Origin of the sequence: Micromonospora craterilacus (assembly GCF_003236315.1) — a bacterium.
Lineage (GTDB): Bacteria > Actinomycetota > Actinomycetes > Mycobacteriales > Micromonosporaceae > Micromonospora > Micromonospora craterilacus.
The window spans coordinates 1-55346 of sequence record NZ_POTY01000008.1 but is presented as its reverse complement, the minus strand read 5'-3'; the positions used below and the strand labels follow the sequence as shown (position 1 = coordinate 55346).

The following is a 55346-nucleotide window of genomic DNA, read 5'->3' as shown; positions in this document are numbered from 1 at the left end:
CCGCCGGTGCGGCGGTCGACGACAGCACCCCCGACGTCTGGGTGGTCGAGCCGGGCCCGCTGACCGGGCGCGGCTGGGAGATCGAGCCGGACCTTTCCGGCGCGGTGCCGTTCTTCGCCGCCGCCCTGGTCACCGGCGGTGAGGTGACCCTGCAGGGCTGGCCGCCGCGCGGCAGCGCCCAGCCGGTGGAGCGGCTCCGCTCGCTGCTGCAACAGATGGGTGCCGAGGTCACGCTCACCACCGAGGGGCTCACCGTGCGGGGCACCGGGACGGTACGCGGCCTGCACGCCGACCTGTCGGACGTCAGCGAGCTGACCCCGGCGCTGACCGCGCTGGCGATGCTGGCCGACTCCCCCTCGGTGTTCACCGGGGTCGGTCACATCCGTGGGCACGAGACCGACCGGCTGGCCGCGCTGACCCACGAGTTCACCGCGCTGGGCGCGGACGTCACCGAGTCGCCCGACGGCCTGGAGATCCGGCCCCGGCCGCTGCGCGGCGGGGTGTTCCGCACCTACCACGACCACCGGATGGCGCACGCGGCGGCGGTGGCCGGTCTCGCCGTGCCCGGCATCGAGTTGGATGACGTGGCGTGCACCTCGAAGACCATGCCCGAGTTCCCGGCACTATGGTCGGCGATGGTGACCGGCAAGAGCTGAGCGAGCGGAAGGGGCGGCCCTGGCGACCAGGCGGCGGGAGTACGACGAGGACGACGTCCGGGTCCGGCCCGGGAAGTCCTCGCGTCCGCGTACCCGCACCCGGCCCCAGCACGCCGACGCGAGGGACGGCTTCGTCATCGCGGTGGACCGGGGACGGTACACCTGCGTGCTGGCCGGAGCCGGACCGGACGTCCGCACCGTCACCGCGATGCGCGCCCGCGAGCTGGGGCGCAAGTCCGTGGTGGTCGGCGATCGGGTCGGCCTGGTCGGCGACACCTCGGGGGCGCCCGGGGCGCTGGCCCGGATCGTCCGGATCGAGCCGCGTCGGTCCGTGCTGCGGCGCACCGCCGAAGACGATGCCAGCACCGCCGAGGGGCGGCTGGAACGGGTGGTGGTCGCCAACGCCGACCAGTTGGTGATCGTCAGCGCGCTGGCCGACCCGCCGCCGCGCACCGGGTTCATCGACCGCTGCCTGGTGGCCGCGTACGACGCGGACATCGAGCCGCTGCTCTGCCTGACCAAGGCCGACCTGGCCGGCCCGGAGGCGGTGCTCGACTACTACACCGAGCTGGAGCTGCCGTACGTGCTCATCCGGCCGGACTCGGCGCTGGACGCCCTGCGCAGCCTGCTCGCCGGGCGGCTCTCGGTGCTCGTCGGGCACTCCGGCGTCGGCAAGTCGACGCTGGTCAACCGCCTGGTTCCGGAGGCCGACCGGGCGGTCGGCACGGTCAGCGCGATCGGCCGGGGCCGGCACACCTCGACCAGCGCGGTCGCGCTGCGGCTGCCCGCCCTGCCCGGCGCGCAGGACGATCCGGGCTGGATCGTGGACACCCCCGGCGTACGCAGCTTCGGGCTGGCACACGTCTCGGCCGAGAGCCTGCTGCACGGCTTCCCGGACCTGGTCGAGGCCACCGTCGACTGTCCGGCGAACTGCCCGCACACCCCCGACGAGACCGACTGCGCGCTGGACGCCTGGGTCACGCAGGGCCGGGCGGACCCGCGCCGGCTGGCCTCGTACCGCCGCTTGCTGGCCTCCCGGGCCGGCGAGACCGACCCGCGCGGCGAGGCCGACCCGCGCGGACGCCCGGAGTGAGCCGACCCGCCCGCACCGCACCGCCGGCCCCCGGCCTCGGCCCGCACCGCCGGCCGGCCCGCGGCGTCGGGCCGGCACCGGCGTCGCTACGGTGTCCGGCATGACCGGGTACGCCGACGACCTCGCCCTCGCCCACCGGCTCGCCGACGCCGCCGACGCGATCTCGGCGGCCCGGTTCCGCGCGCTCGACTTGCGGGTCGAGTCGAAGCCCGACCTGACCCCGGTCTCCGACGCGGACACCGCGGTGGAACGTGCGATCCGCGCCCTGCTGGCCGAGCACCGGCCGGACGACGGCCTGCTCGGCGAGGAGTACGGCGCGACACCGGCGGCCGGCACGCGGCAGTGGGTGGTGGACCCGATCGACGGCACCAAGAACTTCGTCCGGGGGGTGCCGATCTGGGCCACCCTGATCGCGCTGCTGGAGGACGGCCGGCCGGTCGCCGGGCTGGTCTCCGCGCCGGCGCTGGGCCGCCGCTGGTGGGCGGCGCGCGGCACCGGGGCGTACGCCGGCCCGGACGCGTCCCGGGGCGAGCCGATCCGGGTCTCCGGGGTGACGGAGCTGGCCGACGCGAGCCTCTGCTACTCCTCGCTGGGCGGCTGGGAGGACGCCGGCCGGCTGGAGCCGGTGCTCCAGCTGATGCGGGACACCTGGCGCAGCCGGGCCTACGGCGACTTCTACGGTTACATGCTGTTGGCCGAGGGCGCGCTGGACGTGATGATCGAACCCGAATTGTCGCTCTGGGACGTGGCCGCACTGGTACCGATCGTGACCGAGGCCGGTGGCACGTTCACCGACCTGGCCGGCCGTCCCGCCCCCGCTGGGGCCGAGAACAGCGCCGTCGCCAGCAACGGCGTGCTGCATCCCGACATCCTCCACCGGCTCGGTCAGCCGGCCGCGCGCTGACGCCGGGTAGCCTCTATCCTCGCCAGGTGGCTACCTCGGGTTGGTGTTTCCTGGCGGCGATGATCGTCGCGTACGGTGTCGCCAACCTGTTGCAGTCGGTCGCCGCCGCCCGCACCACCGTGCACCACACCTTCGACCCCGGGTTGCTGCTCCGCCTGGCCGGGCACCGCACCTACCTGGTCGGGCTGGTCTGCCAGGTGGGCGGGTTCGTGCTGGCCTTCCTGGCCCGACGGGACCTGCCGCTGTTCCTGGTGCAGGCGAGCGTGGCCGCCGGGCTGGGCGTCACCGCCATCCTCGGCGTACTGGTGCTGAAGTGGCGGCTGCCGGTGGCCGAGGTCGCGCTGCTGCTGCTGCTCTTCGCCGGGATCACCGCGCTGGTGCTCTCCGCGCGGCCGGCACCGTCGAAACAGCTCGGCACCGCGGGGATGATCGTCCTGCTGGCGACCCTCGCGGTGATCGCGGTGCTGGGCTTCTTCGCGGTCCGGCTGCACGGCGCGCCCGGCTCGGTGGCGCTCGGCGCACTCGCCGGGCTGGCCTTCTCCGCCGCCGCGGTGGCCGCCCGGCCGCTGGCCTCCGCGTCGAGCTGGGACGCGTTCCTCGCCGACCCGCTGCTCTACCTGCTCGTCGGCCACTCCGTCGTCGGCCAGCTGCTGCTCGGGCTGGCGATGCAGCGCGGTTCCACCACGGCGGCGGTGGCCGCCATGGACGCCGCCGGCGCGGTGCCCGCCGCGATCGTCGGCCTGCTGCTGCTCAACGACAAGATCTGGCCGGGCCGGGAGTGGCTGGCCGGAATCGGCTTCCTGGTCACGCTCGCCTCGGTGATCGGCCTCACCCGGTACGCCGAACCACAGCACCACCATGCCGTCGCCCGGGAAACGACCCGGGCCATGGTCGGCACCGCTCCGCAGCTGATCGGGCCACAGCCCCGGGGGCCCGGGTGTGAGGTCGCGCACGCCACCGGTGGCGCGGGCGGTCAACTGCCTCAGGCTGCCTCGACCGGCTTACGCCGACCGACCACCCGCTCGTAGAGCCGCTCCAGGGCACCCGCGGTCCGTTCCCAGGTGTAGCTGCACCGGACCCGGTCCACCGCGGCGTGCCCGTACGCGAAGCGGCCCGCGTTGTCGGTGAGCAGTCGACGCAGCGTCATCCCGAGGGTGCGTACGTCGCCCGGTGGCACCAGCTTGCCGGTGACCTCGTCGACCACCGCGTCGGCGATACCGCCCATGGCGTAGCCGACCACCGGGACACCGCAGGCCATCGCCTCCAGCGACACCCGGCCCGCCGAGGAGTAGTGCGGTGTGCAGGCGACCACGTCGGCCGAGCGGTACCAGGTGGCCATCTGGTCGTGCGGCACCGCGCCCACCAGGTGCACCTGTTCGCCCACTCCGATGCGCTCGGCCAGCTCGCGTAGCCGGCGGGCCTCGGCGTGGTTGGCCAGCCGCTCGGCCGGCGGCCCTCCGGCGATCACCAGCTCCGCGTCGCCGACCAGGCGCATCGCGCGGATCAGGTCGTCCTGGCCATGGCCACGGGAGAGCCCACCGACGGAGAGGATCCGGGGCCGCCGGTCGCGCGGGGCGGCCTCGCCGTCGGGATGGAACCGCTCGGTGTCCACGCCGGTCGGGACCATCGCGACCGAGCTGCGTTGCAGGCCCATCCGGGTCAGCTCGTCCACCTCGTCGTTGCACTGGGCGACCGCCATGTCCACCGCCCTGGTCAACGCCCGTTCCAGCGGGATGCGGGTGCCGGGCCCGTCGTACTGCGGGCCGAGGTGACGCAGCTGCTCCATGCCGATCGAGTGGAACGTCTGCACCACCGGGATGTCGGTCTCCCGGACGGCGTGCGCGGCGGCCAGCCCGCCGACCCAGTAGTGACCGTGCACGACCTCCGGCGTCCAGTCGCCCGCCCACCGGTCGGCCAGCCACTGGCCGAACTCGGCCACGTACGGCACCAGCTCGGCGGTGGGTATCGGCGCGACCGGACCGACGGTTGCCCGCTCCACCCGGTAGCCGTCGACGTCGGTGCTGTCGGCCGCCTCCGGGTCGTCCCGGCGGGCGTACACCCGGACGTCGTGACCTCGCCCGGCCAGCTCGGCGGCCACTCGCGCGATGTGCTGGTAGGTGCCGACGACGGTACCGTCGTCGGACGGCGGCGCAGCGGCGTGGGCGCAGACGAGGCCGACGCGCATGGGTCACCTCCATGCGGTTGATTCGGTGGTCCTCCGGTCAGAGCGTCCCATTAACCAGGGCCCCAGGAGCCGAAACCTGGCAGTCGGCCGCTCACCGGGGTGGCGGAGCAGCCCCACCTGTTCCCGGCGTCACGATCGGGGCGGGCGGCACCGGTTATGGCGGGAGGGCAGCGGGTAGTGGTCTGTCATGCGCGAGGACGAGTACCCGAGCCCGGTGTCCGATCCCGAGGCCGACGGCCTGCCCGACACCGCCGACGACGACTCGACGGCCGGGGACGACGTGCTGACCGGTCGGGAGGCGGACGGCCCGGCCCCCGCCCAGCTGCCCGGCGACCGTACGCCGGTGGCCGTCGACGAGTTCGGTACCACCGCCGATGAGCAGCTCGACGGCGAGTCGGTGGACTACAAGCTCGGCCGGGAGCAGTTCGAACTTCCGGTCGACGACCCGCTGGCCGGGCCGGTCGACCCGGACATCGCGGCCGAGGCGGACAGCCGGGAGCAGGCGGCGCAGGCGCAGTTCGACGCCGACGTGATCGATCCGGGCCCCACCTCCGACCCGCACTCTCCGGTCTCGCTCTACGACCACGACCGGCTGGGCAGCGTCGCGGACGCCACGGTGGGCCGGCTGGTCGAGCCGGACGAGGGGACGCACACCGACCAGGAGACCGATTCGATCGCGTACGACGCGGGTGCCGCCGGCGGCGGGGCCAGCGCCGAGGAACTGGCCGTGCACGAAACCCGCCCGCCGCACTCGGTCTAACTCAACCGCCGAAGCTCAACCGTCGAGGCCGCGTTCGATCGCGTACCGGGTGAGTTCGACGCGGTTGTGCAGCTGGAGCTTGCCGAGCGTGTTCTGCACGTGGTTCTGCACCGTCCGGTGGGACAGCCCGAGCCGTTCGGCGATCTGTCGGTAGGACATCCCCTTGGCCACCAGTCGCAGCACCTCGGTCTCCCGTTCGGTGAGCCGGGGTGCCGCGTCCTCGGTGCCGGCCGGCGCCTGTTCCCGGGCGGCGGCCAGCCGGCGGTACTCGCCGAGCACCAGCCCGGCCAGTCCGGGCGTGAAAACCGGCTCCCCGGCGGCGGCGCGGCGTACCGCGTCCAGGAACTCCGCCAGCGCGGCGGACTTGAGCAGGTAGCCTGTGGCGCCCGCCTTCACCGCGTCCAGCACACCCTGCTGCTCGCCGCTGGCGGAGAGCATGAGCACCCGTACCTCGGGCCGGGCCGCGCGCAGCCCACGGATCACCTCCACCCCGGAGATGTCCGGCAGTTGCAGGTCGAGCACCACCACGTCGGGACGCGCCGCGGCGACCACCCGGATCGCCTGGCGCCCCTCGCCGCAGCTGGCCACCACCTGATGACCGGCCTCGGCGAGGTCGCGGGCCACCCCTTCCCGCCACATCGGGTGGTCGTCGACGACCATCACGCGTACGCCGCTCACGGTTCCCTCCTCGGCACGGTGAGTTCGACCTCGGTGCCGGCACCGGGGGCGGAGCCGATCCGAGCGGTCCCGCCGAGGTCGGCCACCCGACCCCGGATCGCCTGGGCCACGCCCAGCCGGCCCTGGGCGACGGCTTCGGCGAGCCGGTCCGGCGCGAAGCCCGGACCCTCGTCCCGGATCGACACGGTGACCGTCGCGCCCTCGTCCTCGACCAGCACCCAGGCGCGTCCGCCGCCGTGCCGGGCCGCGTTGTCCAGTGCCGCCCCGACGGCGGCGGCCAGCTCGCGGGCCACCGTCGGGGCCAGCGGCACCGGGCTGGCCGGGGCGGACAGCGAGACGGTGGCCGAGGCGTACCGGCCGAGCAGCGCCCGCAGGTCCACCGGCGCGTCGGTGGGGCCGGCGGGCAGCGGACCGGTGCCGGAGATCAGCGCCCGCAGCGCCGCCTCCTGCTCGCCGGCCAGCCGGGCCAGCTCGCCCGCCTCGCCGTCGAGCCGCACGCCGCGCCGCTGCACCAGCGCGAGCACCTGGAGCACCGAGTCGTGGATGTCGCGGGCCAGCCGCTCCCGTTCCCGGGTGGCGGCCTCCAGTTCCACGGCCCGCTGCAACCGTTCCCCGGCGGTCACCGACAGCCGCGCCACGTGTCCGACCACCACCCCGGCGAGCAGCATGAGAATTGCGCCGTTGATGGCGGTGGGGGTGGCCATGCCCCGGGTCGCCAGATCGGTCGCGCCGAGCACCAGCGCGGCGACCGCGCCGCGCCGCCGCCCGCCGGACACCGCCCAGGCCAGCACCGGGCCGCCCAACCAGGCCACCGTCAGGGTCGGCAGCCCGGCGGCGAGCGCGGCCCGGCCCATCACCCACGGGGTGACCAGCAGGATCGCCACGACCACCCCGAGATCGGCCAGGAGCAGCGGCCAGCCGCGCCGGGCCGGGGCGGCGTAGCCGACCGCGGTGACGGCGGTCCAGGCCGCCATCACCAGCACCAGGGCACCGGCGACGAGCGGGTGGGCGTACCGGTCCGCGTCGCGGACCACCACCACGACCACGTACGCCAGGGAGGCCACCCGGTACACCGCGACGGCCCGCCAGAGCGGGACCTCGAAACCACCGGGCGCGGGCACGTGCGTCACGATGCCACAGCCCGCGCGAGCGCCCCTCAGCCAATGCGCTCCAATGAACCCTGCCGTACGGTGGTAAATGCCGCGTAAACCTCTGCGATCTCCTGTCGGGACGGGCCCATGACGAACGGAGAACCCTGCACACCGCGTACGGTGGTGCCCATCGAACATGCCCTCCTGATCGCCGACGCCTTCGACCAGGCCCAGGTGACCGAGCTTCGCCACTCGGTCACCTCCTGCGCGCGCGCCGCCGGGCTACGCGACGAGCGCCTGGACGACTTCGTGCTCGCCATCAACGAGCTGATCACCAACGCGGTGCGGCACGGCGGGGGTCGGGGCTGGCTGCGCCTGTGGGAGGAGCCCGGACAGGTGCTATGCGAGGTCTCCGACCACGGTCAGGGCATCAGCGTGCAGCGCCTCGACGATCGCCGCCGCCCGGCCCCCGACACGGCCGGCGGTTGGGGCCTCTGGCTGGCCCGCGAGCTGACCGACGCGATGGACGTCGAGACCGGCCCGGCCGGCACCACGGTACGCATCACCGCCGCGACCGTCCCCACCCAGCAACACATCGGCCGCCACCGCCAGGACTGAGACCCGGCGCGGGATCATTCCCAGCGGTTGCCGGTGAGCTTCTCGTAGACGTCCACGTAGCGGGCGCGGGTGGCGTCGACCACCTCGGCGGGCACCTCGGGCGCCGGGCTCTGCTTGTCCCAGCCGCTCTCGGCCGCCCAGTCCCGCACGTACTGCTTGTCGTAGGAGAACTGCGCACGGCCCGGCTGGTAGGACTCGGCCGGCCAGAACCGGGACGAGTCCGGGGTGAGCAGCTCGTCGCCGAGGACCAGGTTGCCGTCCGCCGTCCAGCCCAGCTCGATCTTGGTGTCGGCGACCAGGATGCCCCGCTCGGCGGCCAGTTCGGCGCCGCGGCAGTACACGTCGATGGTCAGCTGCCGGAGCCGTTCGGCGGTTTCCGCGCCGACCTTGTCGACCACCTCGACGAAGGTCATCGGCTCGTCGTGCTCCCCCATCGGCGCCTTGGTCGACGGGGTGAAGATCGGCTCGGGCAGGATGGACGCCTCGCCCAGGCCCCGCGGCAGCTCCACGCCGGAGACGGCGCCGGTGCTCTCGTACTCCTTCAGGCCGCCGCCGGTGAGGAAGCCCCGGGCGACGCACTCGACGGGGATCATCTCCAGCCGGCGACAGCGGATCGCCCGGCCGGCGAACTCCGCCGGCACGTCGGTGGCCGAGATGACGTGGTTGGGCACCAGGTCGGCCAGTTGCTCGAACCACCACAGCGACAGCGCGGTGAGCAGCTTGCCCTTGTCCGGGATCGGGGTCGGCAGCACCACGTCGTAGACGGAGATGCGGTCCGAGGCGACCAGGAACAGGTCGTCGCCGTCGGCGTAGACGTCCCTCACCTTGCCCGAGTGCAGAAGTTCCACGGCCACAAGTACATCACGCGAAGTTCCTGCGCCCGCTGGGGACCTAGCGCGGCCGACCGCGAAGGAAGGGCGCCCCTTGTTAACGCCTGGGGTAGAGCACGGGCCCCTTCTTAACGCCGACGGCCGCGGGTCAGCCGGAACACCAGCACCACGATCACGGCCACCACGGCCAGGCAGCAGAGCAGGCTCAGGAAGCCGAAGAACCCGAAGCCGCGCCCTCGCCGCCGGGCGGCCTCGACGACCAGTTCCCCGGTGCCGGTCGAGGCCCACGCGGCGACCGGGACGAACACCGACAGCACGACTGTGCCCAGGAGCGTGCCGAGCCGCCCCCACCACTTGCCGAAGGAAGACATGGGCCCATCCTTGCCGAGACGCGCAACCGCAACCGGGGAACGGGATTCGTGTCAGCGGCACGGTCCCTGGCACACGGCAGCCCTCGGTCCGCCGATCCGGCAGAGCCGGACCTCGCAACGGCCGGTGCACCGCGCCGGTGCACCGGGCCGGAAAAGAGCAATGGCCCCGGAACGAATCCGGGGCCACTGTCTGGCAGTAGCGGGGACAGGATTTGAACCTGCGACCTCTGGGTTATGAGCCCAGCGAGCTACCGAGCTGCTCCACCCCGCGTCGCTAGAACCACCGTAGCGCACCAACCCGGGCCACCGCAAAACGACCCACGGAACGCCCCATGCCGCGCCGTCGCCCCCTGCCCGGTGGGGCCGGACAACCTGGCCCGTCGCGCCCCGAAACCTGCCTCGACCCAGAACCCGGCCCAGAAACGGTCAGGGCCCGCAGCGGCGATCGAGGATCGCCGGGCTGCGGGCCCTGACCGGTCGGTCATCAGCCGCCTGGTGACGGCGCCGGGTTGTTCGGCGCGTTGTTCCCACCGGCTGCCTGCTGAGCCTGCTGGAACGCGGTCAGCGCCTCGTCCAGCGCCTTCAACGCACGGCCGTACCGCTCGAAGTCGCCGGACGCCTGCGCGGCCCGCACCTCGCTGATCGCGGCCTGGACCCGGTCGGCAGCGGCCCCCAACTCGCCGGTGAGCGGCGGTGCCTGGCCCGGCGTCGGGGTGGCCGACGGGGTGGCCGATGGCGTGGCCGACGGCTCCCCGCCGTCGCCCGGCGGCTCCTCACCTCCGGTCGGCGGTGGGTTGCCGGCCGCCGCCCGCTTGCCCTGCTCGACGAGCTGCTTGATGCCGTCGGCCGGGTTGTCGGCCAGCACCACGAAGGAACCACCGTCGCCGTAGGAGAGCAGCACCTTCTGCAGCAGCGGGTACGCGTCCGTCTGGTTGCTCTTCACGTAGACCGGCTCCACGTAGAGCATCCCGTTGTTGAACGGCAGCGAGAGCAGGTTGCCGTACTGCACCTGGGCCTGGTTCGAGGAGAGCAGGTTCAGCTGCTGCCGGATGTTGGCGTTGTTGGTCATCTGCTGGTGCACCTGCACCGGGCCGGAGACCCGGGTCTGGTCGGGCAACTCCAGCACCTGCAACGTCGGCTTGCCGTCCTCGTACGACCCGGAGATCAGCGCGGCCAGGTTCTGCCGGCCGTTCGGGGTGACCGCGCTGGTCAGCTGGAAGCGCGGCGCCTCCTGCCCGGGGAACTGGGTGTAGAGGTAGTACGGCGGCTGCTTGACCCCGCTGTCCGGCGCGTCCGGCACGTTCGGCACCTGCCAGAAGTCCTGACCGGAGTAGAAGTCGCCGGGGTTGGTGACGTGGAACCGGATCAGCAGGTTGCGCTGCACCTTGAACAGGTCGGCCGGGTAGCGGAAGTGGTCGGCCAGCGACGGCGGGATCTCGGCCCGCGGCTTGATCAGGTCACCGCCGAACGCCTTGTTCCACGCCTTGAGCACCGGGTCGTTGTCGTCGAACTCGTAGAGGGTGACCGTGCCGTCGTACGCGTCGACGGTCGCCTTGACCGAGTTGCGGATGTAGTTGACGTTCTCCCGGGCCAGCTGGATCGTGCCCCGGCCGGTCAGCTCGTCGGTGGTCTCCTGCTGGAGGTTGACCCGCTCGGCGTACGGGAAGGTGGCGGCGGTGGTGTAGCCGTCCACGATCCACTGGACCCGGCCGTCCACCACCGCCGGGTACGGGTCGCCGTCCAGGGTGAGGAACGGCGCGACCTTCTCGACCCGGTCGCGGGGGTTACGTACGTAGAGCAGCTTGGAGTTCTCGTTGACCGCCTCGGAGAGCAGGAAGTTCGCCTCCTGCTCCTTGATCGCATAGAGCAGCCGCCGGCTGAACGACCCGATGTCGACGCCGCCCTCGCCGGTGTAGGTGTAGTACGACTGTCCCTCGCCGCTCTCACCGGCCGGCCGGTCGAACTCCGCCGGGTTGGCGTCCGGGTTGGGCTTGCCGACGATGGCGTAGTCGCCGTCCTGCATCCGCTCGCCGTAGTAGATCCGGGGCTGGCTCGCCGGGATCTGGTCGGTGGGCGAGGAGCAGGACTCCTGCGCCCGCTCACCGAGGAAGCCGGAGACGAAGAACGGCTGACCACCGCAGACCACCTGGTTGGCGGGGGCGGCCACCACCCCGTACCCGTGGGTGTAGACGGTGTGCCGGTTGATCCAGTTGCTCTGCTGGGCGGTCAGCTCGCCGTAGTTGATCTCGCGTACGCCGACCACGTAGTCCTGGGTCTTGCCGTTGACCGTGTACCGGTCGATGTCGAGCTTCGGGCCGAAGTCGTAGAAGCCACGGACCTGCTGGAGCTGGGTGTACGTCTCGCTGACCAGCTGCGGGTCGAGCAGTCGGGCGTTCGGTACCACGGAGGTGTCGGTGGCCAGGCTCTCCGACGGGGTCAGGTTGTTGGCCGCATACGCCGAATTCTGGGCGATGTCCAGCCCGAACGACGCGCGGGTGGCCTCGATGCTGCGCTCGATGTACCGCGCTTCCTTGTCCCGGGCGCTGGGCTTGACCTCGAAGGTCTGCACCGCCCAGGGGTAGATGCCGCCGATCGCCACCGCGGACACGCCGAGCAGCGCCAGCGAGATGCCCGGCCAGACCAGGTTCCGCATCCAGGCGTTGGAGAACACGATGATCGCGATCGCCACCACCACGGAGATGTAGGCCAGGATCTCCTTCGCCGGCAGCAGCGCGTTGATGTCCGCGTACCCGGCGCCGTAGACACCCACGCCGTCGTTGTACTCCAGCAGCATCGACCGCCGGTCGAGCACGTACGCGACCGCCTTGAGCAGGACGAAGACCGCTACCAGCGTGCTCAGGTGGCCCCGGGCGGCGTTGCTCATCCGGTCACCCACGCCCTGTAGGCGCACCCCGCCGAAGAGGTAGTGCACGGCCAGCGAGCCGATCAGCGCCAGCACCACCGCGGTGAAGCCGAGCCCGAGCAGGAACCGCCAGAACGGCAACTGGAAGACGTAGAAGCCGACGTCGACGCCGAACTCCGGGTCGACGATGCCGAAGTCTCCGCCGTTACGGAAGAGCAGCCACTGGTTCCAGCGGCTCTGCGCCGACAGACCGGCGAAGAGGCCGACGATCGCGGCGGCCGCCGTGATCCACAGCCCGAGCCGGGGGCCGAGCAGCATCCGGTAGCGCTCCAGAGTGGCCTGCTCCGGCGAGTGCGGCCGGTGCCGGGGGCGTAGTCGTTGGGCGAGCCATAGATTGCCGCCGACGATCGCCCCCATCGCCAGACCGGCGGCCAGGAAGAGCAGCAGCCGGGTGACGATCACCCCGCGGAACACCTCGGTGTAGTCGACCTCGGAGAACCAGAGCCAGTCCGTCCAGGCCTGCACCCCCCAGCCGAGCAGGGTGAACAGGACGAACACCCCGATCAGGACACCGATTGTGACGCGTCCGCGTCGGCTCATCCTCGGCAGGGGGCTGCTGCTACGCATGACCACTGTTGGCTCCGCACGCTCGATATGATCGGCTCCGACCAGGCACCCAGAGTACGGGGTGTTCCTGAATGCGTCGGCGCAAGGTCGCGGCGCACCTCGTGCACCGGGTCGCGACCCGACCGTACGGCCCGCTCGCCGGCCCTGGCCGCGCGTGCCCTCGGCGGGGTGTCCGGACGGCTGCGGTGCGGGTCAGCAGTGGGTCGGCTGGCCCCCGGACCGCAGCGTCTCCAGGGCGGCCAGCGCCTCGTCGAGCGAACCCACCTTCACCAGTGGCAGGTCCGGCTGCCGGTTGCGCACCGCCTCCGCGCAGTTGGCCGCCGGCACCAGGAAGACCTTCGCGCCGGCCTGCTTCGCCCCGACCAGTTTCTGCGGGATGCCACCGATCGGGCCGACCCGACCCGAGTCGTCGATGGTGCCGGTGCCCGCGATGACCCGGCCGCCGGTGAGGTCCTCCGGGGTCAGCTTGTCGATGATGCCCAGCGCGAACATCAGGCCCGCGCTGGGGCCGCCGATGTCCTTCAGGTCGATGGCGAGGGTGAACGGGTGCGGCTGCTGCTGCTCGATCTCGATGCCGATGCGGGGCCGACCGTCCTGTTCCTGACTGGTGATCGTGTCGGTGCGGGCCACCCCGTCGCGGGTGTAGCCGATCCGCAGCGCCGTGCCCGCGGGCTTCGCCCTGATCAGGTCGGTCAGCCGGGAGGCCAGAGGCACCGGTTCGCCGTCCACCGAGGTCACCACGTCGCCCGGGCGGAGCACGCCGGCCGCCGGGCCGTCGGCGGCCACCGTCTTGACCACGACCTGCACCTCGTACCCCAGTTCCCGCAGCGCGGCGGTCTCCGCGCTGGTCTGCGACACCTGGAAGTCCTCGGCGTTGCGCTGTTCGACCTCCTGCTGGCTCTCTCCCGGCGGGTAGACCAGCTCGCGCGGCACCACCGCCTGGTCCTCGGAGAGCCAGCCCTGGATGGCCGAGCGCAGCTTGACGCTGGGCTGCACACCCACGGTGGTCAGCCGCAGTTGGCCGGCGGAGGTGGAGGTCTCCCGGCCGGTGACCTGGATCACCTCCTTGCCGTCCTCCTGCCCGAGGGTGTCGACGGTCGGACCGGGACCGAGTACCACGTACGGGACGGGCGCGCCGAGCACTCCGATGCTGAGCAGAGCGGTGAGCAGAGCACCGAGAAGGACGGTCACGCCGCGACGTCTCATGCGGCAGAGCGTACCGAGCCGGATAACGGCGCTCGGCCGGCACGACGACAGACTTCGCCCTCAGCGCAACAGCGGCAGCGGCGGCCCGTCCGGAGCGCCGTCCAGCGGCGTGGAGGCTGAATTATGGCGGCGCGCGTACCGTAGAGGTCGTGCCTGATATTCCGTTCGGTTTCGCGCTTCCGGGTGGGCAGCCGCCCGACCCCAACGACCCCGCGCAGATGCAGCAGTTCATGTCGCAGTTGCAGCACCTGCTCTCCGCGCCGGGGAGCGGGCCGGTCAACTGGGACCTGGCCCGCCAGGTGGCGGCCAGCCAGCTCGCCGCGGCGGGCGACCCGGCGGTCTCGCCGTACGAGCGCAACGCGGTCGAGGAGGCGCTGCGCATCGCCGACCTGTGGCTGGAGCCGGCCTCCGCCCTGCCCTCGGGCATCCGGACGGCGGTGGCCTGGAACCGCAATGAGTGGATCTTCAAGACGCTTGACGTCTGGCGCAAGCTGTGCGACCCGGTGGCCAGCCGGATGGTCGGCGCGATGGGTGACCTGGTGCCGCCGGAGGCCCGGGCCCAGCTCGGCCCGATGCAGTCGATGGTGGCCACCCTCGGCGGCGCGCTCTTCGGCGGTCAGCTCGGCCAGGCGCTCGGCTCGCTCGCCGCGGAGGTGCTCTCCGCCGGCGACATCGGCCTGCCGCTCGGCCCGGCCGGGACGGCCGCGCTGATCCCGGCCAACATCCGCAGCTACGGCGCGGGGCTGGAGCTGCCCGAGGACGAGGTGCGCCTCTACGTGGCCCTGCGTGAGGCCGCGCACCAGCGGCTGTTCGAGCATGTGCCGTGGCTGCGCGGGCACGTGCTGAACGCCGTGGAGACGTACGCCGCCGGCATCCGGGTCAACCGGGAGGCGATCGAGGAGGCGATGGGCCGGGTCGATCCGACCGACCCGGAGTCGATGCAGGCGATCGCCCTGGAGGGCATCTTCACTCCGGAGGACAGCCCGGCGCAGAAGGCGTCGCTGGCCCGGCTGGAGACCGCCCTCGCCCTGGTGGAGGGTTGGGTCTGCCACGTGGTGGACGGTGCCGCCGCTGGCCGGCTGCCGAACGTGGTGGCGCTGGGCGAGGCGTTCCGCCGGCGCCGGGCGGCCGGCGGGCCGGCCGAGCAGACCTTCGCCGCGCTGGTCGGGTTGGAGCTGCGGCCCCGCCGGCTGCGCGAGGCCGCCGCGCTCTGGGCGGCACTCACCGAGCACCGGGGCATCGCCGGCCGGGACGCGCTGTGGGGCCACCCCGACCTGCTGCCCTCCGACGACGACTTCGCCGACCCGGTGGCCTTCGCCATGGCCGATCTCGACCTGATGTCCGAGCTGGAGAACTTCGACTTCTCCGCCCCGGGCGGGCCGGAGGAGAAGGCACCGGGCGAGACGGACCGCCGCGACGACACCGAAGGCGGCGAGAACCGCTCCTGACCGCCCGCACCCCACGCCGGCCGCCCGCCCTCCTCGGCCGGTCAAGGCCGGTGCTCGGGTGAAGATCACGCTCGATCAGGGATCGAGCACGATCATGCCCTGCCCGCCCGGCCGGCGCCGGAGAGCAGTGCGCGGGTGTTCTCCCAGCCGCTCAGGGCCGGGTCGAGCCGGGCCAGGTCCGCCGGGCCACGCAGCCGGTGCCAGGACGGCGTCACCGCCAGGTCACCCGGGCGGGGCGCCGCCGCGCGCACGGCCGCGGGCACCGTGGCGTCCAGGTCCACCGGCGGCAGCCACGGCGGTACGGGCAGCCGGGCGGCCACGCCCAGCACCCCCGGGAGACCGCCCTCGACCGGCGCGATCGCCACCGGCCGGCTGGTCAGCGGGCGCAGCAGCTTGCCGACGGTGAGTCCGGGCAGGTCGGGTGCGTCTCCCGCGACCACCGCCGCCTGCTCGTAGTGACCGTCCACCCCGCCCGGCCCGCTGCCCGTGCCGCTCCGCGCACCGCCCAGCCCGCGGTGCCCGGTCAGTGCGGCGAACACGGCGTTCGGGGTCGGCTCGGGCACCTCGTACACGGTCGTACCCGGCCAGATCACCGCGTCGGCCAGCCACCGGTCCGCCGGGGTGACCGCCACCGCGGTGTCCACCTCGTTGAGCAAGGCGAGCAGATCCACCACGTCCTCGGCGAGTGCCGTACGCCAGTCCACCGGGTCGGCGCCGGGCGGCGCCCAGGCGACCGGCGCGAGCAGCGCCACCACCACACGTCGGGCCATTCCCCGACCCTACGCCCGGCCGCGAGCCCCGATCCCGGCACACCGGGCGGGGAGCCCACCGCTGCCGGGTGTCGTCGGCGAGACCCGGTCACCCACCGCCGCTGCGACGGTGTCGCTCAGGGCGTGCCGGACACGGCCGCCACGCCCTCCAGGTAGCCCCGGGCGCGTTCGGTTTTCGGGTACCGGCCGACCAGGGCCCAGAACTCGGCGTTGTGACTGGGCACGATGAGATGGGCGAGTTCGTGCAGCAGGACGTAGTCGATCACCCAGTCCGGCATGTCCTGGATCCGGTGCGACAGTCGGATCGAGCGGTCCGCCGGGGTGCAGGAGCCCCACCGGCCGTTCTGGTTGCTCACCCACCGGACGCTGGTCGGCAGGGCCTGGTCGCCGTACTCGGACAGGTAGAGCCCGATCAGCCGGCCGGCCCGGGCCAGCAGTTCCCCGTCGGAGCGGGTCAGCCGCCCCTCCCGGGCGGCGAGCCGGGCGAGCATCCGGTCGACCCATTCGCTCTCCTCGGCCCGGGAGAACTGGTCCGGGATGAGGACGACGACCCGTTCACCGTCGCGGTAGGCGGACACCGTCCGTCGCCGGCGCTGGCTGCGCCGTACCTCGACGACCGGCTTCCGCGCCCCAGCCATCAGTGGACCGCGCAGCCTCGGTTTGCTGTCACGTTGGCAAGCTAATGCGTTGTGACCAGGGGTCCGCAAGAGTCAACCCACCGACACGCGTCCGGAAAATGGGGATTGGTCGCCAGGAGTCCCGAAAATTTTCTTGCCGGACCGGCGCGACCCGCAACGATCACCCTTCGTGGTGGCCGACGAGGTGTCACACCGGCAGCGCCGACCTACGGTAGATGATCATTGGAGCGGGCCGCCCACCGGGGTCCGACCCCGGTCCGACCCCTGGTTTGCGGGGCGCTACCAGCGAATTTGCGGGCCCCCGGTCGGCGTGTCCCCGCCAAACTGACTGATCTGGCCCAATTCGCCGTGCACACTCTCGACGTCGCCTTGCTCACAGTGGCAACGCGCAGCTGACATGGAACCGCCCACACCTGGGTAGGGTCCGCCAACCAGTGGTCACGTGGGTGGCCGCGGGAAGAGACCCAGCGCCGGGCGCCGCACGCGGCCGGCCGCCGGGAACCCGCCGGACCGGTATCGACCGGCGGACGAGACGAGGAGGCACACCGTGGCCGACCAGGCCCAGACCTACAACGGTTACTGCGTCAAGTGCAAGGAGAAGCGGGACTTCGAGGGCCGCGTCGAGGTCTCGAAGACCGGCATGAACATGGCCAAGGGCAAGTGTCCGGTGTGCGGCACAACAGTGAACCGCATCCTGGGCAAGGCGAAGGTCTGACGTACCCGTACGGCGAACGGGGGTGGCCGGTGGCCACCCCCGTTCGCGTTCTTCCGCTCACTGTCCGGCGGCCGACCCAGTTACCCGCCGGTTGTGGATATCTCGCCGAATCCTGTGGACAGCCCTGGATCTGAAGCTGCCCACCTGTGGACAACGATCGACGGACAGCAGGGAAGCGGTCACTATTCGTGCCCATGCAGCTGTCGACGAAGCGCCCGCCGTCCCCCCGCCCCACCCTGCTGCCCGGGCTCAGCCAGCTCTGGCGCGACCGGCACACCCTTCAGCTCGGGCTCGGTCAGGAGCGGGCCGTCCTGGTCGAGGTGGCCGACCCGCGGGCCGCCCGGCTGCTCGACCTGCTCGACGGCACCCGCAGCGAGCGGCAGGTGCTGACCGGGGTGACCGGGACGGGCGTCCGTCCGGAGCACGCCCAGGCCCTGCTCGACGCCCTGCGTACCGCCGGCCTGGTGGTACCGGCGCACACGCTCCTGCCCCGGGACCTCGCCGGCCCCCGCCGGGCCCGGCTCGCCGCGGAGGCCGACGCGCTGGCGCTCGCCGCCCCCCGGCTTCCGGGGACCCCGGCCCAGGTCCTCCGGCGCCGCCTGGCCGCCCGGGTGACGCTCACCGGCGCCGGCCCGCTCGGCGCCGTCATCGCCGTCGCCCTGGCCCAGGCCGGTGTCGGTCACGTCCATCCCGAGCTGCCCGGGCCGGTCCGCCCGGTCGACCTCGTCGGCGCCGGCATCGCGGCCGGCGAGATCGGCCGCCCGCTCGACCAGGCGGTCCGGGCGGCCGTGGCGCGGGCGGCACCCGGCACCGGCACCGGCCCGCTTCGCCGACACCGGCCCGACCTGGTGATCCAGCTCGGCACCGACCGGCCGGCCGCGCTGCTGGCCGCCGGTTACACCCAACGGCGGCAACCACACCTGCTGGTCGACGTCCGGGAGGGCGTCCCGGTGATCGGGCCGCTGGTCCGCCCGCCGGTCGGCCCCTGCCTGCGCTGCCTCGACCTGCACCGCGCCGACCGGGATCCCGACTGGCCGGCGCTCGCCGCCCAGCTCGCCAGCGGCACGGCCGTTCCGCCCTGCGCCACGAGCACCCTCCTGGCGGCCACCGCGTACGCCGTGGCCGAGGCGCTCGGCCAGCTGGACGGCGGCACTCCGGAGACCCTCAACGGGGCGATCGAGGTAGTGGCGGCAGGCAACGTCCGGCGCCGCCACTGGCCGCCGCACCCCCGCTGTGGCTGTGGTGCCGGCGGCCAGCCCGGCCGCACGGCAGCATTGGGCACGCTGGTTCGGTAACAATGACCAAGTGACCGACATCCCGCGCCGGGCCGTGTCCCGGACCGCCAAGCTCGCCGCTCTGCCGCTCGGCTTCGCCGGCCGGACCGTCCTCGGCATGGGAAAGCGCGTCACCGGGCTGGCCTCCGACGTGATCTCGGCGGAGATCCAGCAGCGCACCGCCGAGCAGTTGTTCAGCGTCCTCGGCCAGCTCAAGGGCGGGGCGATGAAGTTCGGCCAGGCGCTGTCGGTCTTCGAGGCGGCCCTGCCGGAGGAGATCGCCGCGCCCTACCGGCAGGCCCTGACCAAGCTTCAGGAGGCCGCGCCGCCGCTGCCGGCGGCGAGCGTGCACAAGGTCCTGGCCGACCAGCTGGGCCCCGGCTGGCGGGACCGGTTCGTGAGCTTCGACGACTCGCCGGCCGCCGCGGCCAGCATCGGCCAGGTACACCGTGCGGTGTGGCGGATGCCGGACGGCGACAGCCGGGACGTGGCCGTCAAGATCCAGTATCCGGGCGCCGGCGACGCCCTGCTCGCCGACCTCAAGCAGCTCTCCCGGCTGGGCGGCATGTTCCGGGCCATCCAGCCGGGGCTGGACGTCAAGCCGCTGCTGGCCGAGCTGCGGGAGAGGATCACCGAGGAGCTGGACTACGAGCTGGAGGCGGAGTCACAGCGGGCCTTCGCCGCCGCATACGCCGATGATTCGGAGATCTACGTACCAGCGGTGTTCCACGCCTCGCCGCGAGTCCTGATCACCGAATGGGTCGAGGGCACTCCGCTGGCCGACATCATCCGGGCCGGCACCGAGCAGCAGCGGAACGAGGCGGGCCGGTTGATGGCCACCCTCCACCTGTCCGCGCCGGCCCGGGCCGGGCTGCTGCACGCCGATCCGCACCCGGGCAACTTCCGGCTGCTGCCCGACGGCCGGCTCGGCGTGATCGACTTCGGCGCGGTGGCCCGGATGCCGGAGGGAACGCCGGAACCGATCGGCCGGATCGCCGGGCTGGCCCTGCGCGGCGACGCCGACGAGGTGGTGGCCGGCCTGCGGGCCGAGGGTTTTGTCAGCTCCGGCGAGCCGATCGAGGCCGGCGCGCTGCTCGACTTCCTGCGCCCGATGCTGGAACCGATCGCCGCCGACGAGTTCCGGTTCACCCGGGCCTGGCTGCGCGGCGAGGCGACCCGACTGGCGAGCCCGCGGTCACCGGCGTACCAGTTCAGCCGGCAGCTCAACCTGCCGCCGTCGTACCTGCTCATCCACCGGGTGACGCTCGGGTCGATCGGCGTGCTGTGCCAACTGGAGGCCAAGGCCCCCTACCGCGGCATCCTGGAACGCTGGCTGCCCGGCTTCGCGCCGGTCGGCTGACCCGCGGCCCACCCGTCGGCGACGCTCTCGCGCTCCACGTGAAAACGGCGGGCGGGGGCGCCCCGTCCCCCCCCCCCCCGCCCGCCGTTCTCGGTGTTTCGTCCTACAGAGCGCCCAACTCGCGGGCCGACCGGGCACGGCCGGCCATCGCGACGGTACGGGCGGATCGGGTTGCCTCAGTGCTCGTGGTGGTGCGACCGGCCTGAGGCCGGAGCATTCGAGCCCTCGACAACGCTTCGTGAAGTAGGTGCATCTCGGCGATTCCGTTCGGAAGGTGCAGCATGGTGGTCAGCTTTCTCGTGGCCGGTTCGGCACCGGCGGGGTTGGTCCGGATCGGGAACATGTCAGGCAGCCAGCCGGACGGCGCTGCGCGACGTGGCAAGGCCGTTGGCCGCCAGCCGCGCCTCGGCCTCGACCCGCAGCGCGGCGTCGCGGGCGAGGTCCTCCTTGCGCGGGCGGCCACGGGGCCGCTTGCGCGGAACGACCGCGCCACGCTCGAAGATCTCGCCGCCCCAGACGCCCCAGGGCTCGGCCCGCTCGACCGCGCCGGCCAGGCACTCGACGCGCAGCGGGCAGTCCCCGCAGAGCGACTTGGCCAGTTCCAGGTCGGTGGGCGAGTCGGAGAACCACAGGTCGGGGTCGAACTTCCGGCAGGGCAGGTTCGCCTCCATCTCGACGCTCAGGTCGAGTGGGGCCAACGCCAGACTCATCGCCCGGTCACCTCTCTCTCACTTCGATCTCGTGGATCGCTGTTCCGACGTACTTCGGCGGTACAAAAAAACTGAGGCCGCGGATCCCGGTATGCGGGTTCCGCGGCCTCGAGGTGAGCCGGTGGTCTGGTGTCAGACCGGTCTACCTCGAGGTGGAACACCGCGGACGTCCATCCGCTTGCTGGCGCCATCGACGCCCTTGCCCGTGAAGCCACTGGTCCCCTGGATCCCGTTCGGCTTCGGTGCGAGGATCAGCTCGGCCTGAACCTCGACCCGGTGCACCTGCGGAGCCCACGGTCGTGCAGCGGCGACGGTCGCCCGGCCTTCCGCCACTGGAGCAACGGTGGTCAGGGCAGCCGACAGCGAAGCGACGGCAACGGGCAGCGCCGTCGGACGCTGGTTGATGTAACTCTCCACTGGTGCCACCTCCCTGACGTTCACTCGCGATCGACTCGGACACATACCCCGTGAGCAGCCCGAACAGGGCCCCTCCCGAGGTGTGCCCTGAGGCTATGCCGGTCGGTGGGGCGAGGGCAAACGAATTAACGGTCAGATTCAGAAACTTTTCTGCGGGCAGATTTCGTCGACCGACGCGCCGCCCACCAGCGCCAGCACCGCCTCGCCGTACAGGCCGAGTTTGCGTGGCCCGATGCCGGCGATGGCGACCAGTTCCTCGGCCCGGGCCGGCCGCCGTTCGGCCAGCGCGACCAGCGTGGCGTCGGTGAAGACGACGTAGGCGGGCACCTTCTGCGCCCCGGCCGCCCGGGACCGCCACTCGCGCAGCCGCTCGTGCAGCTCGTCGTCGATGTCCGACGGGCAGGTGGCACAGCGGCCGAGCTTGCGGTCGGGCCCGGCGAGCAGGGTCGCCCCGCAGATCCGGCAGGAGACGATCCGGTTGGCGCGACGCTGCGGGCCGGGTGCCGGGCGGCCGCCGGCGGCCCGCTCCGCGCCGCCGGCGGGGGCCAGTTGAGGCAGGAACCGGCACGGTCGTCGGGCCCGCCCACCCGGCGAGCGCGCCGAGGCGTACGACAGCCAGAGCCATTCCCGGGCGCGGGTGATGCCGACGTAGAGCAGCCGGCGCTCCTCCTCGACCTGCTCGGTGGTACGGGCGTACGTGGTGGGCATGGTGCCCTCGGCGAGACCGACCAGAAAGACGGCGTCCCACTCCAGGCCCTTGGCGGAGTGCAGGGAGGCCAGCGTCACCCCGTCCACGGTCGGCGCGTGCTGCTGTGCCGCCCGCCGGGCCAACTCGTCGGTGAAGTCGGCCAGGGTGACCGGGCGCTCCACCGTGGCAGCCACCCCGAGGGCCCGCAGGTCGGGCGTGGCCGCGTACTCCTCGGCGAGCTGTACCAGCGCGGCCAGCGCCTCCCACCGCTCGCGGGCGGCGCCACCGGGCGGGGGCGTGTCGGGCGCCCAGCCGACACCGGCGAGCGCCTCGACCACGGCCGTCCGCAGCGGGGTCTCCCCCGGGATGGACCGGATGGCCGCGCGCAGCGCCACCATCGCCTGGCGCACCTCGACCCGCTCGAAGAACCGCTCGGCCCCCTGCACCAGGTACGGCACGCCCGCCTCGGCGAGCGCCTTCTCGTACGCCTCGGACTGCGCGTTGGTGCGGAACAGCACGGCGATCTCGCGGGCCGGCGTGCCGGCGTCGACCAGGGCGCGGCAGCGGACGGCGACCGCGTTCGCCTCGGCCGGCTCGTCGGTGAAGATCCGCCGCTCCGGCTCCGGGCCGGCCGGGCGCTGGCCGACCAGTTCCAGGCGCAGCCGCGACTCGCTGCCCCGCGCCTGCGAGATGACCGCGTTGGCCAGCCCGACCACCTGCGGGGTGGACCGGTAGTCGCGGACCAGCCGGACCACGGTGGCGCCCCGGCACCGGCGCGGGAAGTCGACCAGGTACGCCGAGGTCGCCCCGGTGAACGAGTAGATCGTCTGGCTGGCGTCGCCGACCACGGTCACGTCGTCCCGGCCACCCAACCAGGCGTCCAGCAGCCGCTGCTGCAACGGGTTGACGTCCTGGTACTCGTCGACGACGAAGTGCCGGTACTGGTTGCGGACCTGCTCGGCGACGTCCCGGTGCTCCTCGATCCCCCAGACCGCGGCGCGCAGCACGTCCTCGAAGTCGATCACCCCGCCGGTCCGCTTGAGCTTCTCGTACGCGGCGAAGACCTCGGCGACCTTCGCCGGCTCGTGCGGGGTCTCCCGCAGCGCCTTGGCCGCGGCCACCACGTACTCCCCCGGCTCCACCAGGGAGGACTTGGCCCACTCGATCTCACCGGCGAGGTCCCGGGCGGCCGTCCGGTCGGCTCGCAGGCCGGCCCGGGCTGCGGCGAGGGTGACCAGCCGGACCTTGCTGTCCAGCAGCTCCGGCATGGCCCGCCCGTCGAGCAACCGGGGCGCGAAGTAACGCACCTGGCGCAGCGCCGCCGCGTGGAAGGTGCGCGCCTGCACGCCGGCCACGCCGAGCAGCGCGAGCCGGTGGCGCAGCTCCGCGGCGGCTCGGGCGGTGAAGGTGACCGCAAGCACATGCCGGGCCGAAATCTCGCCGGTCAGCGCGCGGTGCGCGATCCGGGACGTCACGGCCCGGGTCTTGCCGGTGCCGGCGCCGGCCAGCACGCAAACCGGACCGGCCGGGGCGGTCACCGCCGAGCGTTGTTCCGGGTCGAGCCCGGCGAGCACGCGTTCGGACGCGGAGTTAACCACCACAGCAGGGAATTGTCTCAGCTACCAGCGACGTTGCAGCGGATAGCCTGTACCTGATCGGCGAGCAGCCGGGCGTTACGTTGGAGGATCTCACCATGCTGACGATGTATTCCACCCCCTGGTGCGGCTACTGCCACCGGCTGAAGTCGCAGCTCGACCGGGAGGGGATCGCCTACCAGGTGATCGACATCGAGCAGGATCCGGCGGCTGCGGAGTTCGTGATGGGGGTCAACGGCGGCAACCAGGTCGTCCCCACGCTGCGCTTCGCCGACGGCAGCGCGCTGACCAACCCGTCGATCAACCAGGTCAAGCAGCACCTGGTGAGCATCGCCGCCTGACGGAGGCGCAAGGTCGTTGTGACGGGCGACCGCGCGGCGGGCCACCACCACGAAATGCCCTCAGCTCTCGCTGGGGGCATTTCGTCCGCCTACGCGACGTCAATCGCCCGTAGCGCAGTCGCGGTGCGGGCCAGCAGCGTCCGGGTTAGTGCCGTTTGGCGGACCAGATGAACGCCCGCCAGGCAGCGGGCTCGAAGGTGAGCATCGGACCTGCCTGGTCCTTGCTGTCCCGGACGCCTACGACGCCCGGCAGGTTGTCTGCGACCTCGACACAGTTGCCGCCGCCAGAGCCGCTGCGGGTTGACTTACGCCACGACGCACCGATCAGGTCCACGAGTTCACAACTTCCTTCATCAGCTCGATCGACTGGCGGCGGGGGAGCGCTTCGTTGCGGACCGTCTCCCACCTCGACAGCAAAGTATCCACGTCAGCATCCGTGTCTACCACCACCCCGCCAAGCTGGTTCTCCATCTCCCCCACCCACCTGTGATCCGGAGAACGAGCAAGGCTGAAGGGACCGGTCAGCCCAACATGCATGCTGATTTCGTCCGGCAGGATGTGCGCGCTGATGTTGGTCCGCTCGGCTTGCGTGATCAGATGTTTGATCTGCCCGGCCATCACATCGCGGAAGTCGTCGCCGGCTCGACGGAGTACCGCCTCGGCGATGACGGCGATGAACTGCGGGGCGCGGTCCCGGGTGAGGATCACCTGCCGCTCGATCCGGCTGGCGAGCCGCTGTTCGACATCCTGATCACTGAGCGTTTCATCGCAGCGAATGACAGCGCGAGCGTAGTCCTCCGTCTGGAGTAGGCCCGGCACGAGGCAAGGTTGAAAGCACCTGAGCTGGGTCGCGGTTCGCTCGGCATCCAGCCACGGCAGGAACCACGACGGAACACCCAGTTGCTCCACCATGCGCTCGAACAGTCCGCCGTTGTTCAGCGCCCGGTCCGCACCCCGGATGAAGTCCAGGGTGAGCCCTCGCGTGCCGCTTTCGACGGCGCTGACGTGCGACGCGCTAAACCCTGCGGCACGCCCGAACGCCTCTTGCGTCATGCCAGCGGCACCCCTGGCCCGACGGATCTCGGCCACAAGGAAGGCCGCAAGTGGATGCGGCAGCTCGGCCATTCAGCGTCCCCCAACAAAGAAGATCAACAATTCACCTCGCCACACCAGATGAGGCTGTTCCGCCAGCGCTACCCACCTGCCCGAGATGCCTTCCGAGAGTAGTGCCGTCCTTACAAGACTGCACACATGCGGATCTGCTCCACGCCGAGGCGGGCTGGGGCGGGTTCTGCCAATGGGGCCGCCCCCTCACTTCCCCCGTGCCGGGGCGGCCCCTCTCAATCGCCTAGCAGCGGAGGCCGTTGTGCGCACTCGTCCCTCGTACCTCTGTCCGACAGTAGTTCTTCCGGTCCTGCCGCAGCGTCGGCGCGGCACGCACCTGCCCGAGTGGATGCGCCAGCAACGGACCATGCCGCTCCCGATGCAGTGGCCGGGCCGTGCCGGTTCACTGACGCGGGGCCAGCAGTGGCGGGCGAACGGCGGCCGGCCGTGCTGACGACGCAGCTGGCCACGCCGGGTCGCGGCCCACAAGCGGACCGGCCCAGGGGGTCCGGCGGAACCATCCCGCACACCCCGGCGCGGCCCATGTGGTTCTGCCGGGTCGACGGGCAGCCCTGGCCCTGCGGGGAGGCCCGCCTGCTGCTGGTCGTGGAGTTCCGGGACAACGTCTCGGGCCTGACGATCTACCTCGCCGGCCTGATGTACGAGGCCATGCGCGACCTCTATCGGCTCAACCCGCACGACGGCCCGGACCCCAAGGAGTTGTTCGCCAGGTTCGTCGCCTGGGGCGCGGCTCGCCGGCCCGCTGCGGAGAAGGCGGAGTGAGACCCCGCGCAACGAGGATCCGGGGGCCGCCGATTCCTGGCAGCCCCTGCGAGTCGCCCCACCCGCTGACCATTTCACGGTAGGACAGACACGGACGCGGAGGCCGCACCCTCCGCACCTGCAAGAGCACGAAGGGTTCTCTCATGTCCCAGAGCAACCTGTACGCACTGCCAATCGACGGCGCGACGTTCACGACCTACTGCGGCGGCAACCTCGGCGGCGACAACGAGACCTGCGCCGAGGTCGCTCCGATCCCGGGCGTCGCCGACGCCTTCGTCGTGCGCGACAACAAGCCGGGCGGGACCGGTGCGGAGCTGCGCCTGACCGGCTCCGAGCTGGACAACCTCGCACTCGGCTGGGCCCGAGACCGCGGCCTGACCGCCTAACCCTCACACCTCCACAACACCGCCGGCCGCCCCTGGACCGCCGGGACTCGGGGGCGGCCGGTCCAACAGCACAGAGGAGGGCACAGATGGGCGACTGGCGAGGGCATTGGCACGGCTTCGGCCCGTGGACCGGCTCACGCGACGAGTTCGCCAAGGAGGGGCAGCGCAGGCCGGGCCGCGACCCCCGTGACGAGCAGACGCGTACCTTCCTCGCCAACACCATGACGCCAGTGGAGACCGGTCACTGGCTGCTCCGCCGCGATCAGGCCACCGCCGAGCGGACCTGGACCGATGTCGCCGACGCGGCGACCTGGATGAGGCGGGTCCACCAGGCAAATCCGGCCGACCGGTCCGGCGGCGTGCTGCTCACGGTGGACGAGCTGGTCGAGCAGAAGGCCGCCAACCTGGCTCGCGGTGGTGACGTGGTGTGGGGCTACTACACCCCGGCCTTCAGCTACGTGTCCGCTGCGGTCGTCTGCTGTCCCAGCAGGTTCTTCCCGGACATTCCCTGCCCGTTGCCGCCACGCACTCATAGGAGGTAGTCGTGTCGCTTCACCTCTTACTTCCCCCGGACGGGATCGCGGACCTGATGGACCGCTGGCCCGACGAACCGCGCGTCTACCAGCGCCCGCCAACCGACCTGGATCTCACCGTCACGCCCGAATGGCTCTACGAGTGGATCGACACCGGCTGCGTACCGGCCGACGAGGTCGCCGCCATCAAGGCCCCCGCCCCGGCGCTGAACGCCCGGTCCTGGACCACGAACGGCCGGACCGATGCTGTCCGGCTGCGCCGGCTCTACGAGCGGGGACACACCATCCGCCTCGGCAACCTCCAACGGGTGATGCCCTACATAGCGAGCTTGACGAGGGGCATCCAGGAGGAGACCGGCTACTCGAACTATGTGCACGCCTTCCTCACGCCGGGCCGGGAACAGGGACTCCGCCACCACTGGGACCAGCAGATGGCCGTCATCGTCCAGCTCGCCGGAGTCAAGCGCTGGGAGCTGTGGCCGCCGGTCGTGGAAGCCCCCATGCGGGAGCACCTGGAGTCCTTCCGCGTCTGGAAGGACAGCTACCTGGACGAGTGGCGGGCCGCCGGCCCGAACAGGACCATCGACCTGAGGCCGGGACAGTCGATGCTCCTGCCGAGGGGCTGGGTGCACAACCCGTTCAACGCGGCCGATCGACCCAGCCTGCACCTGACCTTCGCCATCCGCGAGCGCACACCGTACTGGATCACCGAGAAGCTGACCGGCGGTGTCATCGGGGAACTCGCCTTCCGGCGGATCCTTCTACCTGGTGACATTCACGGAGATGCCCTGCCCGGCATCGTCGCGGACACCCGCGACGCCCTGGTGGCGTACCTCCAGGGCCTCGACCCCCGAAGGATGGCCGAGACGCTGCGCGACCTCGCCCGGACCGAACTGGAGTACACGACGTAGCTTCCCTGGGTACGCGCGGGAACCGTCCGTTGTGGGTACATCTGTTGTCGTCCGGACGGCAACAGATGTACCCACAACGCCGCCGGGAGCGGTCAGCGACCGGGGTTTCTGGCGAGGGTGTCGACCTCGACGTTCCGGTCTTCGGGGGCCGGGCGCGGTGCCGGGACGCGGGGGCGCGTCGATGGGCCGGCCGGCGGGCTCAACTGTCGACCGCGCCAGAGATAGCCACCGGCGAGCAGGGTGGCCAGGCCCACCAACGCGAAGACCAACCGGTAGTCGAGTACGCCGACGACCAGGGCGCCCACGCCGATCGAGAGGGCCTGGGGGCACCTGACCACGGCCTCCGAGGCCGCGGCGACCCGGCCCAGCAACTCCGGCGGGGTCCGCCGCTGGATCAGCGTGTGCAGCCCGACCAGGGTCAGCGGCAGCGACAGGCCCGCCATCAGCACCGCGGCGAAACCGAGCCACAGATTCGGGTACGCCAGCGCCAGCGCCGCGGGGCCGAAGAACGCGACACCGACGGCCAGGGTGCCCAACTCCCCGACTCGACGGAGGACGGCGGCGGAGCACAGCCCGCCGACCAGTCCACCGATGCCCTGCACCGTGACGAGTACGCCGACGAACGCCACGTCCCGGCCGAGCCCCCGGTCGACGTACGCAAAGATCAGCGACTCGGTGAAGCCCATCACCAGCGAACCGAGGCCGTAGCCGACCAACGCCCGGCGCAGCGCCCGTTCGCTGGCGAGGTGGCGGAGCCCGGCGACCAGTTCCGAAGACCAGCGCCGGACCCGGGTGACACCGCCGACGGGGCGGACCGGAAGCCGGTCGGCCGCCGTTGCCGCCGAGGTGCCGACCACCTGGGAGTGCCGCCGGGCGGGCGACTCGGCCCCCCGCAGCGTGCCGACCACCGCGGCGGCGACCACGAAGCCGGCCATCCCGACGGCGGCCAGCACCCAGCCGCCGAGCACCGCGTAGAGCCCGGCACCGGCCAGCGGCCCGATCAGCCGCAGTCCCTGACGGACCGTTTGCAGCACCCCGTTCGCCTCACCGAGCAGGTCGGACGGCACCAGTTCCTGGATCAGCCGGCTGAGCACCGCGCCGACGGTGAGGTTCGACAGGCCGTAGAGCGCGGCCACCCCGTAGATGATCCACGTGTCGCCCGCGTCCCGGACCGCGAAGAGCGGGGTGAGCAGCAGCGCCGTGGCGAGGTTGGTCGCCACGAAAAAGGGCCGTCGGGGGTACCGGTCGACGAACCAGCCGACCAGCGGCGCCAGCGTCCTCGGCGCGATGATCACGAAGATGGTGGCGCCGGCGAGGCCGTCCGATCCGGTCAGGTCCTTCACCCAGATGGCGAGCGCCAGCAACAGGATCGACTCGGCGGTCATGCTGGCCAGCAGTCCGCCGAACAGCAGGCGGAAGTCCGGGCGGCTCAGGACGGTGCGCATTGGTCCCTCCGGGGGTGGCGCGACTCGGGCGCGGCAGACCGCCGGTCCGGAGTCCGGCGACGCAGGTCGTCGCCTCCGTCCGGTGTCGGGTCTGCGCATTTCTGATGACACGCCCCTCGCCGGTACCTCCGGCGCCGATCGCGACGTCCATACTGACCGTGGGGGGCGAGTTTCATACAGTTACCGTCGTATCCACGGCGGTCGACGGAAAAGAGGACACCCGTGCCTCCTGCCGCACCCAGCCCGATCCTGCGTCGCCGCCGGCTCGGCATCGAACTGCGCCGGTTGCGCGAGGCCGCCGGTCTCACCGGGGACCAGGTCATCGACCACGTCGGCTGGGCCTCCGCATCCAAGTTGTCCCGGCTGGAGAACGGTCGCAGCCGGCCGGACCCGCAGGACGTCCGGGACCTGCTCGACCTCTACCGCGCCGACGAGGCGCTGCGGGTGGAGCTGATCGGCATCACGCACGAGGCCGGCGACATGCGCGGCTGGCTGAAAAACTATCCGGCGATGACGCAGCAGCAGCGTAGCTTCGCCGAACTGGAGGCGGGCTGCGCCGAGATCTCCGAGTACAACCCGGTGCTGGTGCCGGGGCTGCTACAGACCACCGGATACGCGCGGGTCCGGATCTCCTCGGCCCGGCAGGTCGACCAGGAGGCCGGCGACCCGGAGGTCGACGAGGACATCGAGACCGAGATCAAGGCCCGGCTGGCGAGGCAGTCGCTGCTAACCCGGGAGACCGACCCGCCGCGCTACACGGCGGTGCTGGAGGAGACAGCGCTCGGCCACCGGGCCGGGCCACCCGAGGTGCTCCGGGAGCAGCTGGCGCAGTTGTGCGAGCTGGCCATGCTGCCCAACGTCACGCTGCACGTGCTGCCCCGGGACACCCCGATCGGCCGGTGGTTCCTGCCGCCGACCGCGTTCTCGCTCTACCGGTTCGCCGATCCTCTCGATCCGGAGACACTGGCCATCGAAGGTGGCTTCACCGACGTCATGTCGACCGAGGTAATCGCTCTAAATCGCTATAAAGTGGTGTTCGAGTGGCTTTGCGCGGCGGCGCTCCCCGCAACGGACACCCTCTCCTGGCTGATGAAGTCGATGGGACGGCTGTCCGAGGCGGCGGCCCCGTCCACTGTGGCGATCGGATCGGCAACGGCGCCGGCCCAGCGACGCGGATCCTCCGGGCGCCTGACGGAGCGGTGACCAACCGGGAACCGCCGTCGGGACGCGCGACGCCACTCGTCCCATCGGTTTCGGTTCAGCTCAGGAGCGCAACGATGAACGAGATCCGCAACACACCGTCCGTCCTCGCCCAACTCGCGCACGCCCCGTGGCGTACCAGCACGCGCAGCCAAACCTCCAACTGCGTCGAGGTCGCGCCGCTGCGTACCGGCCCGGCCGCGGTGGCGCTACGCGACAGCAAGGACCGCGGCGGCCCGGTGCTGCTGTTCAACCGGGCCGGCTGGCTGGGCTTCATCTCCGGCGCGAAGAACGGGCAGTTCGACCTGAACTAGAGCCGGACGTCTCGCGGGGCCGCCGGCACCTGTGCCGGCGGCCCCGTCGTCGTCCATTCCCGACGACCCTGCTGACCAGGGGTCGGATGATCGGTCGGGCCTGCACATCAATGGGCGAGTTTCACTTGCTGGGAAACCGACCGGGCGTACGATGGCGGCGTAGTGACGTGGAACTTCCACCGTTCCACCCGTCGCGGCACATCCGGAGACCCACATGCGGTTCCTGATCGTTCGCACCGACATCCGCACCGCCGCCGACACCGATGTCACGGCCGCCTGGGCCTGCGGCCACCGGCTGCGGGACGAGACCACCCGGCCCGAGCCGCGCCGCCAGGTCGTCCACGCCGAGGACCGCGACGCCGCGCTACTGCTCGCCCGGGCGCTCGCCACGGTCGGTGCCGTCCGCTCCGGCAAACAACGGGTCAAGGTGCTGCCGCTCGACGATCCGGGGTACGGTCCGGCCCGCCCGAACGGGCCCGGCACCTGACCCACGCGACGTCCGTCGTGGTCGACCGGCTCCCCCGCCGTGTTACTACCCAGCCGACCACGACGGCCCGTGTCCCCGGCCCGTGGCCGCCGCGGCAACGACGGTCACGGGTCGGGGCCGCACCCGTTCAGCAGTGGCCGTCGAACCAACGATGGATCAGGAACATCGCGATCGACGACGGCGGGGGCAGCAACAGCCGGGCGTCACCCACGTCGACCGGCCGACCGGCCAGCGCCGCGCCGATCTCCTGCCGGGTGAACCAGCGGGCCTGGGCGATCTCGGCGGGGTCGACCCGCAGCGGGTGCTCCGGGTCGGCGGTGGCCAGGAAACCGAGCATCAGCGAGCCCGGAAACGGCCACGCCTGGCTGCCCGCGTACGTGGCCTCGGCCACCGGGACGCCGACCTCCTCGCGTACCTCCCGCAGCACCGCGGCCTCGGCCGACTCCCCCGGCTCCACGTACCCGGCCAGGCAGGAGAACCGGCGCTTTCCCTCGGCGCTGGGCCAGGTGGCGTTGTTGCCCAGCAGGCACCGCCCGTCGACGCCGTCGACCCCGTCGTGCACGAGCACGATCATCGCCGGGTCGGTACGCGGCCACACCCGCTCACCCCGGGCGTCCACCCGGGACCAGCCGGCCTCGTCCGCCCGGGTGGGCTCGCCGGTGATCGGGTGGTAGAGGTGACGCAGATGCCAGTTGGTCAGCGCCAGCGCCGTGGTGAACAGCCCCGCGTCCCGGTCGTTCAGCAGGTGCCCGACCTGACGCAGGTGGGCCGCACGGGTGTCCGGCACGGCCGCCAGCGCGGTGTGCACGCAGAAGATCGGCACGCCGTCCGGTTCGACGCCGAGGAACATCGCCCCGGCGGCGAGCGCCGGCGGCAGGTCGTCCGCGTCCGCCAGGACCAGCGCCGGCACCGCGGTGTCGGTACGCACCAACGCCCGCCCCCCGGCCTCCACGTCGAGCACCAGCACCCGCGCCCCGGCCCACGCCTGGGCCAACCACTCCGGATCGGTACGCCGGTGCGCCGCCCGGTCCAGTGTGGAGCGGGCCAGCGGTGGGGTCGCCTCGCCACGCGCACTGACCGGCTGCCCCCAGCCGTCCGGCCAGCCGGATCGCGGTTCGCTCATGCCGGCACTCCGCTACGCTCCGTGCCGCCATGAGGCACCACCGCACCGCACCGATGATTCACTCGCTGACGCTCGCTCATGCCGGCACCACGGCCGTCTCGACCGGGGTCAGCGTGGCCAGCGAGGGCGCAATCCGCTCGGCGTCGCCGAGCACGAGGGTGACCGCCCGCGCCGGGGCGAGATAGCGGGCCGCCGCCTCGGCGACGTCGTCGACGGTCGCCTTCGCCAGCCGGGCCGCGTGCTCGGGCAGGAAGTCCAGCCGCAGCCCGCTGCCGGCGTACGCGCTGACGAACGACGCCAGCCCCGCCTGGGTGGAGATGCCGAGCTGGAGCGTGCCGAGGGCGTACTGCCGGGCCTGTTCCAGCTCCTCGGGCGCGGGCGGCACGGTGGCCAGCCGGCCCAGTTCGTAGCTGGTCTCCAGCAGGGCCGGCGCGGTCACCTCGGTGGCCACCTCGGCGGCGGCCACCAGCAGCGAGCCGGCCACCGAGTGCTCGACCACCGAGTGTGGCCCGTACGTGTAGCCCTTGTCCTCGCGGATGTTCTCCACCCAACGGGAGGAGAAGTAGCCGCCGAAGATGAGGTTGGCCAGTTGCAGCGGGGCATGGTCGGGATGGGTGCGCGGCACCGCCGGCAACGCCACCCGCAGCGACGACTGCACCGACCCGGGCCGGTCGACCAGCAGCAGCGGGCCCGGCTCCAGCGGAGGGACGGGCGGCAGGTCGACGGCGTGCCCGTCGCCGTTCCAGCCGCCGAGGGCCTTCTCGGCCGCATCCAGCGCCCGCTCCGGACGCACGTCACCGACCAGCACGAGCACCGCGCCCGCCGGATGCACCCGCTGGGCGTGCAGCGTACGCAGCGCGGCCGGCCGGACCGCCCGGACCTGCTCCGGCTCCGGCGTCTGCACCGCGTACGGGTGCTTGCCGAAGATCCGCTTGAGCAGTGCGGTACGGGCCAGGTGCGCCGGCTGGCTCTGGGCCACCTGGATCCCGTCGACCAGCCGGTCCCGCTCGACCCCTACCCACTCGGCCGGGTAACTGGCACCGGTGAGCACCTCGGCGAGGATCTCCAGCATCCGGTCCAGCCCGGTGGCCAGGCCGGTGCCGGAGAGCATCAGCCGGTCCGGATCGAGCCCGGCGGAAAGCCCACCACCGATCCGCTGCAACTCGGCGGCGATCTGCACGCTGGTCATCGTCTCCGTGCCGGAGAGCATGGTCTGCGCGAGCAGGTGCCCACGGGCCAGGTGGGCCCGGCCGAAGGGCATCCAGAGCCGCAGCTCCACCAGCGGGACCGCCGGGCGGCGTACCGCGATCACGGTGAGGCCGTTGCCGAGCGTGCGCTCGGCCTGGCTCGGCAGCTTGAGCCGGCGGGTCGGGCCGAGCGGCGGCAGCGGCCGCGGCCCCACGGCTGCACTCAACGGGCACCTCCGGGGATTACCTCGACGGACGCGCGGCGCTCGGGCCGCAGGGTGGCGGCGGCGGCGCGGACCTGCTCGTCGGTGACCTCGCCGACCAGCCGGGGCAGCTCGCCCAGCAGGCCCGGCTCGCCGCGTTGCTGTTCCAGCACCGCCATCCGCAGCGCGCGGCCGAGCACCGCGTCGGTGTCGCGCAGCAGGTGGGTGGCCATCCGGGCCTGGGTACGGGCCAGCTCGCCGTCGGCGAGCCCGTCGGTGGCGAGCCGGTCCAGTTCCTCGTCGACGGTGCGCAGCACCTTGTCGACGTCGCCACCGGGTGGCAGGTGCGACTGGAGCAGCAGGGCGGTGGGGTCGCGTACGTCGAACGGGTCCCCCATGAAGCCCAGATAGCCGCCCACGCTGGTCACCGCCCGGTCCCGGTGCACCAGCCGCTCGACCAGCCGGGACGCGTCGCCGTCGGTGAGCACCTCGGCCAGCACCACGTACGGCAGGTAGGCGGCGAAGTCGCCGACCGGGTCGGGCACCCGCCACCCGGACGCCACCGCCGGCAGCGGGGCCAGTTTGTCGGTGTACGCGGTGCGCCGCTCGGCGGTCAGCGCCGGCTCGGCGAAGTCCGGCCGGTCGGGCGCCGGCCGGGCCGGCACGTCGCCGAAGTGCCGCTCGATCAGCGCGACCGTCTCGGTGGTGTCGATGTCGCCGCTGACCGCGAGCACCGCGTTGCCGCTGGCGTAGTAGCGCCGGAAGAAGTCGGCGGCGTCGGCGACGGTGGCCGACTCCAGGTCGTCGAAGGAGCCGTAACCGTCGTGCGCGTTGGGAAAGGTGTCGAACATCACCGGCGGCAGGGTCAGCCAGGGGAACCCGCCGTACGGCCGGTTCAGCACGTTGACCCGGATCTCCTCCTTGACCACGTCGACCTGGTTGCGCAGGTTCTCCTCGGTCAGCCGGGGGCCGCGCATCCGGTCCGCCTCAAGGAACAGCGCCCGCTCCAGGGCGTTGCTCGGCAGGGTCTCGAAGTAGTCGGTGTAGTCCAGGTGGGTGGAGCCGTTGAAGGTGCCGCCCGCCCCCTGTACGTGCCGGAAGTGCGCGAGCTTCTCCAGGTTCTCCGAGCCCTGGAACATCAGGTGCTCGAAGAGGTGGGCGAAGCCGGTGCGCCCCTCGGGTTCGGAACGTATTCCGACGTCGTAGACCACCGCCACCCCGATGACCGGGGCACTGCGGTCGGGGGTGAGGACCACCCGCAGGCCGTTGTCGAGGGTGAACCGCTCGACCGGATACCTCGTCGCTGGGATTCTCGCTCTGCGCGTCGGCACGGATCCGACCCTAACGTCTCGACGCGCCCGGGACGGCCACCTGCCGGCAGCCGACCGGCCGGGATCAACTTCCCGTCATCTGGATGGGTCTTGACAGCACCCGCCGATTCACCCCAGCATTCCTACCAACTAAGTTGGAATACTGCGGATTGGACGGACGATGAGACGGTCTCCCGGGCACCGGCAGGTCCGCCTGGCCGCGGTCACCGCCGCGGGATAGCGGCGCGGACCGGTCAACGACGTGTACGTCTCCGCACGCAGCGACTACGCGCTCCGGGCCATGCTCACCGTCGCCGCACACCGGGGCGACGGTGAGCTGGTCAAGGCGGCGGCGCTGGCCGAACGCCAGCAGATCCCGCTCAGCTTCCTGCAGGGAATCCTGGTCGATCTCCGCCGCGCCGACCTGCTGGTCAGCCATCGGGGCACCGAAGGCGGGTACGCGCTCGCCCGGCGGGCCGACGCGATCAGTGTCGGCGACATCCTCCGCGCCGTCGGCGGCTCCCTGACCACCGTACGGGGACTACCGGTCGAGCTGGCCGCCTATCACGGCGCGGCCTCCGGACTCCGCGACGTCTGGCTCGCCGTGCACGGCGCGATCGCCCTGGTCGTCGACCGGACGAGCCTCGCCGATCTGCTGCCCGTCGACGGCCGCCCGAGCAACGCCGGCGCATCCGGGCCAAGCTGACCCTACGCCCCTGTTCAGCCGACCGCGCTGTCCGACCGCTCGGCCGGCGCCGGCGGCCCGTGCAGTTCCACCAGGCTGGACGGGGCGGACCCGCCCGGTGTGACGGGCCAGGGCGTGAACGCGGCCGCCATCGCGAGCAGCAGCCCGACGGCCGCCACCGCGACCACCAGGAGCAGCTCGCGCACCGCCGCGGAACCCACCATGGTCGTTCCTCCCCGCACCGAGCCGATCCCCCGGCTCATCCCCCTGGCCCAGGGTTCCCCAGCCGGCCGGCGGCGACAGTCGCCCACCCGACGCTTGGACGGCTGATTACCGACTCAGGGTTCCGTCGCCCGGTGTCCCATGTGCGGACGGCCGGGCCGCCACCGGTTGAACGTTCAACCGGTGGCGGCCCGGCCGTCGCGGGCGATCCGTGAAGATCAGAGCGGGCGGATGTTCTCCGCCTGCGGGCCCTTCTGGCCCTGAACGACCTCGAACTCCACCCGCTGGTTCTCGTCCAGGCTGCGGTAGCCCGAGGACTGGATCGCCGAGAAGTGGGCGAAGACGTCGGCGCCGCCGCCGTCCGGGGTGATGAAGCCGAAGCCCTTGTCAGCGTTGAACCACTTGACGGTGCCAATAGCCATGCTTGTTTCGTCTCCTTGACGGAACGTCGGCCCCGTACCTGTTACGGGACCGAAAGAGGAATGTTCCGGGCGAACGTGCTCGGAACGCCTGTCGCTTCTGGTCGCCCCGCCCGGAGGAGTCCGGACATAACAAAGAGCGCCTGGGGCCACAATCCGCCAGGCGCAAACAGAGCTGGTAACCAAAACTGCAACGGGGGCACCATACCACGGATCCGGCAAAGCGCCAGCCACTACGACAGCTCCGGAACCGAGGTGAGCAACGTGGTCAACCCATCGACGTCGAGCAGGTCCGCCGGACGGACGGTCACCCCGTCCCGCACGTAGTGGAAGGCCGCGCCGACCCGGTCGACCGGCACGTCGGCCAGCTCCGCCCAGGCCAGCCGGTAGACCGCCAACTGCACCGCGGCCACCTCGGCCGCCGCGCCGGACGGGCGGGCGCCGGTCTTCCAGTCGACCACGTCGAAGCGATCACCGGGGCGCCGGAACACGGCATCCATCCGGCCGCGTACCACCACGCCGCCGATCACCGTGGCGAACGGCACCTCCACCTCGACCGGCGTCCGGTCCGCCCACTCACTGGCCAGGAAGCGCTGCTGAAGCTCGACCAACGCCTCGTCCGGCGCGGCGTCGGCGTCGGCCGCACCGGGCAGCTCGTCGGTGTCGAGGAGCCGGTCCGCCCCGAACCGCTGCTCCAGCCAGGCGTGGAACGCGGTGCCCCGGCGGGCGTACGGGTTGGGCTCGGACGGCAGCGGACGACGCAGTGCCCGGGCCAGCGCCGCCGGGTCCCGGCGCAGCGCGACCAGCTGCGTCACCGACAGGTGCTCGGGCAGCGCCACGTCGATCGGACCGGACAGCCGGCTCAGCTCCGCCCGCTCGGCCAGCAACAGGTCGGCCTCCCGCCGCCACCGGGCCACCTCCGGGTCCGACACCGTCGCGTCGGCTCCCCCGGCGGCCTCGTCACCGTCGGTGAGGAAGCGGCGCACCAGCGCCGCCGCCTCGGTCAACGTCGGCCGGCGTACGCCGAGCGGGTCCGCCGGCCACTCGGCCCGCAACACCACCTCGGTGGTCGGGTTCACCGCGTCCGGCGTTGGTTCCGGCGCCCACTCGTCGACCAGGTGACCGTCCCCGGCGTCCAGGCACGCGTCGTGCACCTCGCGCAGCAGTGCCGACGGCCCGCGCGGTCGCTTGGTGCCCTCCCCCCACCAGTGGCCGGAGCAGAGCAGCAGGCGGCGCGGACGGGTCACCGCCACGTACGCCAACCGCCGTTCCTCCCGCTCGTCGTGGGCCCGCCAGTCGTCGGTGAAGTCCGCCACCGCCCGGGCCACGCCCCGCTGGTCGTCGGCCTCCGCCAGGGCCAACTCGGGCAGCCCGTCGGCGTCGCCCCGCAGCGGGAACGGCAGCACGCCCAGCCCGCCGAGCCAGTGGTCGGAGTTACGCACCGGCCCCGGCCACACTCCCCGGCTCAGCCCGGCCACCGAGACCACGTCCCACTCCAGTCCCTTGGCGGCGTGCGCGGTGAGGATCTGCACCGCGCCCTCGACCACGTCCACCTCGCCCGGGGCCAGGCCACGCTCCTCGTCCTCGGCAGCGGCGAGATAGGCCAGGAAGCCGGCGAGCGTGGCACCCGGGGTCTCCCCGCTGAACCGGGCGGCCACGTCGCCCAGCGCGTCCAGGTGGCCCCGGGCCAGGCCGGCGTCGCCGGCGCCGTCCCGGCCGGCCCGCACCGCCACCTCCACGTCCAGGCCGGTGGTCCGTTCCACGTCCGCGATCAGTTCCGGCAACGACTGGTCCAGCCGGTACCGGAGCAGGCCCAGCTCCCGGGCGTACGCGCGCAGTCGCGGATAACCCTCGGCCGAGTACGTCTGGGCGGGCCCGAGGTCGGCCAGCGCCTCGACCAAAGTCGCCTCGTCGAGCCGATCCGGGGTGATCTCCGGGGTGCCGTCGTCGGCGAGCTGGCGGCGGGCCGCCGCGATGGCCCTGGCCCGACGGTGCAGGGCGACCAGGTCCCGGGGCCCGATCCGCCACCGGGCACCGGTCAGCAACCGCAGCAGCGCGGCGCCGTCGGTCGGGTCGGCCAGCACCCGCAGCGTGCACACCACGTCGCGCACCTCCGGGGTGTCCAGCAGGCCGCCCAGCCCCACCACCTCGACCGGCAGCCCACGCTCGCGCAACGCGGCGGCGATCGCCGGGATCTGGCTGCGCAGCCGGACCAGCACCGCCGTGGTCGGGCGCCGGGTGACCGGGATCTGCTCGGGCAGCGCACCGCGCATCCCGGCCGCCCCCTGCCAGGCGACCAGCACGCTGTCGGCGATCCAGTCGGCCTCGTCGGCGTGCGTCGGCAGGAGCGCGCAGTGCACCGTGCCGGCCGCGGCGCCGCGCGGGCTGCGGTGCGGGATGGGCTCGCGGACGCTGAGCGCGGCGTGCAGCTCGGGCACCCGGGCACCGGCCGCCCGCAACGGGGCGGCCAGCGCGTTCGCCACCGCCAGGATCTCCGGCCGGTTGCGCCAGCTGGTGGTCAGCCCCAGCACCTGCGCCGGTTCGCCGTCGGTGCGGGCGAACTCGGCCGGGAAGCGGTCCAGGGTGCCGGCGCTGGCCCCCCGCCAGCCGTAGATGGACTGGCAGGGGTCGCCCACGGCGGTAACCGGATGGCCGCCGCCGAACAGCGCGCCGAGCAGCACCACCTGGGCGTGGCTGGTGTCCTGGTACTCGTCGAGCAGCACCACCCGGTAACGGTTCCGCTCGATCTCGCCGACGCCCGGATGGTCCCGGGCCACCCGGGCGGCCCGGGCGAGCTGATCGGCGAAGTCCATCGCCTCGAAGTCGTCCTTCCGGCGGCCGTACGCGCGCACCAGGGGCAGCAGCTTCAACCGGGTCTGCTGGAACGCGAGGGCCTTGCGTACGTCGGCGTAGATCCGCCCCGGGCGGGACTGCACGTCGGCGAAGAACCGGCCGGTCCAGGCGGCCAGCTCGTCCGGGTCGACGAGGTGTTCGTCCAGCTCGCCGGCGAGCGCCAGCACCGCGTCGGTGACGGTGCTCGGCATCCGGTCCACCTCGGACATGTCCCCGTCGTAGTTGCGCACGATCAGGTCGACCAGCTGCCAGCGGGACGCCTCGGTGAGCAGCCGGGTGGAGGGTTCGTAGCCGGCGCGCAGGCCGTGCTCGGTGACGATCCGCCCGGCGTACGAGTGGTAGGTGGCCACCGTGGGCTCCCCGGCCAGCGGGTCGTCGAGCGGGTCCCGCCCGCGCCGGCCGAGTCGACGGACCAGCTGGTCGAGCCGGGTACGCACCCGGTGGGCCAGCTCACCGGCCGCCTTACGGGTGAAGGTCAGGCCGAGCACCTGCTCCGGCCGGACGTACGAGTTGGCCACCAGCCAGACCACCCGGGCGGCCATCGTCTCGGTCTTGCCCGAGCCCGCGCCCGCCACCACCAGCAGCGGCTCCACCGGCGCGGCGATGATCGCCGCCTGCTCCCGGGTGGGTGCCGGCAGGCGCAGCAACCTCGCCAGCTCCACCGGGGTGTACCGGGGACCGGCGTCGGCCGCCCGGGGCGCCGGTGCGGCGGGGTTGAACAGGGCCGGCTGGGTCACTGTTCCCTCTTCGTTCGCGACTGCGGGGCTCGCCAGCGCACTCCTCGCGCCTCACCGCGCACGCTCACTCCTCGCGCTCCGGGCGACGGACGGTCGGCGGCTCGACGACCTGCCGCCCCTGCCCGGACACCGGGCAGCTGGTGCGCACCGGGCACACCCGGCACTTGGAGTTGGCGACCGCGGCGAAGGTGGCAGCGGCCATCGTATCGGCGGTGCGGCGGACCAGCGCGGTGGCCCAACCGGCCTCGGGCCCGTCGGTGGCCGGTGGCTGGGCCTGTTCCCGCGCGTCCTTCGCACCGGTACCGAGCTGCACCAGGGCCGCCCCGCCGGGCTCGTCGCCGAACTCGGCGAAGGCACCCGCCTCCACCGCCGCCTGGTACGCGCCCAGTTGCGGGTGCTCGGCCACCTCACGCTCGGTCACGGCGGTTGACTTGCCGGTCTTCAGATCCACCACCACCAGCCGGCCGTCGGCGTCCACCTCCAGCCGGTCCACCCGGCCGGCCAGCTGGACCGGCCGGCGCGGGTCGTCGAGGCGTACCGCGAACTCGTGCTCGATGGCGAGCAGCCGGCGCGGGTTGGCGGCCAGCCAGCGCAGCAGCTTGTCGACCATCCCCTCGGCGCGGGTCCGCTCCGGCCCCACCATCCAGCGGGCGGCCAGCTCGATCGCGTCGAACCGGGCGGCCACGTAGTCCAGCAGCGCGCCCCGGTCGGTGCTGGCGTCCTCGGCGAGCATCGCCGCCGCGTGCACCAGGTTGCCGACGCCCTGCGCCGCGCTGGCCGGCGCACTGCCGCCGTGCCGTTCCAGCAGCCAGCGCAGGCTGCACCGCAGCGCGCTCTCCATGGCCGACGGGGTGACCCGGACCGGCTCGCCCTCGTCCACCAGCGGCCGGTCGTCCGACAGCGGCCGCAGCCCCCACCAGTCGTCGGGATGCGCGCCGGAAACGCCGGCGGCGGCCAGCCGGGCCAGTTCCGCCGCCGCCACCCGTCGCCGGGCTGCCCGACAGCACCCCCACCCCGACGGCCGATCCCGGACTGGTGGCGGGCGCCTGCCACGGCAGTCCGTCGCAGCAACGGATCGTCGATCTGGTCCGCGGCCGCAATGGACTGCTCCCCCGCAACGCGAAGGTTCGCGTCCGCACCGGTCCCCTGTGCGCCGCCGACTGGCACTTCACGGTCCTCGACGTGACCGGGTACGAGCCGCTACAGGTGGTCACCCGTGACCAGGCCGGCACCCTGCGCCTGGTCACCGCCGGCACCGACGTGTGCTCGGTCGAGGTACGGGTGGCCGGCCCGACCGGAATCCGGACGCTGGCCTGCGGCGACGACGGCGCGGTCAACGTACCGGTGCCAACGGTGCCCCTACCGACGCCGACGACCCCCACACCGACGCCATCGACTCCCACGCCGACGCCGGGTGCGTAGGCTGGGCGCCATGCCGGGAACGCCGCCGACCCGTTTCGTCTACCTCGGGCCCGAGGGCACCTTCGCCGAGCAGGCGCTGCGTACCGTGCCGGCCGCCGAGCGGGGCACTCGTACGCCGGCCCGCAGCGTCGGCGAGGCCCTGGAGGCGGTACGCGCCGGTGATGCCGACGCCGCGCTGGTGCCGCTGGAGAACTCGATCGGGGGCGCGGTCGGGGTGACCCTCGACGAGCTGGCCGAGGGGGACCCGCTGGTGATCACCCGCGAGGTGATCCTGCCGGTGGAGTTCGTCCTCGGCGCGCGTCCGGGGACCACCCTGTCAGTGGTGCGCAGCGTCGCTGCCCATCCCCAGGCGTCCACCCAGTGCCGGGGCTGGTTGCGGGCGCACCTGCCCGACGCGGTCGTGGTCGACGTACTCTCCAACGGCGCGGCAGCGGCCGGCGCGGCCACCGGCGAGTACGACGCGGCGATCTGCGCCCCCATCGGCGCGACCCGGCACCGGCTCGCCGTGCTGGCCGACAAGATCGCCGACCACCCCGACGCGGTGACCCGCTTCGCCCTGCTGTCCCGGCCGGGTCCGCCACCGCCACCCACCGGCGACGACGTGACCTCCCTCGCCGTGTACATCGCGCACGACCGGGTCGGCGCGCTGCTGTCCGTGCTGATGGAACTCGCGGTCCGTGGCGTCAACCTGACCCGGATCGAGTCGCGGCCGACCGGTGAGGCACTCGGCCGGTACGTCTTCTTCCTCGACTGCACCGGCCACGTGGCCGGTGCGCGGCTCGGTGAGGCGTTGCAGGGGCTGCGCCGGGTCTGCGCCGACGTACGCTTCCTCGGCTCGTATCCCCGGCACCGCTGGAACGGTGTGACGGGCGACCGCCCGGTGCCCGCCCCGGCCGGTCTCTCCGACGCCGACTACGCGGACGCCGCCGCCTGGCTCGCCCGGCTGCGGTCCGGCGAGCTGAGCTGAACGCCCCGGCCGACCGGCAGCCGGCGGGTCAGCCCCAGCCCAGCTCGTGCAGGCGCGCATCGTCGATGCCGAAGTGGTGGGCGATCTCGTGCACCACGGTCACCGCCACCTCGTCGATGACGTCCTCGTCGGACTCGCAGATGCGCAGGATGGGGTTGCGGTAGATCAGGATGCGGTCCGGCAGGACACCGGCATAATCCCAGCCCCGGGCGGTCAACGCGTGCCCCTCGTAGAGGCCGAGCAGGTTCTCCCCGGGCGGTGGATCGTCCTCCACCAGGATCACCACGTTGTTCATCAACGCCAGCAGTTCCTCCGGAACCTCGTCCAGCGCCTCCCCCACCAACTCCTCGAACCGCGCACGCTCCATCTCGACCGCCACGGGACCATTCTTCCCCACCCAACCCGCGATCTTGCACTTCCGGCCGCTGCGAAGAGGCATGGAAGCCGCATATCGGCAACCGGAAGCGAAAGATCGACGCGGGTTCGGGAGCGGGTCAGGAGGTGAGGCGGGCGGTGAGGGTGATCTCTGCGCCGGGCGAGAGCAGGCGGGAGATCGGGCAGTTCTGCTTGGCCGTCTCGGCCAGCTTGGCGAACTGCGCCTCGTCGATGCCGGGCACGTCACCGACGGTTTCCAGGTCGATCCGGGTGACGGTCATGCCGGCGTCGGTCTTGTCGAAGTGCACCTTCGCGGTGGTCTCCACCGAGGTCGCCGTGGTGCCGGCGTCAGCGAGGGCCTTGGAGAAGGCCATCGAGAAGCAGCCGGCGTGCGCGGCGCCGATCAACTCCTCGGGGTTGGTGCCCTCTCCCTCCTCGAAGCGGGACTTGAAGGAGTAGTTCCCCTGTAGCCCGCCCTTGCCGGTGCGGACCGTGCCGGACCCCTCGGTGAGGTTGCCCTGCCAGCGTGCGGAAGCGGTACGGATAGGCATACACCTGACGCTAGTCCACCGGGCGCCAGCAGGCGACCGACCGGCACGGCCCGCGCATCCACCTTTCCCGGCGGAGAGATCCGGCTGTGCCATGATTCGACACGGATCCGCACCCGCGGCCGGTGGGCGAGCGGCCTCCCGGCCACGAGGAGAGGGCGAGCGATGACCCACGATCTCCCCATCCCCCGTCAGGACGACCGGTCCGACGGCCCCAGCATCGTCGAGTGGGGCACGGAGGAGGACGAGTCGCCCGCCGCCGGCCGGCTCCGTCGGGTCCTGTCCGGCCTCGGCCGGGACCGGCGGGTGCCGATGCTGCTGGCCGGGCTCGGTGCCGCGGCGGCGCTGGCCTCGCTGCTCGGCGAGTGGTCGACGATGACCATCCCCAACAGCGGTCCAGAACCGGGGACTCCGCTCGAACTGTCCAGCGGGGTGGCCGAGATCGGCGGGTTGGGCACCGGTTACCTGGTCGGCCTGCTCGCCCTCGGCTGTGCGGTGGCCCTTGCGATGTGGGGCACCGCTGCCGCGCGGACCAACGCCCGGGTGGCCGGCATGGCGCTCGCCGTCGGCGTGCTCGCGCTGCTCGCGGCGACCGTGTCGTCGCTCGAGGACACGGCCGGGCGGGGCATGTTCTACTCCAGCGATATCGGCTTCGAGGTCGAGCACGGGCGGGGGCTGGTGATGGCCTTCGCCGCCATCCTGCTGTTCGCCGCCGCGCTCGTCCGGATCGGGACCGAGCCCGCCGGGTCACCGGCCGAGCCGGGCGGTTCTCCGGCAGAGTCGGACGAACCGCGACGGCGGGCCCGCCGCCACGCCGAGGACACCGAACGGGGCGAGGGACGCCAACCGGCCGACATCACCGTCACCCCGACGATCCCGTTCGCTCGTGAGGTGCCACCCAGCTGAGCCGGCCGCGGCCGCCCTGGGCCCGCCCGCCCAGCCGCCGAGTTCGCGCCGGCCGTCCGGCCGCCGGGGTCCGGCCCGGTGGTCGGGTCATCTCCGGTGCGCCGTCCGTTGGCACCCGATTCGCCTGGAAGCCATGGTTGCGACCCGTTCCGCGAGGTACGGTTGCTGCCCGCCGTCACGCCGGGTCGCGAATCGACGACCGGTACGGCTGGCCGCGACGGCGGCGGGCGAAGGAGGAACGATGAACCGCCCGGGCCTGCCCAAGCTGATCGCCACCGACCTCGACGGGACGCTCGTCCGCAGCGACGACACCGTCTCGGCGTACACCCATGAGGTTCTCGACCGGGTCCGCGCGGCCGGGATCCCGGTGGTCGGGGCCACCGGTCGCGGTCCCCGGCTCACCGAGCTGACCCGCAACGACATCCGTGCCGCGGACTTCCTGGTGATGGCCGGCGGCGGCCGAGTGGTCGACCAGAGCGACCCGGCCGGACCGGTGGTACTGCGCGACGAGCGCCTCTCCAGCGAGATGCTGGCCGTCCTGCTGGCCGACCTGGAGGCCACGGTCGGTCCGCTGACGGTCATGGTCGAGGCGTCCGACGAGCACGACGCCCCGCTCTGGGGCGACTACCACCCGGCCTGGCCGTACCAGGACCGGTTCGAGATACGCACCCGCGACGAGTGCCTCGCTGGCGACGTGATCAAGGCGTTCGCGCGGACCGCCGACCACCACGTCGACGAGTTGCTGGCCGCCGCCCGGGAGATCGTCCCGCCGCACCTCGCCACCCTCACCCAGGCCGGGCTCGGCTTCATCGAGATCTGCCCGCCCGGGGTGGACAAGGCGACCGGGCTCAGCGTGGTCGCGCAGCGTCTCGGGGTCGACCCGGCCGAGGTGCTGGTCTTCGGCGACATGCCCAACGACCTGCCGATGTTCGAGTGGGCCGGCTGGGGCCGGGTGGCGGTCGCGAACGCCCACCCGACGCTGCGCGCCGCCGCCGACGACGTCACCCTACGCAACGACGACGACGGGGTGGCGATCTACCTCGACCGGCTACTGTCCAGGTGATGGACGCGACGCCACACCTGATCGCCACCGACATCGACGGCACGCTGCTCCGCGACGACCGGACGCTCAGCGCCCACACCGCGGCCGTACTGACCCGGATCAGCGACCGGGGCACGCCGGTCGTGCTGGTCACCGGCAGACCGATCCGCTGGCTCAAACTGGTGTACGACCAGCTGGCCGAGCCACTGCCGGCGGTCTGCGCCAACGGCGCGGTGGTCTACGACCCGGTCAACGACGAGGTGCTGCGGGCCGACCCGCTGGCCCCGGAGCTGCTCGCCGAGGTGGCCCGTCGGCTACGGGCCGAGATACCCGGGGTGAGCCTCGCCGTGGAGATCGTGGACAGCCGGCAGATGCGGCACGAGACGCACTATCCGCTGCGCTGGGACGCCGACAACACCGCGATCCGGGTCGTGGAGACCCCAGAGGAACTGCTGTCGGTGCCGGCGGTGAAGGTGCTGGCCCGCGCCGGCGAGCAGGACCCGGACCAGTTCACCCAGTTGGTCGCCGCTGCCCTCGCCGGGTTGGCGGAGGCCACCCACTCCTCGCATTCCGGGCTGGTGGAGATCTCGGCGGCCGGCGTGACGAAGGCGGCCGGGCTGGCCTGGTACTGCCACCGGATCGGCATCGCCGCGACCGACGTGCTGGCCTTCGGCGACATGCCCAACGACGTGCCGATGCTGACCTGGGCCGGGCGGGGGGTGGCGGTGGCCAACGCACACCCCGCCTTGCTGGCGATCGCCGACGAGGTCACCTCGGCGAACTCCACCGACGGCGTGGCGGCGTACCTGGAGAAGGTCTTCGGGGCGGACTGAGCCGGCGCGGCCGGTGACCCGGCCGGCGTGCGGACCGTCAGCTGCGCGCCGCACGCCGAGCCGAGGTCAGAGGTACTGGCCGGTGCTGTGCCCCTCGCCGCCCGGCTGAGCGATGCCGGGCATCCCCGGCAGCACCGCCCCGGCCGGCCCGCTGGGCAGCGCCTGTCGGCCGGACCGCATCTGCTCCAGCTGCACCCGAGCCGCCATCTGCTGGGCGACCAGCGCGGCCTGGATGCCGTGGAACAGCCCCTCCAGCCAGCCGACCAGCTGGGCGTGGGCGATCCGCAGCTCACCCTCGCTGGGCGCCTGGTCCTCGTTGAAGGGCAGGGAGATCCGCTCCAGTTCCTCGCGCAGTTCGGGAGCCAGCCCCTCCTTCAGCTCGACGATCGACCGCTCGTGGATCTCCCGCATCCGGTGCCGGCTGGCGTCGTCCAGCGGGGCCGCCTTGACCTCCTCCAGCAGCTGCTTGATCATGCTGCCGATCCGCATCACCTTGGCCGGCTGCTCGACCAGGCGCGCCGGGTCCTCGCCGGGCCCGTCGTCGGTCTGCACGGTGCCGACCGGCCGGCCGTCCGGCCCGACCACCACCACCGTGCCGGAGTGCCCAATACCGTCCCGGCCGGGCTCGTCGTCTTGTCCAGCGGAATGCACTTCGGTCATGGCATCCATCTTTACCCAGCCGCCCCCGCCGGCGCCCGCCGGCCCGCGTTCGAGTTCCCACCGGCACCCGTCCACGGGTCCGTGGCGATCCGCGCTACCGTCGGCCGATGCCCACCGATCCCCGAGCCGTGCTGACCCGGCCCGCGCCCGATCCGGACGTGACCGTCGCCTACGGCGAGCACCCCGACCAGATCGCCGATCTGCGCCGGCCGGCGAGTGCCGGCCCGCCCCGGCCACTGGTGGTCGTGGTGCACGGTGGCTTCTGGCGTGCGGAGTACGACCGGCGGCACACCGGCCCGCTGGCCGCCGCACTGGCCGCGCTCGGGCACCCGGTCGCCCAGCTGGAGTACCGCCGGACCGGGCAACCCGGTGGTGGCTGGCCGGGCACGCCGACCGACGTACTGGCCGGGGTGTCCGCGCTGCCACGGCTGGCCGCCGCCGCGCTGCCCGGCCAGGTCGCGCCCGGGCCGCCGCTGCTGGTCGGCCACTCGGCCGGTGGACACCTGGCGCTGTACACGGCGGCCCACGCACCGGACGCCGTCGGCGGGGTGCTCGCCCTCGCCCCGGTCACGGACCTGGCCGAGGCGTACCGGCTGGACCTTGACTCCGGTGCGGTGGCCGCACTGCTCGGCGGCGGGCCGGCCGACGTGCCCGAGCGGTACGCCGCCGCCGACCCGCGATCACTGACACCCCTTCGACCACGCACCGTAGTGATGCATGGCACGTTGGATCAGCAGGTTCCGGTCGGGATGAGCCGGGCTTACGTGGCCGCCGGGCAGGCCGCAGGTGCCGATATCCGCCTTGTCGAGCTGCCGGAATGCGAGCACTTCGGACTCATCGACCCGGAGTCGGCGGCTTGGCCGCAGATAACCACCGCGTTGCGGTCTCTACACGAAGATCAATAGCCATTGACGCAGCGTCGCGGAACAGGTAGAACGCCGAAGGGGCGGAGGGCCGCCCGGCAACACATTTGAAGGGAACCCGGTGTCGCAGATGAACCGCAGGCGGGCACTCCAACTGCTCGCCGCGCTCGGTACGGGCGGACTCGTCGCCGGATGCGGCTCCGACGCCCAGGAGAACGCCAGCAACACAGGCACCCCGATCAAGATCGGGCTCATCGCACCGAAGTCCGGCGCGAACAAGGCGATCGGCGACGAGCTCGGTAACGGGTTCCAGCTCTACCTGGAACTCAACGAGGGGCGGCTCGGTGGTCACCCGGTCGACCTGCTCGTCGCCGACGAGGGCGACAGCGTCAAGACCGGTCAGGCGGCCGTCGAGGGGCTACTCAAGCAGGGCGTCCTCGCCATGACCGGGGTGGCCAACTCGTCGGTCATGTTCGGCATCCGGAACCTGGTCGAGCAGGCCCGGGTCCCGCTGATCGGCTCCAACGCCTCGCCCACGAGCCTGCAGAGCGTCGTCTACATCTGGCGTACCTCGTACGTGCTCGACGAGGCGGGTCGGGCGCTCGGCCGCTACCTCAAGGACACGCTCGGCCCCACCGACCGGATCGCGATGATCATGCCGGAAGGGGTCCTCGGCGGCGAGGACGTACTGCGCGGCTTCCGCCAGGAGTTCGGCGAGTCCGATTCGCGCATCGCCGACCCGGTGGTCTGGACGTCCAACAGCGCGAGCCCGAGCAAGACCGCCTACGTCTCCGACATCAACAAGGCCCTCAGCCGCAACCCCTCGGTGGTCTTCTGCTTCTACTCCGGCACGGCGGCGGCGGAGTTCATCATGCAACTGCGCGACGGCGGATTCCGGGGCAGGATCTACGCCCCCGGCTTCCTCACCGAGGGCACAGTGCTGGACAGCATCCGGCCGGCCAACGACGCGCTCGGCATCCGGACGGCGTTGAACTACTCCGCCGACCTCAACAACGCGGCCAACCGCCGGTTCGCCTCGGCGTACCGCAAGAAGCACAACGTCTCGCCGACCACCTACGCGATGGCCTCGTACGACGCGGCGAAGGTGCTCGACCAGGCGATCCGCCTGGCCGGTGCCACGCCCACCCCGCAGGAGGTCAACCTCGCGCTGGGCCGGATCGGGCAGATCGACAGCCCACGCGGCGCGTGGCAGTTCAACCAGCCGCGTACCCCGCAGCAGAAGTGGTATCTGCGCGAGGTGCAGCGTGACGGTCAGGTGCTGTCGAACGTCCTGGTCAACGAGCTGGCCACGCTCGGCTGAGCAGAGCTGGACGGGGCCGGCCTCCTCCGCGCGGGAGGCCGGCCCCATCGTCGTACGGGGCTGGGTGGCTCAGTGCCGCAGCTCGGCGATGCAGCACTTCACGCTGCCGCCGCCCTTCTTGAGTTCGGCCAGCTCCACCGGCACCGGCGTGTAGCCGGCCGTCTTGAGCCGGCCGGCCAGCCGGGTCGCCTCGCTGTTGAGCACCACGTTGGCGCCGTCACTGACCAGGTTCAGCCCGAACGCGAGGGCGTCATCGTCATCCGCCAGCACCGCGTCGGGGAAGAGCTGGGCGAGCACCTTCTGGCTGGCCGCGGAGAACGCGCCCGGGTAGTAGACGATGTTGCCGTCGTCGATCGAGGCGAGCGCCACGTCCAGGTGGTAGAAGCGCGGGTCGACCAGCCGCAGCGAGACCACCGGCCGCCCCAGCGCCTCCTGCGCCTCGGCGTGCGCGGGCAGCTCGGTGCGGAACCCGTGCCCGGCCAGGATCAGCCCGCCGTGCGCCTCCGGCAGGTACGCGAAGTCACCCTCGCCCTCGTTGGTCTCGTTCGGCGCGATGAACCGCCAGCCCTGCGACTCGTAGAAGGCCCGGTGCGCGGCCGCCTCGGCGGCCCGCTGGTGGTGCTTGAACCGGGCCCCGTAGACCGTCCCGTCCACCACGAAGGCACCGTTGGCGGCGAAGACCATGTCGGGCAGGCCGGCCTCGGGGACCAGCAGGTGCACCTCGTGGCCGAGGCCGACCAGCGTCTCCCGCAACCGGTCCCACTGCTTCACGGCCAACTCCGGGTCGACCGGGGCGGTCACGTCCATCCACGGGTTGATCGCGTACTCGACCGCGAAGTGCTCGGGCGAGCACATGAGGTATGTCCGCTTTCGCGGCACTCGCTGCTGGTTCACGGTCACCAAGAGTAGGTACGCTAGAACTTTAGTAACAGCCACAACCATTGCTTCCCCGAGGCGGAACATTGCAGATCGACGCCGTAGACCAGCGAATCATTGCGTTGCTCGTCGCCGACGCCCGTGCCTCGTACGCGGACATCGGCACCCGGGTGTCACTCTCCGCTCCGGCGGTCAAGCGACGGGTCGATCGACTGCGCGCCGCCGGCGTGATCCGGGGATTCACCGCCGTCGTCGACCCGGCCTCGGTCGGCTGGACCACCGAGGCGTTCGTCGAGCTGTTCTGCGCCGGCCGGACCACCCCGGCCCAGATCGGTGCCGCGGTGCGGCGTCATCCCGAGGTGGTCGGGGCGTACACCGTCTCCGGCGAGGCCGACGCGCTGGTGCACCTGCGGGCCGCCGACATCGCCCACCTGGAGGAGGCGTTGGAGCGGCTGCGGGCCGAGACGTTCGTGACCTCCAGCCGCAGCACTATCGTGCTCTCCCGGCTGGTCGAGTCCCCCGGCGTCGGCCCGTCCGCCCGCTGACCCGCCGCGAAGGGCAACCCGCGCCGCCTTCGACGGAGGCCGCGACAGGGCCGGCGACACGCCGCAGCGGGTACGGAACCGGACGCGCCACCGCAACGTCAGACCGCCCATGACACGGGGAACCAAGGCCGCGGCAGCCGGCAGCACGCTGGTCGTGCTCGCCCTGCTCGCCGGCAGCATGGCGGCACCCGAACCGGCACCGCTGACGCCCGGCCGCAGCGGACCGCCGATGGTGCCGGTGGCCAGCCTGGTCTCGTTCGACTCCTGCGCCGAAGCCCTCGCCGAGTTGCGCGCGGCGGCCATCGAATCGATCGGCCCGTACGGCTTCGACGGCGGCTCGATGCGGCTCGGCGACCGGGCGGCCCTCGGCGGCGAGTCGGTGGCGAGGGCCTTCGCCTTCGCGGAGGGTGGCGCCACCCCGCCGGGCGCCGGGCCGGAATACTCGACGACGAACAACCACGAGGCCGGCGCCGACGAGCCGGACCTGGTCAAGACCGACGGCCGGCGGATCGTCACGGTCACCGGCGGCGTGCTACGGGTGGTGGACCCGGCCACCCGCCGGATCACCGGGAAGATCACGCTGGCCGGCGACGAACAGTCCCTGGGCTGGGGGATGCAGCGGCTGCTGCTGCTCGGGGACCGGGCCCTGGTCCTCGCCGAGGACATGCCGGACGCGGCCATCGACTGGGCCCGGACGAGCAGGCCCCCCGGTACCACGCGGCTGGTGCTGGTCGACCTGGCCGGGCCGCCCCGGGTGCTCGGCACGTACCGCATCCAGGGTGGCACCGTGGACGCCCGGCTGACCGGCGAGACCGCCCGGGTGGTGGTCCGCTCGACGCCGCAGCTGTGGTTCCCGCTCGACCCCGGCGGCAGCGACCGGGAGCGGATCGAGGGCAACCGGGCGACGGTCAATGAGGCCGGTGTCGAGGCGTGGCTGCCGGAGTACGAATGGACGACCGGGAAAGAGCGACACACCGGGCGGGTCGGCTGCGACCGGCTGAGCCGTCCGGAGCGGATGACCGGCACGTCGATGCTGACCGTGCTCAGCTTCGACCTCAGCGCCGACCAGCTGGGCGACGGCGACCCGGTCAGCGTCGCGGCCGACGCGAGCACCGTCTACGGCACGGCCACCAGCCTCTACCTCGCCGGCCAGCGTCCGGGGCGGGCCGTCAAGCCCAACCGCTGGCGGCCGACCATGGACGACCAGGTCACCGAGATCTTCCAGTTCGACATCGGCGCTCCGGGCCGTCCCCGCTACCTCGCCGCCGGCCTGGTGCCGGGTTGGCTGATCAACCAGTACGCGCTGTCCGAGTGGGCGGGGCATCTGCGGGTGGCGACCACCTCGGGCGACGTCTGGGGCGACGGGCGTACCTCCGAGTCCACCGTGCGGGTGCTGCGCCGCGAGGGCGGATCGCTGGTGCCGACCGGAATGGTCGGCGGGCTGGGTCGGGGTGAGCGCATCTACTCCGTGCGCTACCTCGGCCCGGTCGCGTACGTGGTCACGTTCCGGCAGACCGACCCGCTCTACTCGCTCGACCTGACCGACCCGGCCGCACCGCGGGTCACCGGCGAGCTGAAGATCACCGGCTACTCGGGTTACCTGCACCCGCTGCCCGAGGGGCGGCTGCTCGGCGTGGGCCAGGAGGCCGACCGGCAGGGGCGGGTCAAGGGTGTGCAGGCGTCGCTCTTCGACGTCCGCGACCCGGCCCGGCCGATCCGGCTGGACCAGTGGCACCTGCCCGGTGCCTGGTCGAGTGCCGAGTACGACCCGCACGCCTTCCTGTACCGGCCGGACACCGGCCTGGTGGCGCTGCCGGTCGACACCGGCATCCGCCTGCTCCGCGTCACCGGCGACACGATCAGTGAGATCGGCGAGGTGAACCACCCCGGTAGGCACGACAACGGCCGGCAGAGGTGGGAGCCGTCCTGGCCCATCCTCCGGTCGCTGGTGATCGGCGACGTGCTCTGGACCGTCTCCGACGCGGGCCTGCTGGCCTCCGACCCGGCCACCGCACGACGCCTCGGCTGGGTCGCAACGACCTGAATCTCCCTCCCCACGCGGGTGGGGCCCGGTTTCTCGGGGTTTCCGGGCCCCACCCGCCTTGACCTCAACCAAGGTTGAGGTGGTCGACTGGGTTCGGCCCATCGACGAGGGGGAGACGTGCGGGCGGTGTGGTTACGCGAGTTCGGCGGACCGGAGATGCTGGTGCCGGGCTCGGCGCCAGATCCGGGACCCGGCCCGGGTCAGGTGCTGATCGACGTGGTGCACGCGAACATCACGTTCGTGGAAACCCAGTTCCGGGCGACCGGCTTCGGGCCGTCGCCCGCGACGCTGCCGGTGATCCCCGGCAACGGCGTCGGTGGGGTGATCAGCGCGGTCGGGCCGGACGTCGACCCGGGACTGGTCGACCGCCGAGTGGTCACCGGAACCGGCGGGTCCGGGGCGTACGCAGAACTGGTCGTCGTCGACGCCACCGCACCGGTGGCGGTCCCGGACGGACTGCCGCTGGACCAGGCGGTGGCGCTACTCGCCGACGGGCGTACCGCGCTGATGCTGTGCGAGGCGGCCGGCCCGGGCCCCGGTGACCGGGTGCTTGTCGAGGCCGCCGCCGGTGGCGTGGGTAGTTTGCTGGTCCAGCTCGCGGCCCGCGCCGGCGCGCGGGTGGTCGGCCTCGCCGGCGGTACCCGCAAGGTGGCGCTGCTGTCCGGGCTGGGCGCGCGGGTCGCCGTCGACTACCGGGAGCCGGACTGGGTCGAGCGGGTGCGGTCGGCGGTCGGTGGGGTCGACGTCGTCTTCGACGGGGTCGGCGGGACGGTCGGGCGGACAGCGTTCGAGCTGCTCGACCCGGGTGGCCGGATGCTCAGCTTCGGGCTGGCCAGCGGCGAGTGGGCCGGGATCCCCGAGGAGAGGGCCGCCGAGCGGGGCGTGACGCTGACCCGCCCGGCGCCGACGCCGCAGCAACTTCGGGCGTACACCGAGCGGGCGCTGGCGGAGGCGGCGGCCGGTCGGCTGCGTCCGGTGATCGGGCAGCGCTTCCCGCTGGAACGGGCGGCCGACGCGCACGCGGCGATCAGCGCCCGGGAAGCGATCGGCAAGACCCTGCTCGACGTCCGCTGACCGGGTTCACAGGTACATGCCGGTGCGGTGCTCGCCTCGCCGGCCCGGCTTGTCTCCCTCACCGAAGAACCGCTTGCCGCCGAACTCGCCGTGCAGGCGGTCGTCCAACTCGTCGGCGAGACCGGTCATCACCTGTACCGCGAGCATCAGGTGGGTGGGCTGGAAGTTGCGGCCGAAGACCGGGATCGACGCCCATACCGTGTCGTCGGCGCAGTAGAGACGGCCGATCGGCATCCGGTTGGTCAGCTCGGAGAGCTTGACGTACAACTGCTCGGTGGGCTCGACCTCGGTGAGCACCGGGGAGAAGACGTCGACCAGCGGCGGGTTGTCGCGGACCCGGACGAAAACCATCGCCGAGCCGGCGCGGATGTTGATGTCGCCGTCGGAGTCGACCTGGAGCCGCTCCGAGTCCGACCGGAGCATGGTCGAGACGACCGTGCGGACCCGCTCGGCCAGCTCCAGCACCTCGGTGTCCGCGCCGGCCTCACCGGTGGTGGCCAGCGCCTTCTCCAGGTCGGCGCCGATTTCCCGACCCAGGCCGAACTCGCTGCGGGCGGTGCCGAGTGGCTCACCGGGTAGCGCCTCACCGTCGGCGTCCTCGATCAGGTAGACCAGGAAGGCCGGGTGCGGGGTGCCGTAGATGTCGCGCAGGGTACGCGACAGCAGGGCGGCCAGCCGGCTCGCGTCCGCGGCCGCGTACTCCAGCCCGAACTGGTCTCCTGAGCCCTCCACCACACCCGGCGGTGACCAGCCCAGCGCGACCATGTCGGCGACGGCCGCGCGGTCCAGCCGGTAGCCCTGGGGCAGGGTCGCGTTGCCCACCGCCTGGGCGGCGAGCCGGCCGTCCGTCCCGACGTCGACACTGACGGAGTACACGGCGTCGTCGGTGCCGGAAGCGGTCGGGTCGAGGGTCAGGGCCACGTGCGCGCCCGGCGGCAGCCCGGTCAGCCGGTCGGCCAGCGCCCGGGCGAACTCCCGCCACGCCTGGGTCACCTTCGCCCGCAGGTCGGCCGTGCTCGGCTCGTCGAGCAGGATCGACTCGTGGTGCGCCGGCATGCCGGGCGGTGCCGAGGGGTGGTCTACCGTCATGATCGCCTCCGTCCGTTCCGGTCACCCTACCCAGCCAGCCGCTGGGACGGATCTGCCCGGACCCTGATCGGACAACACCCCCGAACTGGTCACCCGGCACCCCGCTCGGATCAGTCGCTGCCGGGCTCCTGGTCAGTCGGTGCCGGGCTCTGGTCAGTCGGTCGGTGCGTGCTTCGGTCAGTCGGTCGGTGCGGGCTCTGGTCAGTCGGTCGGTGCGTGCTCTGGTCAGTCGGTCGGTGCGTGCTCTGGTCAGTCGGTGCCGGGCTCTGCGCCGAGCTCGACCGGCCAGGTGCCGGCCAGTTCGGCGAGCCGGGCGGCGGTCGCGACGGGATCCGCGCCCCGGCCGACAGCCAGGCCGAGCAGGTACGCGGTGACCGGCGCGCCCGGCCGTAGCACCTGGTGGGCCACGTCCCGGGCCAGGTCGAGCACGGTGGGCACGGGCACCTCCGCCGGGTCGAGGCCCAGTTCCGTGCAGGCCGCCGTGAGCCAGTCGTCCATCACCGTCATCGCGCCCACTCCTCCGCCCGGCGTACGTCACGCTCAGTGTCGCAGTCGAACCAGGGCGGCGGACCGTCGCCGGACCACGTCAGCTCGCGTACGGCGAGCCCGGCGAGCAGCTCCCGCAACGGGGCACCGGCCAGCTCACCGCCCCGTTGCCGGGTGAGCCGGTCGAGGGCGGTTCGCAGGGCGGCCGGTCGCCACACCCCGCAGAGGGTCTGCCGCCGCCCGGACCGGTCGACGTGACACACCCCGTCGATGCCGGGCTGGTCGAGATGGTGCAGCAGCTCGCCGATCGCGGACCGGGTCAGCAGCGGCAGGTCGGCCGCGAGCAGCGCGACGGCCGGCACGTCGGCGTCGAGCAGGGTCAGTCCGGCTGCGGTGGCGGCAACCGGACCGCCACCGGTCGGCCGCTCGCGCGTCAGCCGTACCCCCTCAGGGGCCGGCCCGGCCCCGACCAGGATCCGGGGTGCCGCATCAGCCACCGCGTCGAGCACCCGCTCACGCATCGGTACCCCGCCTACCGGCACCACCGACTTGTCC

The 55346-nt window shown here is 72.6% G+C and carries 56 protein-coding genes, 1 tRNA gene and 3 pseudogenes (1 of these 60 running past the window's edge); 29 read left to right on the top strand and 31 right to left on the bottom strand.

Annotation, left to right across the window (positions count from 1 at the left end; genetic code table 11):
• From aroA to C1I95_RS03070, 4 genes are all read left to right on the top strand, one after another.
• Positions 1–656 carry the 3' portion of a 3-phosphoshikimate 1-carboxyvinyltransferase gene (gene aroA, locus C1I95_RS03085; RefSeq protein WP_111212209.1) on the top strand. 649 nt of this gene lie to the left of the window's left edge, so only the last 656 of its 1305 coding nucleotides appear in the window; its start codon lies off the left edge, out of view; the stop codon is at positions 654–656.
• 136 nt (positions 657–792) lie between these two features.
• Entirely contained in the window at positions 793–1749 is a 957-nt protein-coding gene (gene rsgA / locus C1I95_RS03080; protein ID WP_111212208.1) for a ribosome small subunit-dependent GTPase A, read from the top strand.
• Between the two features lie 100 nt (positions 1750–1849).
• The gene (gene hisN, locus C1I95_RS03075; RefSeq protein WP_111212207.1) at positions 1850–2653 is read left to right on the top strand and encodes a histidinol-phosphatase; all 804 of its coding nucleotides are present in this window, start codon (positions 1850–1852) and stop codon (positions 2651–2653) included.
• Positions 2654–2712: 59 nt separating this feature from the next.
• The gene (locus tag C1I95_RS03070) at positions 2713–3681 is read left to right on the top strand and encodes a DMT family transporter (protein ID WP_199523587.1); all 969 of its coding nucleotides are present in this window, start codon (positions 2713–2715) and stop codon (positions 3679–3681) included.
• Here the strand turns inward: C1I95_RS03070 and C1I95_RS03065 are convergent.
• On the bottom strand, positions 3636–4838 hold the full coding sequence (locus C1I95_RS03065) for a glycosyltransferase (protein WP_111212205.1): 1203 nt from the start codon (positions 4836–4838) through the stop codon (positions 3636–3638). The genes C1I95_RS03070 and C1I95_RS03065 overlap by 46 nt on opposite strands.
• Before the next feature lie 187 nt (positions 4839–5025).
• Between C1I95_RS03065 and C1I95_RS03060 the strand changes: the two genes are divergently transcribed.
• Positions 5026–5598: a DUF5709 domain-containing protein gene (locus C1I95_RS03060; protein ID WP_111212204.1), complete on the top strand. Its 573-nt coding sequence runs from the start codon at positions 5026–5028 to the stop codon at positions 5596–5598.
• Between the two features lie 15 nt (positions 5599–5613).
• On the opposite strand, the gene C1I95_RS03055 is transcribed toward C1I95_RS03060, so the two are convergent.
• Together C1I95_RS03055 and macS are read right to left on the bottom strand one after the other, a co-directional pair.
• Positions 5614–6258 carry a response regulator gene (locus C1I95_RS03055; RefSeq protein WP_111212230.1) on the bottom strand — a complete coding sequence of 215 codons (645 nt, stop codon included), beginning with the start codon at positions 6256–6258 and terminating at the stop codon, positions 5614–5616.
• Between the two features lie 14 nt (positions 6259–6272).
• On the bottom strand, positions 6273–7397 hold the full coding sequence (gene macS, locus C1I95_RS03050; RefSeq protein WP_199523586.1) for a MacS family sensor histidine kinase: 1125 nt from the start codon (positions 7395–7397) through the stop codon (positions 6273–6275).
• Positions 7398–7514: 117 nt separating this feature from the next.
• Between macS and C1I95_RS03045 the strand changes: the two genes are divergently transcribed.
• The gene (locus C1I95_RS03045; RefSeq protein WP_111212203.1) at positions 7515–7985 is read left to right on the top strand and encodes an ATP-binding protein; all 471 of its coding nucleotides are present in this window, start codon (positions 7515–7517) and stop codon (positions 7983–7985) included.
• Between the two features lie 14 nt (positions 7986–7999).
• Here the strand turns inward: C1I95_RS03045 and C1I95_RS03040 are convergent, their stop codons facing one another.
• The 5 genes from C1I95_RS03040 to C1I95_RS03020 form a co-directional block, all read right to left on the bottom strand.
• The gene (locus tag C1I95_RS03040; protein ID WP_111212228.1) at positions 8000–8833 is read right to left on the bottom strand and encodes a phosphoribosylaminoimidazolesuccinocarboxamide synthase; all 834 of its coding nucleotides are present in this window, start codon (positions 8831–8833) and stop codon (positions 8000–8002) included.
• Positions 8834–8943: 110 nt separating this feature from the next.
• On the bottom strand, positions 8944–9186 hold the full coding sequence (locus tag C1I95_RS03035; RefSeq protein WP_111212202.1) for a hypothetical protein: 243 nt from the start codon (positions 9184–9186) through the stop codon (positions 8944–8946).
• Positions 9187–9383: 197 nt separating this feature from the next.
• Positions 9384–9457 (bottom strand) — tRNA-Met (locus tag C1I95_RS03030).
• Positions 9458–9670: 213 nt separating this feature from the next.
• Positions 9671–12676 (bottom strand): UPF0182 family membrane protein, encoded by a 3006-nt coding sequence (locus tag C1I95_RS03025; protein ID WP_199523584.1) that lies wholly within the window; start codon positions 12674–12676, stop codon positions 9671–9673.
• A gap of 192 nt (positions 12677–12868) precedes the next feature.
• Positions 12869–13882, bottom strand: a complete 1014-nt coding sequence (locus tag C1I95_RS03020; RefSeq protein WP_111212200.1) for a YlbL family protein — start codon at positions 13880–13882, stop codon at positions 12869–12871.
• A gap of 149 nt (positions 13883–14031) precedes the next feature.
• Between C1I95_RS03020 and C1I95_RS03015 the strand changes: the two genes are divergently transcribed.
• Positions 14032–15330, top strand: coding sequence for a zinc-dependent metalloprotease (locus C1I95_RS03015; protein ID WP_199523583.1), 1299 nt, complete (start codon positions 14032–14034; stop codon positions 15328–15330).
• A gap of 92 nt (positions 15331–15422) precedes the next feature.
• Here the strand turns inward: C1I95_RS03015 and C1I95_RS37275 are convergent.
• From C1I95_RS37275 to C1I95_RS03005, 3 genes and pseudogenes are all read right to left on the bottom strand, one after another.
• A pseudogene (locus C1I95_RS37275) lies at positions 15423–15785 on the bottom strand (hypothetical protein); the annotation flags it as partial.
• An 80-nt stretch (positions 15786–15865) separates the two neighbouring features.
• Positions 15866–16100, bottom strand: a pseudogene (locus C1I95_RS37270) (hypothetical protein); the annotation flags it as partial.
• A gap of 116 nt (positions 16101–16216) precedes the next feature.
• Positions 16217–16738, bottom strand: coding sequence for a M48 metallopeptidase family protein (locus C1I95_RS03005; RefSeq protein WP_111212197.1), 522 nt, complete (start codon positions 16736–16738; stop codon positions 16217–16219).
• A 547-nt stretch (positions 16739–17285) separates the two neighbouring features.
• Here C1I95_RS03005 and C1I95_RS35670 point away from each other — a divergent pair.
• The 3 genes from C1I95_RS35670 to C1I95_RS02995 all read left to right on the top strand — a co-directional run bounded on the left by C1I95_RS35670 (position 17286) and on the right by C1I95_RS02995 (position 20087).
• A complete protein-coding gene (locus C1I95_RS35670) occupies positions 17286–17453 on the top strand; it encodes a DUF5679 domain-containing protein (RefSeq protein WP_012014940.1) in 168 nt (55 codons plus the stop codon).
• A gap of 194 nt (positions 17454–17647) precedes the next feature.
• Positions 17648–18748 carry a TOMM precursor leader peptide-binding protein gene (locus C1I95_RS03000; protein WP_111212196.1) on the top strand — a complete coding sequence of 367 codons (1101 nt, stop codon included), beginning with the start codon at positions 17648–17650 and terminating at the stop codon, positions 18746–18748.
• A 10-nt stretch (positions 18749–18758) separates the two neighbouring features.
• Positions 18759–20087, top strand: coding sequence for an ABC1 kinase family protein (locus C1I95_RS02995; RefSeq protein WP_111212227.1), 1329 nt, complete (start codon positions 18759–18761; stop codon positions 20085–20087).
• A gap of 344 nt (positions 20088–20431) precedes the next feature.
• Here the strand turns inward: C1I95_RS02995 and C1I95_RS02985 are convergent, their stop codons facing one another.
• The 3 genes from C1I95_RS02985 to C1I95_RS02975 all read right to left on the bottom strand — a co-directional run bounded on the left by C1I95_RS02985 (position 20432) and on the right by C1I95_RS02975 (position 23503).
• Positions 20432–20797 (bottom strand): WhiB family transcriptional regulator, encoded by a 366-nt coding sequence (locus C1I95_RS02985; protein ID WP_111212194.1) that lies wholly within the window; start codon positions 20795–20797, stop codon positions 20432–20434.
• A 132-nt stretch (positions 20798–20929) separates the two neighbouring features.
• Positions 20930–21214 carry a hypothetical protein gene (locus C1I95_RS02980; RefSeq protein WP_111212193.1) on the bottom strand — a complete coding sequence of 95 codons (285 nt, stop codon included), beginning with the start codon at positions 21212–21214 and terminating at the stop codon, positions 20930–20932.
• 138 nt (positions 21215–21352) lie between these two features.
• Complete coding sequence (locus C1I95_RS02975) at positions 21353–23503, bottom strand: ATP-dependent DNA helicase UvrD2 (RefSeq protein ID WP_111212192.1); 2151 nt, start codon at positions 23501–23503, stop codon at positions 21353–21355.
• 92 nt (positions 23504–23595) lie between these two features.
• Here C1I95_RS02975 and C1I95_RS02970 point away from each other — a divergent pair, with 92 nt between their 5' ends.
• Positions 23596–23838 (top strand): mycoredoxin, encoded by a 243-nt coding sequence (locus C1I95_RS02970; RefSeq protein WP_111212226.1) that lies wholly within the window; start codon positions 23596–23598, stop codon positions 23836–23838.
• 145 nt (positions 23839–23983) lie between these two features.
• On the opposite strand, the gene C1I95_RS02965 is transcribed toward C1I95_RS02970, so the two are convergent.
• Together C1I95_RS02965 and C1I95_RS02960 are read right to left on the bottom strand one after the other, a co-directional pair.
• Positions 23984–24172, bottom strand: a complete 189-nt coding sequence (locus C1I95_RS02965) for a DUF397 domain-containing protein (protein ID WP_111212191.1) — start codon at positions 24170–24172, stop codon at positions 23984–23986.
• Entirely contained in the window at positions 24163–24963 is an 801-nt protein-coding gene (locus C1I95_RS02960; protein WP_111212190.1) for a helix-turn-helix domain-containing protein, read from the bottom strand. The genes C1I95_RS02965 and C1I95_RS02960 overlap by 10 nt, the downstream gene beginning before the upstream one ends.
• 426 nt (positions 24964–25389) lie before the next feature.
• Here C1I95_RS02960 and C1I95_RS02955 point away from each other — a divergent pair, with 426 nt between their 5' ends.
• The 4 genes from C1I95_RS02955 to C1I95_RS02940 all read left to right on the top strand — a co-directional run bounded on the left by C1I95_RS02955 (position 25390) and on the right by C1I95_RS02940 (position 27555).
• A complete protein-coding gene (locus C1I95_RS02955; protein ID WP_111212225.1) occupies positions 25390–25725 on the top strand; it encodes a hypothetical protein in 336 nt (111 codons plus the stop codon).
• A gap of 143 nt (positions 25726–25868) precedes the next feature.
• Positions 25869–26111, top strand: coding sequence for a DUF397 domain-containing protein (locus C1I95_RS02950; RefSeq protein ID WP_111212189.1), 243 nt, complete (start codon positions 25869–25871; stop codon positions 26109–26111).
• Between the two features lie 86 nt (positions 26112–26197).
• Positions 26198–26653, top strand: coding sequence for a hypothetical protein (locus C1I95_RS02945; protein WP_111212188.1), 456 nt, complete (start codon positions 26198–26200; stop codon positions 26651–26653).
• A gap of 2 nt (positions 26654–26655) precedes the next feature.
• Positions 26656–27555 carry a JmjC domain-containing protein gene (locus C1I95_RS02940; RefSeq protein WP_199523582.1) on the top strand — a complete coding sequence of 300 codons (900 nt, stop codon included), beginning with the start codon at positions 26656–26658 and terminating at the stop codon, positions 27553–27555.
• A gap of 92 nt (positions 27556–27647) precedes the next feature.
• Here the strand turns inward: C1I95_RS02940 and C1I95_RS02935 are convergent, their stop codons facing one another.
• On the bottom strand, positions 27648–29000 hold the full coding sequence (locus C1I95_RS02935) for an MFS transporter (protein ID WP_111212187.1): 1353 nt from the start codon (positions 28998–29000) through the stop codon (positions 27648–27650).
• A gap of 222 nt (positions 29001–29222) precedes the next feature.
• Between C1I95_RS02935 and C1I95_RS02930 the strand changes: the two genes are divergently transcribed.
• The 3 genes from C1I95_RS02930 to C1I95_RS02920 all read left to right on the top strand — a co-directional run bounded on the left by C1I95_RS02930 (position 29223) and on the right by C1I95_RS02920 (position 31001).
• The gene (locus C1I95_RS02930; RefSeq protein WP_111212186.1) at positions 29223–30203 is read left to right on the top strand and encodes a helix-turn-helix domain-containing protein; all 981 of its coding nucleotides are present in this window, start codon (positions 29223–29225) and stop codon (positions 30201–30203) included.
• Between the two features lie 74 nt (positions 30204–30277).
• Positions 30278–30514, top strand: a complete 237-nt coding sequence (locus C1I95_RS02925; protein WP_111212185.1) for a DUF397 domain-containing protein — start codon at positions 30278–30280, stop codon at positions 30512–30514.
• Positions 30515–30728: 214 nt separating this feature from the next.
• Positions 30729–31001: a hypothetical protein gene (locus tag C1I95_RS02920; protein ID WP_111212184.1), complete on the top strand. Its 273-nt coding sequence runs from the start codon at positions 30729–30731 to the stop codon at positions 30999–31001.
• Between the two features lie 127 nt (positions 31002–31128).
• On the opposite strand, the gene nudC is transcribed toward C1I95_RS02920, so the two are convergent.
• From nudC to C1I95_RS02905, 3 genes are all read right to left on the bottom strand, one after another.
• Positions 31129–32124, bottom strand: coding sequence for an NAD(+) diphosphatase (nudC, locus tag C1I95_RS02915; RefSeq protein ID WP_111212183.1), 996 nt, complete (start codon positions 32122–32124; stop codon positions 31129–31131).
• A 76-nt stretch (positions 32125–32200) separates the two neighbouring features.
• On the bottom strand, positions 32201–33538 hold the full coding sequence (locus tag C1I95_RS02910) for a M16 family metallopeptidase (RefSeq protein WP_111212182.1): 1338 nt from the start codon (positions 33536–33538) through the stop codon (positions 32201–32203).
• Entirely contained in the window at positions 33535–34845 is a 1311-nt protein-coding gene (locus tag C1I95_RS02905; protein WP_111212181.1) for a M16 family metallopeptidase, read from the bottom strand. The genes C1I95_RS02910 and C1I95_RS02905 overlap by 4 nt, the downstream gene beginning before the upstream one ends.
• Before the next feature lie 241 nt (positions 34846–35086).
• Between C1I95_RS02905 and C1I95_RS02900 the strand changes: the two genes are divergently transcribed.
• A complete protein-coding gene (locus tag C1I95_RS02900) occupies positions 35087–35530 on the top strand; it encodes an RrF2 family transcriptional regulator (protein ID WP_111212180.1) in 444 nt (147 codons plus the stop codon).
• A 14-nt stretch (positions 35531–35544) separates the two neighbouring features.
• On the opposite strand, the gene C1I95_RS02895 is transcribed toward C1I95_RS02900, so the two are convergent.
• From C1I95_RS02895 to C1I95_RS02880, 4 genes and pseudogenes are all read right to left on the bottom strand, one after another.
• On the bottom strand, positions 35545–35733 hold the full coding sequence (locus tag C1I95_RS02895) for a hypothetical protein (RefSeq protein WP_111212179.1): 189 nt from the start codon (positions 35731–35733) through the stop codon (positions 35545–35547).
• 216 nt (positions 35734–35949) lie between these two features.
• Complete coding sequence (locus C1I95_RS02890; RefSeq protein ID WP_013735772.1) at positions 35950–36153, bottom strand: cold-shock protein; 204 nt, start codon at positions 36151–36153, stop codon at positions 35950–35952.
• Between the two features lie 230 nt (positions 36154–36383).
• Positions 36384–39740 carry an ATP-dependent helicase gene (locus tag C1I95_RS02885; protein ID WP_111212178.1) on the bottom strand — a complete coding sequence of 1119 codons (3357 nt, stop codon included), beginning with the start codon at positions 39738–39740 and terminating at the stop codon, positions 36384–36386.
• 64 nt (positions 39741–39804) lie between these two features.
• Positions 39805–40731: pseudogene (locus C1I95_RS02880) on the bottom strand (RecB family exonuclease); the annotation flags it as partial.
• Between the two features lie 44 nt (positions 40732–40775).
• Between C1I95_RS02880 and C1I95_RS02875 the strand changes: the two are divergent.
• Together C1I95_RS02875 and pheA are read left to right on the top strand one after the other, a co-directional pair.
• A complete protein-coding gene (locus C1I95_RS02875; protein WP_438941275.1) occupies positions 40776–41162 on the top strand; it encodes a hypothetical protein in 387 nt (128 codons plus the stop codon).
• Positions 41163–41172: 10 nt separating this feature from the next.
• Entirely contained in the window at positions 41173–42129 is a 957-nt protein-coding gene (gene pheA / locus C1I95_RS02870) for a prephenate dehydratase (RefSeq protein WP_111212177.1), read from the top strand.
• 28 nt (positions 42130–42157) lie between these two features.
• Here the strand turns inward: pheA and C1I95_RS02865 are convergent, their stop codons facing one another.
• Positions 42158–42496, bottom strand: coding sequence for a metallopeptidase family protein (locus C1I95_RS02865; protein WP_111212223.1), 339 nt, complete (start codon positions 42494–42496; stop codon positions 42158–42160).
• Positions 42497–42623: 127 nt separating this feature from the next.
• Positions 42624–43055, bottom strand: coding sequence for an OsmC family protein (locus C1I95_RS02860; RefSeq protein WP_111212176.1), 432 nt, complete (start codon positions 43053–43055; stop codon positions 42624–42626).
• 162 nt (positions 43056–43217) lie between these two features.
• Here C1I95_RS02860 and C1I95_RS02855 point away from each other — a divergent pair, with 162 nt between their 5' ends.
• The 3 genes from C1I95_RS02855 to C1I95_RS02845 all read left to right on the top strand — a co-directional run bounded on the left by C1I95_RS02855 (position 43218) and on the right by C1I95_RS02845 (position 45833).
• Positions 43218–43958 carry a hypothetical protein gene (locus C1I95_RS02855; RefSeq protein WP_111212175.1) on the top strand — a complete coding sequence of 247 codons (741 nt, stop codon included), beginning with the start codon at positions 43218–43220 and terminating at the stop codon, positions 43956–43958.
• Positions 43959–44199: 241 nt separating this feature from the next.
• Positions 44200–45021 (top strand): HAD family hydrolase, encoded by an 822-nt coding sequence (locus C1I95_RS02850; protein ID WP_111212174.1) that lies wholly within the window; start codon positions 44200–44202, stop codon positions 45019–45021.
• The gene (locus tag C1I95_RS02845; RefSeq protein ID WP_111212173.1) at positions 45021–45833 is read left to right on the top strand and encodes an HAD family hydrolase; all 813 of its coding nucleotides are present in this window, start codon (positions 45021–45023) and stop codon (positions 45831–45833) included. The genes C1I95_RS02850 and C1I95_RS02845 overlap by 1 nt, the downstream gene beginning before the upstream one ends.
• 66 nt (positions 45834–45899) lie before the next feature.
• Here C1I95_RS02845 and C1I95_RS02840 read toward each other — a convergent pair whose 3' ends face one another.
• A complete protein-coding gene (locus C1I95_RS02840) occupies positions 45900–46502 on the bottom strand; it encodes a bacterial proteasome activator family protein (RefSeq protein WP_111212222.1) in 603 nt (200 codons plus the stop codon).
• Positions 46503–46600: 98 nt separating this feature from the next.
• Between C1I95_RS02840 and C1I95_RS02835 the strand changes: the two genes are divergently transcribed.
• Positions 46601–47398, top strand: a complete 798-nt coding sequence (locus C1I95_RS02835) for an alpha/beta hydrolase family protein (RefSeq protein WP_111212172.1) — start codon at positions 46601–46603, stop codon at positions 47396–47398.
• Between the two features lie 79 nt (positions 47399–47477).
• Complete coding sequence (locus C1I95_RS02830) at positions 47478–48677, top strand: ABC transporter substrate-binding protein (protein WP_111212171.1); 1200 nt, start codon at positions 47478–47480, stop codon at positions 48675–48677.
• Positions 48678–48746: 69 nt separating this feature from the next.
• Here the strand turns inward: C1I95_RS02830 and ddaH are convergent, their stop codons facing one another.
• Positions 48747–49580 (bottom strand): dimethylargininase, encoded by an 834-nt coding sequence (gene ddaH / locus C1I95_RS02825; protein ID WP_199523581.1) that lies wholly within the window; start codon positions 49578–49580, stop codon positions 48747–48749.
• Positions 49581–49639: 59 nt separating this feature from the next.
• Here ddaH and C1I95_RS02820 point away from each other — a divergent pair, with 59 nt between their 5' ends.
• The 3 genes from C1I95_RS02820 to C1I95_RS02810 all read left to right on the top strand — a co-directional run bounded on the left by C1I95_RS02820 (position 49640) and on the right by C1I95_RS02810 (position 53216).
• Positions 49640–50098: an Lrp/AsnC family transcriptional regulator gene (locus C1I95_RS02820; protein ID WP_111212169.1), complete on the top strand. Its 459-nt coding sequence runs from the start codon at positions 49640–49642 to the stop codon at positions 50096–50098.
• A 109-nt stretch (positions 50099–50207) separates the two neighbouring features.
• Positions 50208–52142, top strand: coding sequence for a beta-propeller domain-containing protein (locus C1I95_RS02815; protein WP_111212168.1), 1935 nt, complete (start codon positions 50208–50210; stop codon positions 52140–52142).
• Positions 52143–52259: 117 nt separating this feature from the next.
• Positions 52260–53216: a zinc-binding dehydrogenase gene (locus tag C1I95_RS02810; RefSeq protein ID WP_111212167.1), complete on the top strand. Its 957-nt coding sequence runs from the start codon at positions 52260–52262 to the stop codon at positions 53214–53216.
• A gap of 6 nt (positions 53217–53222) precedes the next feature.
• Here the strand turns inward: C1I95_RS02810 and C1I95_RS02805 are convergent, their stop codons facing one another.
• The 3 genes from C1I95_RS02805 to mobA form a co-directional block, all read right to left on the bottom strand.
• Positions 53223–54305, bottom strand: coding sequence for a T3SS (YopN, CesT) and YbjN peptide-binding chaperone 1 (locus C1I95_RS02805; RefSeq protein WP_111212166.1), 1083 nt, complete (start codon positions 54303–54305; stop codon positions 53223–53225).
• Between the two features lie 249 nt (positions 54306–54554).
• Positions 54555–54812, bottom strand: a complete 258-nt coding sequence (locus C1I95_RS02800) for a DUF6457 domain-containing protein (protein ID WP_111212221.1) — start codon at positions 54810–54812, stop codon at positions 54555–54557.
• Positions 54809–55346, bottom strand: a 538-nt coding sequence (gene mobA / locus C1I95_RS02795; RefSeq protein WP_233513337.1) for a molybdenum cofactor guanylyltransferase, incomplete at its 5' end; no start/stop codon positions are given. The genes C1I95_RS02800 and mobA, both read right to left, overlap by 4 nt.

What these genes read in the sequence shown, in the direction of transcription:
- C1I95_RS03060 (WP_111212204.1), top strand. Translation starts at nt 5,026, where the DNA reads ATGCGCGAGGACGAGTACCCGAGCCCGGTGTCCGATCCCGAGGCCGAC.
- nudC (WP_111212183.1), bottom strand. Translation starts at nt 32,124, where the DNA reads ATGAGCGAACCGCGATCCGGCTGGCCGGACGGCTGGGGGCAGCCGGTC.
- C1I95_RS02970 (WP_111212226.1), top strand. Translation starts at nt 23,596, where the DNA reads ATGCTGACGATGTATTCCACCCCCTGGTGCGGCTACTGCCACCGGCTG.
- C1I95_RS03005 (WP_111212197.1), bottom strand. Translation starts at nt 16,738, where the DNA reads ATGGCTGGGGCGCGGAAGCCGGTCGTCGAGGTACGGCGCAGCCAGCGC.
- C1I95_RS02805 (WP_111212166.1), bottom strand. Translation starts at nt 54,305, where the DNA reads ATGACGGTAGACCACCCCTCGGCACCGCCCGGCATGCCGGCGCACCAC.
- pheA (WP_111212177.1), top strand. Translation starts at nt 41,173, where the DNA reads ATGCCGGGAACGCCGCCGACCCGTTTCGTCTACCTCGGGCCCGAGGGC.
- C1I95_RS02845 (WP_111212173.1), top strand. Translation starts at nt 45,021, where the DNA reads ATGGACGCGACGCCACACCTGATCGCCACCGACATCGACGGCACGCTG.
- C1I95_RS02860 (WP_111212176.1), bottom strand. Translation starts at nt 43,055, where the DNA reads ATGCCTATCCGTACCGCTTCCGCACGCTGGCAGGGCAACCTCACCGAG.
- C1I95_RS02920 (WP_111212184.1), top strand. Translation starts at nt 30,729, where the DNA reads ATGCGGTTCCTGATCGTTCGCACCGACATCCGCACCGCCGCCGACACC.
- C1I95_RS02865 (WP_111212223.1), bottom strand. Translation starts at nt 42,496, where the DNA reads ATGGAGCGTGCGCGGTTCGAGGAGTTGGTGGGGGAGGCGCTGGACGAG.
- C1I95_RS03065 (WP_111212205.1), bottom strand. Translation starts at nt 4,838, where the DNA reads ATGCGCGTCGGCCTCGTCTGCGCCCACGCCGCTGCGCCGCCGTCCGAC.
- C1I95_RS02960 (WP_111212190.1), bottom strand. Translation starts at nt 24,963, where the DNA reads ATGGCCGAGCTGCCGCATCCACTTGCGGCCTTCCTTGTGGCCGAGATC.
- C1I95_RS03055 (WP_111212230.1), bottom strand. Translation starts at nt 6,258, where the DNA reads ATGGTCGTCGACGACCACCCGATGTGGCGGGAAGGGGTGGCCCGCGAC.
- C1I95_RS02935 (WP_111212187.1), bottom strand. Translation starts at nt 29,000, where the DNA reads ATGCGCACCGTCCTGAGCCGCCCGGACTTCCGCCTGCTGTTCGGCGGA.
- C1I95_RS02950 (WP_111212189.1), top strand. Translation starts at nt 25,869, where the DNA reads ATGTCCCAGAGCAACCTGTACGCACTGCCAATCGACGGCGCGACGTTC.
- C1I95_RS02855 (WP_111212175.1), top strand. Translation starts at nt 43,218, where the DNA reads ATGACCCACGATCTCCCCATCCCCCGTCAGGACGACCGGTCCGACGGC.
- C1I95_RS02985 (WP_111212194.1), bottom strand. Translation starts at nt 20,797, where the DNA reads ATGAGTCTGGCGTTGGCCCCACTCGACCTGAGCGTCGAGATGGAGGCG.
- C1I95_RS03045 (WP_111212203.1), top strand. Translation starts at nt 7,515, where the DNA reads ATGACGAACGGAGAACCCTGCACACCGCGTACGGTGGTGCCCATCGAA.
- C1I95_RS02815 (WP_111212168.1), top strand. Translation starts at nt 50,208, where the DNA reads ATGACACGGGGAACCAAGGCCGCGGCAGCCGGCAGCACGCTGGTCGTG.
- hisN (WP_111212207.1), top strand. Translation starts at nt 1,850, where the DNA reads ATGACCGGGTACGCCGACGACCTCGCCCTCGCCCACCGGCTCGCCGAC.
- C1I95_RS02890 (WP_013735772.1), bottom strand. Translation starts at nt 36,153, where the DNA reads ATGGCTATTGGCACCGTCAAGTGGTTCAACGCTGACAAGGGCTTCGGC.
- C1I95_RS02895 (WP_111212179.1), bottom strand. Translation starts at nt 35,733, where the DNA reads ATGGTGGGTTCCGCGGCGGTGCGCGAGCTGCTCCTGGTGGTCGCGGTG.
- C1I95_RS03000 (WP_111212196.1), top strand. Translation starts at nt 17,648, where the DNA reads ATGCAGCTGTCGACGAAGCGCCCGCCGTCCCCCCGCCCCACCCTGCTG.
- C1I95_RS02850 (WP_111212174.1), top strand. Translation starts at nt 44,200, where the DNA reads ATGAACCGCCCGGGCCTGCCCAAGCTGATCGCCACCGACCTCGACGGG.
- C1I95_RS02800 (WP_111212221.1), bottom strand. Translation starts at nt 54,812, where the DNA reads ATGACGGTGATGGACGACTGGCTCACGGCGGCCTGCACGGAACTGGGC.
- C1I95_RS03020 (WP_111212200.1), bottom strand. Translation starts at nt 13,882, where the DNA reads ATGAGACGTCGCGGCGTGACCGTCCTTCTCGGTGCTCTGCTCACCGCT.
- C1I95_RS02925 (WP_111212185.1), top strand. Translation starts at nt 30,278, where the DNA reads ATGAACGAGATCCGCAACACACCGTCCGTCCTCGCCCAACTCGCGCAC.
- C1I95_RS02840 (WP_111212222.1), bottom strand. Translation starts at nt 46,502, where the DNA reads ATGGATGCCATGACCGAAGTGCATTCCGCTGGACAAGACGACGAGCCC.
- C1I95_RS03070 (WP_199523587.1), top strand. Translation starts at nt 2,713, where the DNA reads ATGATCGTCGCGTACGGTGTCGCCAACCTGTTGCAGTCGGTCGCCGCC.
- C1I95_RS03025 (WP_199523584.1), bottom strand. Translation starts at nt 12,676, where the DNA reads ATGCGTAGCAGCAGCCCCCTGCCGAGGATGAGCCGACGCGGACGCGTC.
- C1I95_RS02945 (WP_111212188.1), top strand. Translation starts at nt 26,198, where the DNA reads ATGGGCGACTGGCGAGGGCATTGGCACGGCTTCGGCCCGTGGACCGGC.
- C1I95_RS03035 (WP_111212202.1), bottom strand. Translation starts at nt 9,186, where the DNA reads ATGTCTTCCTTCGGCAAGTGGTGGGGGCGGCTCGGCACGCTCCTGGGC.
- C1I95_RS02835 (WP_111212172.1), top strand. Translation starts at nt 46,601, where the DNA reads ATGCCCACCGATCCCCGAGCCGTGCTGACCCGGCCCGCGCCCGATCCG.